The 57,671-nt window shown below is 59.9% G+C and carries 46 protein-coding genes and 1 tRNA gene (2 of these 47 cut by a window edge); 24 read left to right on the top strand and 23 right to left on the bottom strand.

Features of this window, described 5'->3' with window-relative positions:
• The 5 genes in view from ACLI1O_RS04985 to narI are tightly spaced (at most 19 nt apart) and all read left to right on the top strand, a layout consistent with a single transcriptional unit that may run on beyond the window.
• Positions 1-37: the 3' end of a nitrate/nitrite transporter gene (locus tag ACLI1O_RS04985; RefSeq protein ID WP_239267773.1), read on the top strand. Its footprint begins 1,289 nt before the window's first position; 37 of the gene's 1,326 nt are visible here — the last part of the coding sequence; its start codon lies beyond the left edge, outside the window; the stop codon is at positions 35-37.
• A gap of 19 nt (positions 38-56) precedes the next feature.
• The gene (locus ACLI1O_RS04980) at positions 57-3,794 is read left to right on the top strand and encodes a nitrate reductase subunit alpha (RefSeq protein ID WP_239267774.1); all 3,738 of its coding nucleotides are present in this window, start codon (positions 57-59) and stop codon (positions 3,792-3,794) included.
• Complete coding sequence (narH, locus tag ACLI1O_RS04975; protein ID WP_126318814.1) at positions 3,794-5,386, top strand: nitrate reductase subunit beta; 1,593 nt, start codon at positions 3,794-3,796, stop codon at positions 5,384-5,386. The genes ACLI1O_RS04980 and narH overlap by 1 nt, the downstream gene beginning before the upstream one ends.
• Before the next feature lie 7 nt (positions 5,387-5,393).
• Complete coding sequence (gene narJ, locus ACLI1O_RS04970) at positions 5,394-6,221, top strand: nitrate reductase molybdenum cofactor assembly chaperone (RefSeq protein WP_005280179.1); 828 nt, start codon at positions 5,394-5,396, stop codon at positions 6,219-6,221.
• 10 nt (positions 6,222-6,231) lie between these two features.
• The gene (gene narI, locus ACLI1O_RS04965; protein ID WP_411706997.1) at positions 6,232-7,011 is read left to right on the top strand and encodes a respiratory nitrate reductase subunit gamma; all 780 of its coding nucleotides are present in this window, start codon (positions 6,232-6,234) and stop codon (positions 7,009-7,011) included.
• A gap of 403 nt (positions 7,012-7,414) precedes the next feature.
• Here narI and ACLI1O_RS04960 read toward each other — a convergent pair whose 3' ends face one another.
• From ACLI1O_RS04960 to ACLI1O_RS04950, 3 genes are read right to left on the bottom strand one after another with little or no spacing between them, the layout of a single operon-like run.
• Positions 7,415-8,797: a multicopper oxidase domain-containing protein gene (locus tag ACLI1O_RS04960; protein ID WP_411706996.1), complete on the bottom strand. Its 1,383-nt coding sequence runs from the start codon at positions 8,795-8,797 to the stop codon at positions 7,415-7,417.
• Positions 8,798-9,997 (bottom strand): beta-carotene 15,15'-monooxygenase, encoded by a 1,200-nt coding sequence (locus ACLI1O_RS04955; protein WP_411706995.1) that lies wholly within the window; start codon positions 9,995-9,997, stop codon positions 8,798-8,800.
• On the bottom strand, positions 9,987-11,063 hold the full coding sequence (locus ACLI1O_RS04950) for a hypothetical protein (protein WP_349838845.1): 1,077 nt from the start codon (positions 11,061-11,063) through the stop codon (positions 9,987-9,989). The genes ACLI1O_RS04955 and ACLI1O_RS04950 overlap by 11 nt, the downstream gene beginning before the upstream one ends.
• Positions 11,064-11,133: 70 nt before the next feature.
• On the opposite strand from ACLI1O_RS04950, the gene ACLI1O_RS04945 reads away from it, so the two are divergent.
• The 4 genes from ACLI1O_RS04945 to ACLI1O_RS04930 all read left to right on the top strand — a co-directional run bounded on the left by ACLI1O_RS04945 (position 11,134) and on the right by ACLI1O_RS04930 (position 14,764).
• Complete coding sequence (locus ACLI1O_RS04945) at positions 11,134-11,394, top strand: DUF2249 domain-containing protein (RefSeq protein WP_239267782.1); 261 nt, start codon at positions 11,134-11,136, stop codon at positions 11,392-11,394.
• Between the two features lie 84 nt (positions 11,395-11,478).
• The gene (modA, locus tag ACLI1O_RS04940) at positions 11,479-12,240 is read left to right on the top strand and encodes a molybdate ABC transporter substrate-binding protein (RefSeq protein WP_239267784.1); all 762 of its coding nucleotides are present in this window, start codon (positions 11,479-11,481) and stop codon (positions 12,238-12,240) included.
• A 3-nt stretch (positions 12,241-12,243) separates the two neighbouring features.
• Complete coding sequence (locus tag ACLI1O_RS04935) at positions 12,244-14,100, top strand: ATP-binding cassette domain-containing protein (protein WP_239267786.1); 1,857 nt, start codon at positions 12,244-12,246, stop codon at positions 14,098-14,100.
• A 4-nt stretch (positions 14,101-14,104) separates the two neighbouring features.
• Positions 14,105-14,764 carry a helix-turn-helix transcriptional regulator gene (locus tag ACLI1O_RS04930; RefSeq protein WP_239267788.1) on the top strand — a complete coding sequence of 220 codons (660 nt, stop codon included), beginning with the start codon at positions 14,105-14,107 and terminating at the stop codon, positions 14,762-14,764.
• Here ACLI1O_RS04930 and thrB read toward each other — a convergent pair.
• The 4 genes from thrB to argS all read right to left on the bottom strand — a co-directional run bounded on the left by thrB (position 14,751) and on the right by argS (position 20,216).
• On the bottom strand, positions 14,751-15,680 hold the full coding sequence (gene thrB, locus ACLI1O_RS04925) for a homoserine kinase (protein ID WP_005280170.1): 930 nt from the start codon (positions 15,678-15,680) through the stop codon (positions 14,751-14,753). The genes ACLI1O_RS04930 and thrB overlap by 14 nt on opposite strands.
• Positions 15,681-15,703: 23 nt before the next feature.
• Positions 15,704-17,047, bottom strand: coding sequence for a homoserine dehydrogenase (locus ACLI1O_RS04920; protein ID WP_411706994.1), 1,344 nt, complete (start codon positions 17,045-17,047; stop codon positions 15,704-15,706).
• A 178-nt stretch (positions 17,048-17,225) separates the two neighbouring features.
• Positions 17,226-18,563: a diaminopimelate decarboxylase gene (lysA, locus tag ACLI1O_RS04915; protein ID WP_239267794.1), complete on the bottom strand. Its 1,338-nt coding sequence runs from the start codon at positions 18,561-18,563 to the stop codon at positions 17,226-17,228.
• Positions 18,564-20,216: an arginine--tRNA ligase gene (gene argS / locus ACLI1O_RS04910; protein WP_239267796.1), complete on the bottom strand. Its 1,653-nt coding sequence runs from the start codon at positions 20,214-20,216 to the stop codon at positions 18,564-18,566.
• A 224-nt stretch (positions 20,217-20,440) separates the two neighbouring features.
• On the opposite strand from argS, the gene ACLI1O_RS04905 reads away from it, so the two are divergent.
• From ACLI1O_RS04905 to ACLI1O_RS04885, 5 genes are all read left to right on the top strand, one after another.
• Positions 20,441-21,226 carry a (Fe-S)-binding protein gene (locus ACLI1O_RS04905; RefSeq protein ID WP_239267798.1) on the top strand — a complete coding sequence of 262 codons (786 nt, stop codon included), beginning with the start codon at positions 20,441-20,443 and terminating at the stop codon, positions 21,224-21,226.
• Positions 21,226-22,731, top strand: a complete 1,506-nt coding sequence (locus ACLI1O_RS04900; RefSeq protein WP_284771526.1) for a lactate utilization protein B — start codon at positions 21,226-21,228, stop codon at positions 22,729-22,731. Before ACLI1O_RS04905 ends, ACLI1O_RS04900 begins: the two co-directional genes overlap by 1 nt.
• Positions 22,728-23,348: a lactate utilization protein C gene (locus tag ACLI1O_RS04895; protein ID WP_239267802.1), complete on the top strand. Its 621-nt coding sequence runs from the start codon at positions 22,728-22,730 to the stop codon at positions 23,346-23,348. Before ACLI1O_RS04900 ends, ACLI1O_RS04895 begins: the two co-directional genes overlap by 4 nt.
• Positions 23,349-23,459: 111 nt before the next feature.
• On the top strand, positions 23,460-25,016 hold the full coding sequence (locus ACLI1O_RS04890; RefSeq protein ID WP_239267804.1) for an alpha/beta fold hydrolase: 1,557 nt from the start codon (positions 23,460-23,462) through the stop codon (positions 25,014-25,016).
• Positions 25,017-25,069: 53 nt separating this feature from the next.
• A tRNA-Arg gene (locus ACLI1O_RS04885) sits at positions 25,070-25,143 on the top strand.
• A gap of 595 nt (positions 25,144-25,738) precedes the next feature.
• On the opposite strand, the gene ACLI1O_RS04880 is transcribed toward ACLI1O_RS04885, so the two are convergent.
• Positions 25,739-26,188 (bottom strand): Panacea domain-containing protein, encoded by a 450-nt coding sequence (locus ACLI1O_RS04880; RefSeq protein ID WP_239267806.1) that lies wholly within the window; start codon positions 26,186-26,188, stop codon positions 25,739-25,741.
• 197 nt (positions 26,189-26,385) lie between these two features.
• On the opposite strand from ACLI1O_RS04880, the gene ACLI1O_RS04875 reads away from it, so the two are divergent.
• Both ACLI1O_RS04875 and ACLI1O_RS04870 read left to right on the top strand, forming a co-directional pair.
• On the top strand, positions 26,386-27,285 hold the full coding sequence (locus ACLI1O_RS04875; protein ID WP_239267808.1) for an ABC transporter ATP-binding protein: 900 nt from the start codon (positions 26,386-26,388) through the stop codon (positions 27,283-27,285).
• Between the two features lie 3 nt (positions 27,286-27,288).
• The gene (locus ACLI1O_RS04870; RefSeq protein ID WP_239267810.1) at positions 27,289-28,458 is read left to right on the top strand and encodes an ABC transporter permease; all 1,170 of its coding nucleotides are present in this window, start codon (positions 27,289-27,291) and stop codon (positions 28,456-28,458) included.
• Positions 28,459-28,514: 56 nt separating this feature from the next.
• On the opposite strand, the gene ACLI1O_RS04865 is transcribed toward ACLI1O_RS04870, so the two are convergent.
• The 7 genes from ACLI1O_RS04865 to ACLI1O_RS04835 all read right to left on the bottom strand — a co-directional run bounded on the left by ACLI1O_RS04865 (position 28,515) and on the right by ACLI1O_RS04835 (position 37,174).
• Positions 28,515-28,718, bottom strand: coding sequence for a hypothetical protein (locus ACLI1O_RS04865; RefSeq protein ID WP_023017763.1), 204 nt, complete (start codon positions 28,716-28,718; stop codon positions 28,515-28,517).
• A 72-nt stretch (positions 28,719-28,790) separates the two neighbouring features.
• Positions 28,791-29,111, bottom strand: a complete 321-nt coding sequence (locus ACLI1O_RS04860; protein ID WP_239267812.1) for a molecular chaperone GrpE — start codon at positions 29,109-29,111, stop codon at positions 28,791-28,793.
• A complete protein-coding gene (locus ACLI1O_RS04855) occupies positions 29,098-29,604 on the bottom strand; it encodes a MarR family winged helix-turn-helix transcriptional regulator (protein WP_239267814.1) in 507 nt (168 codons plus the stop codon). The genes ACLI1O_RS04860 and ACLI1O_RS04855 overlap by 14 nt, the downstream gene beginning before the upstream one ends.
• Positions 29,605-29,609: 5 nt before the next feature.
• The gene (locus ACLI1O_RS04850) at positions 29,610-32,195 is read right to left on the bottom strand and encodes an AAA family ATPase (protein WP_239267816.1); all 2,586 of its coding nucleotides are present in this window, start codon (positions 32,193-32,195) and stop codon (positions 29,610-29,612) included.
• 5 nt (positions 32,196-32,200) lie between these two features.
• The gene (locus tag ACLI1O_RS04845; protein WP_239267818.1) at positions 32,201-33,316 is read right to left on the bottom strand and encodes an exonuclease SbcCD subunit D; all 1,116 of its coding nucleotides are present in this window, start codon (positions 33,314-33,316) and stop codon (positions 32,201-32,203) included.
• 2 nt (positions 33,317-33,318) lie between these two features.
• Entirely contained in the window at positions 33,319-34,140 is an 822-nt protein-coding gene (locus ACLI1O_RS04840; protein WP_239275312.1) for an SWIM zinc finger family protein, read from the bottom strand.
• Positions 34,141-34,144: 4 nt separating this feature from the next.
• Entirely contained in the window at positions 34,145-37,174 is a 3,030-nt protein-coding gene (locus ACLI1O_RS04835) for a DEAD/DEAH box helicase (RefSeq protein ID WP_411706993.1), read from the bottom strand.
• Between the two features lie 168 nt (positions 37,175-37,342).
• On the opposite strand from ACLI1O_RS04835, the gene putP reads away from it, so the two are divergent.
• From putP to ACLI1O_RS04820, 3 genes are read left to right on the top strand one after another with little or no spacing between them, the layout of a single operon-like run.
• Entirely contained in the window at positions 37,343-38,914 is a 1,572-nt protein-coding gene (gene putP / locus ACLI1O_RS04830; RefSeq protein WP_411706992.1) for a sodium/proline symporter PutP, read from the top strand.
• Between the two features lie 34 nt (positions 38,915-38,948).
• A complete protein-coding gene (locus ACLI1O_RS04825; RefSeq protein WP_411706991.1) occupies positions 38,949-39,515 on the top strand; it encodes an HNH endonuclease family protein in 567 nt (188 codons plus the stop codon).
• A gap of 56 nt (positions 39,516-39,571) precedes the next feature.
• Positions 39,572-40,015: a DUF2269 domain-containing protein gene (locus ACLI1O_RS04820; protein ID WP_284851556.1), complete on the top strand. Its 444-nt coding sequence runs from the start codon at positions 39,572-39,574 to the stop codon at positions 40,013-40,015.
• A gap of 8 nt (positions 40,016-40,023) precedes the next feature.
• Here the strand turns inward: ACLI1O_RS04820 and ACLI1O_RS04815 are convergent, their stop codons facing one another.
• The 4 genes from ACLI1O_RS04815 to hutU form a co-directional block, all read right to left on the bottom strand.
• The gene (locus ACLI1O_RS04815) at positions 40,024-40,938 is read right to left on the bottom strand and encodes an HNH endonuclease signature motif containing protein (RefSeq protein ID WP_284853502.1); all 915 of its coding nucleotides are present in this window, start codon (positions 40,936-40,938) and stop codon (positions 40,024-40,026) included.
• A gap of 471 nt (positions 40,939-41,409) precedes the next feature.
• Positions 41,410-43,281 carry a DEAD/DEAH box helicase gene (locus ACLI1O_RS04810; RefSeq protein ID WP_023017755.1) on the bottom strand — a complete coding sequence of 624 codons (1,872 nt, stop codon included), beginning with the start codon at positions 43,279-43,281 and terminating at the stop codon, positions 41,410-41,412.
• Positions 43,282-43,327: 46 nt separating this feature from the next.
• Positions 43,328-44,497, bottom strand: coding sequence for an imidazolonepropionase (gene hutI / locus ACLI1O_RS04805; protein WP_284782532.1), 1,170 nt, complete (start codon positions 44,495-44,497; stop codon positions 43,328-43,330).
• Positions 44,498-46,174, bottom strand: coding sequence for a urocanate hydratase (gene hutU, locus ACLI1O_RS04800; protein WP_284769878.1), 1,677 nt, complete (start codon positions 46,172-46,174; stop codon positions 44,498-44,500).
• A gap of 181 nt (positions 46,175-46,355) precedes the next feature.
• Here hutU and ACLI1O_RS04795 point away from each other — a divergent pair, with 181 nt between their 5' ends.
• Entirely contained in the window at positions 46,356-47,165 is an 810-nt protein-coding gene (locus ACLI1O_RS04795) for an SGNH/GDSL hydrolase family protein (RefSeq protein ID WP_411706990.1), read from the top strand.
• On the opposite strand, the gene hutH is transcribed toward ACLI1O_RS04795, so the two are convergent.
• Entirely contained in the window at positions 47,146-48,696 is a 1,551-nt protein-coding gene (gene hutH / locus ACLI1O_RS04790; protein ID WP_411706989.1) for a histidine ammonia-lyase, read from the bottom strand. The genes ACLI1O_RS04795 and hutH overlap by 20 nt on opposite strands.
• Positions 48,697-48,770: 74 nt before the next feature.
• A complete protein-coding gene (locus tag ACLI1O_RS04785) occupies positions 48,771-49,514 on the bottom strand; it encodes an IclR family transcriptional regulator (RefSeq protein ID WP_349865040.1) in 744 nt (247 codons plus the stop codon).
• Positions 49,515-49,576: 62 nt separating this feature from the next.
• Between ACLI1O_RS04785 and hutG the strand changes: the two genes are divergently transcribed.
• Entirely contained in the window at positions 49,577-50,515 is a 939-nt protein-coding gene (hutG, locus tag ACLI1O_RS04780; protein WP_349838834.1) for a formimidoylglutamase, read from the top strand.
• Between the two features lie 3 nt (positions 50,516-50,518).
• On the opposite strand, the gene ACLI1O_RS04775 is transcribed toward hutG, so the two are convergent.
• Positions 50,519-51,865, bottom strand: coding sequence for a YjiH family protein (locus ACLI1O_RS04775; protein ID WP_411706988.1), 1,347 nt, complete (start codon positions 51,863-51,865; stop codon positions 50,519-50,521).
• Positions 51,866-51,992: 127 nt separating this feature from the next.
• Here ACLI1O_RS04775 and ACLI1O_RS04770 point away from each other — a divergent pair, with 127 nt between their 5' ends.
• The 3 genes from ACLI1O_RS04770 (at position 51,993) to ACLI1O_RS04760 (ending at position 56,900) form a co-directional block, all read left to right on the top strand.
• On the top strand, positions 51,993-52,379 hold the full coding sequence (locus ACLI1O_RS04770; protein ID WP_349857073.1) for a (deoxy)nucleoside triphosphate pyrophosphohydrolase: 387 nt from the start codon (positions 51,993-51,995) through the stop codon (positions 52,377-52,379).
• Between the two features lie 12 nt (positions 52,380-52,391).
• Positions 52,392-55,514: a DUF3427 domain-containing protein gene (locus ACLI1O_RS04765; RefSeq protein ID WP_411706987.1), complete on the top strand. Its 3,123-nt coding sequence runs from the start codon at positions 52,392-52,394 to the stop codon at positions 55,512-55,514.
• Between the two features lie 93 nt (positions 55,515-55,607).
• Complete coding sequence (locus ACLI1O_RS04760) at positions 55,608-56,900, top strand: Nramp family divalent metal transporter (protein WP_411706986.1); 1,293 nt, start codon at positions 55,608-55,610, stop codon at positions 56,898-56,900.
• A gap of 91 nt (positions 56,901-56,991) precedes the next feature.
• On the opposite strand, the gene ACLI1O_RS04755 is transcribed toward ACLI1O_RS04760, so the two are convergent.
• Positions 56,992-57,671, bottom strand: partial view of an MFS transporter gene (locus ACLI1O_RS04755; protein WP_284850464.1) — the 3' portion only. 559 nt of this gene lie beyond the right edge of the window; only the last 680 of its 1,239 coding nucleotides appear in the window; its start codon lies beyond the right edge, outside the window; the stop codon is at positions 56,992-56,994.

Here is a 57,671-nt window from a genome sequence, read left to right as displayed (position 1 = left end):
CTACTACGCCCGCCCCAACGCCCCTTTCCCCGGATAATTAGGAGCTTTCATTCCCCATGACTGCATACTTCGCGCCCGAAAAAGGCAACTCAAATCCACTCTTTAAGCTCGGTGCCTACCTGCGCAAAGGCGAAGCTACCGATTCTGGTCAGCAGCTTTTCTTAAAGGGCGGCCGCCAGGCAGACGTCTTCTACCGCAACCGCTGGGCCTTCGACAAGATGGTGCGCTCCACCCACGGCGTGAACTGCACCGGTTCATGCTCGTGGAAGGTTTACGTCAAAGACGGCGTCATCACCTGGGAGTCCCAGGCGGTGGATTACCCCACCACCGGCAATGACATGCCGGAATACGAGCCCCGCGGCTGCCCGCGCGGCGCCTCCTTTTCCTGGTACACCTACTCTCCTACCCGCGTGCGCTACCCGTATGCCCGCGGCGTGCTGGTGGATATGTTCCGCGAGGAAAAGGCAAAGCACGGCGATTCCGTCCTGGCATGGCGCGCCATCCAGGAGGACCCAGAAAAGCGCAAGGCGTATATCTCCCAGCGCGGCAAGGGCGGGCTTATCCGCATCTCTTATGAAGAGGCCATCGATATCGCCTCGGCCGCGCACGTCTACACCATCCGCAAGTACGGGCCGGACCGCATCAACGGCTTTACCGTGATCCCGGCCATGTCCCAGATCTCCTATGGCGCGGGCATGCGCTTCCTGCAGACCATCGGCGGCGTCGCGCTCTCCTTCTACGACTGGTACGCCGACCTGCCCCCGGCATCGCCGCAGACCTTCGGCGACCAGACCGACGTCCCCGAATCCGGCGACTGGTACAACTCTTCCTACCTCATGATGTGGGGCTCGAATATCCCGGTCACCCGTACCCCGGACGCCCACTTCATGGTGGAATCGCGCTACAAGGGCACCAAGGTCGTCGTGGTCTCGCCCGACTTTGCCGATAACACCAAGTTCGCCGATGAGTGGGCTCGCATCGAGCCGGGCACGGATGCCGCCCTCGCCTTTGCCATGGGCCACGTGATCTTGAAGACCTTCCACGTAGACCGCCAGGAACCGTACTTCCTGAACTACATGCGCAAATACACCGACTCACCCTTCCTGGTATCCCTGGAAGACCGCGGCGACGGCACCTACACCCCGGGCAAGTTCCTCACCGCCTCGCAGCTTGCCGATGCCACCTTGAATTCCTCCCCCAACGCCACCCACCGTGGCCTGGTGATGGAGGAAGACGGGTGCATCGTTGACCCAGGCGGCACCGTGGCAGACCGCTGGGATAACGAAAGCGCCAAGTGGAACCTGGCGCTAGATAACGCCGATCCGGTCATGTCCATCGCAGAAACCGATAGCTTTGATACCGCCGAGGTGCTCTTCCCGCGCTTCGACCTGGATACCAACCCAGAGGACGTGGGAACCGATAAGCCCATTGGCGCGGGCATCGTCCACCGCGGCGTGCCAGTCCGCGAGGTCGACGGCAAGCTGGTTACCACCGTCTTCGACATCATGCTCGCCCACTACGGCGTCAACCGCGAGGATCTCCACCTGCCGGGTAGCTGGCCGAAGGACTTCCACGATTCCAGCGAAGTCGGCACCCCCGCCTGGCAGGAAGAGCTCACAGGCGTGGCCGCCGATACCGCTATCCGCATCGGCCGCGAATTCGCGCAAAACGCCGCGGATTCTAAGGGCCGTTCGCAGATCATCATGGGCGCTGGCGTCAACCACTACTTCCACGCCGATAATATCTACCGCACCTTCTTGGCACTGACCTCCATGTGCGGTACCCAGGGCGTCAATGGCGGCGGTTGGGCGCACTACGTGGGCCAGGAAAAACTTCGCCCGATCAACGGCTGGACCCAGTGGGCCATGGCCGCCGACTGGCAGCGCCCGCCGCGCCACATGATTTCCACCGGCTTCTACTACTTCGCCACCGAGCAGTATCGCTACGATAATTCGCGCGCCTCCCACTTGGGATCGCCGCTTGCTAGCCACGGTTCCATTGGGGACAAGATGGTCTCCGATACCATGGCAGAATCCATGCGCCGTGGCTGGATGCCGGCCTACCCGCAGTTCAACCGCAACTCCCTCTTCCTTGCCGATGAAGCCGATGAGGCCGGCATGGACATCAACGACTACGTGGTCCAAGAGCTAGAAAACGGCCGCCTGGAATTCTCCTATGACAACCCGTCTGCCGAGGAGAACTGGCCGCGCATCCTGCTCAACTGGCGCACCAACCTGCTCGGCTCGTCCGCCAAGGGCACCGAGTTCTTCCTGCGCCACCTGCTGGGCATCGACTCGGACGCCACCGCGGAAGAACTAGCCCCCGAAGACCGCCCACGCAGCATTAAGTGGGTGGATGAGGCACCGGAGGGCAAGTTGGATCTGATGATGACCACGGACTTCCGCAATACCTCCACCACGCTGGTCTCGGATCTCATCTTCCCGGCCGCTACCTGGTACGAAAAGCACGATATGTCCTCTACCGACATGCACCCGTACCTGCACTCGTTTAACGCGGCGATTAACCCGCCGTGGGAGGCACGCTCGGACTATGAGGTCTTCCGGGACCTGGCCGCGGCACTCTCTGATAAAGCCACCAAGTGGCTTGGCGTGCAACGCGATGTCATTACCCAGCCGAGCCACCACGACAGCCCAGACGAGCTCGGCATGCCCAATGGCATCGTCCCCGACCCCGAAGAACAGGGCCTTATCCCTGGGGTCACGATGCCGAAGCTGCATGTGGTCGAGCGCGATTACACCAAGGTCTACGAAAAGTGGGCCCACCTGGGCCCGCTTCCCGCCAAGGCCGGCACCGGCGTGCACGGCACCAAGTTCAACGTGGAAAAGCAGGTCAAAGAGCTCGAGCTTATCTGTGGCACCACGGAGACCTCGATGGGCGAGCTGGTGGACCTATCCAAGGACACCAAGGTCATCGACGCCATCCTGCACCTTTCCGGTGTCTCCAACGGCGAGCTAGCCAAGCAAGGCTTTGAGTTCCTATCCTCGCGCACCGGCAAGGATCTCACCCCGCTGGGCGCTCCCGATGAAGACGTACGCATCACGTGGGACGACATCAAGGAACGCCCGAAGGAGGTCATCACCTCCCCGGAGTGGACCGCCGATAAGCGCAATAAGCGCCGCTACACCGCCTTTTCCATCAACGTCGAGTTCGACAAGCCCTGGCACACGCTGACCGGCCGTATGCAGTACTACATCGACCACGACTGGTTCATGGACTACGGCGAAGCGCTGCCGATCTTCCGCCCACCGCTCGACCACGTCCACATGCACGGCGAATTCGCGCCGGGCACGGAATTGACCAATGACCGGGGCGAGGCCGAGGTCACCCTGCGTTACTTGACCACGCACAATAAGTGGTCCATCCATTCGCAGTACTTTGACAACCTGCACGTGCTCTCCATCTCGCGCGGTGGCCAGGTGGTCTGGATGTCCAATAAGGACGCCGAGAAAATCGGCGTGACGGACAATGACTGGGTCGAGGTATATAACCGCAACGGCGTCGTCTCCGCCCGCGCCATTGTTTCCCACCGCATTCCGGAGGGAACCATGCTGTGCAACCACGCACAGGAGCGCACCGTGGGCACACCTATCAACGAGCACACCGGCCGCCGCGGCGGCACGCACAACTCGCTGACCCGCATTTCCATCAAACCGGTGCACATCGCTGGCGGCTATGGCCAGCTGACCTACCACTTCAACTACATCGGCCCTACCGGTAATAACCGCGATGAAGTCACCCGCGTTCGCCGCCGTTCCCAGGAGGTATCCTACTAATGAAAGTCATGGCCCAAATCTCCATGATCATGAACTTGGACAAGTGCATTGGCTGCCACACCTGTTCAGTTACCTGTAAACAGGCATGGACCAACCGCGAAGGCACCGAGTACATCTGGTTCAATAACGTCGAAACCCGCCCCGGCCTCGGCTACCCGCGCACCTGGGAAGACCAGGAAAAGTGGAAGGGCGGCTGGGAGCGCACGGCGTCCGGCAAGATCAAGCCCAAGGCCGGCGGGCGCCTCAAGAAACTGGCTACCCTCTTCCACAACCCCAACCTGCCCACCATCCAGGATTACTACGAGCCCTGGACCTACCAGTACGAGGACCTGATGGGCGCCGAGGCGGGCCAGAAGACCCAGCCGACCGCCAAGCCGGTCTCCCAGATCGACGGACGGGACATCGGCAAGATTGAATGGTCCTCCAACTGGGACGATAACCTGGGTGGCTCTACTGCCACGCTTGACGATGACCCCGTTCTCCACAACATGAACCTCGAGGTCAAGAAGGAAATCGAGGACTCGTTCATGTTCTACCTGCCGCGCATTTGCGAGCACTGCATGAACCCGACCTGCGTATCCTCCTGCCCCTCCGGTGCGATGTACAAGCGCACCGAAGACGGCATCGTCTTGGTGGACCAGGACCGCTGCCGCGGCTGGCGCATGTGCGTATCCGGTTGCCCGTATAAGAAGGTCTACTTCAACCACAAGACCGGTAAGGCCGAAAAGTGCACGCTGTGCTACCCGCGCCTCGAGGTGGGCCAGCCCACGGTGTGCTCCGAGACCTGCGTGGGCCGCCTACGCTACTTGGGCGTTATCCTCTACGATGCCGACCGCGTCGCCGAGGCCGCCTCCACCGAGAATGAGCAGGACCTTTTCGAGGCACAAAAGTCGATCATGCTCGACCCCCACGACCCAGAGGTAGTCCGCGCGGCCCAGGCGGAGGGCATCCCGCACTCCTGGATCGATGCCGCGCAGCAGTCGCCGATCTACGACCTCATCTTCAAGTACGGCGTCGCTCTGCCGCTCCACCCGGAGTACCGCACGCTGCCGATGGTCTGGTACATCCCGCCGCTGTCGCCCATCGTTGACAAGGTGACCGCAACCGGCAACGACGGTGAGGACCACAAGATCCTTTTCTCGGCGCTATCGAATATGCGCATTCCGCTGGAATACTTGGCGGGCCTATTTACCGCCGGCGATACCGTCCCGGTGGAAAAGTCGCTGCGCCGGCTCGTCGCCATGCGTTCGTATATGCGCGATATCAACCTGGGCAACGAGCCGCAGGAGGAAATCGCCCAGGCAGTCGGCATGACGGGCAGGGATATGGAAGGCATGTACCGCCTGTTGTCCATCGCTAAATACGATGACCGCTACGTTATCCCCACCGCCTCGCCGGAATCCCCGCGCGGCATTACCGATTTGGATCCGTTCGGCGATGTGGACCCGGCCAAGGCCTCCGAGGACGTCTTCCACGACCTTGGCATGGGCGCGCCCGAAGCTTGCACCCACGGCGCCGAACCGCAAGGTAAGGTCTCGCTGCTCTCCTGGAGCGGCGACCGCCCCGATGCCATGTTCCCGCCGCGGAAGTAGGTTAGCCGTGAATATCTTCGATAAACTCCGCAAGCGCCAGGAATCCCTGCAGCGGCAATCTGCCCCGCAGGGTGCCGATGCCCCCGTGGCCGGGTTCGGAACTCCCGCCGGCATCGGTTCCATGGGCGGTGCCAAGGACGTCGAAAAGACGCTGCGCACCCACACCGGTCAAGTCCCGCGCGAATTCGTCACGCCTGTCGAGGTCACCGAAGACCAGCGGCGGATAGTCGCCATGGCCGTGTCCGTGCTGCTTAATTACCCAGGCGAAGACATCTTTGACCGCCTCTCCGTGGTCGAAGACCAGGTAGATGACCTGCCGCTGGCCATTGCCACCGACTTCATCAACTTCGCCGAATGGGCCCGCAGTATCGGCCCGCGCGGCTTGGAAGAGCACTACGTCGAGACCTTTGATCAACGCCGCCGCTGCGCGCTGTACCTGTCCTACTTCGCCGTCGGCGATACCCGCCAGCGCGGAATGGCCATCTTGTCCTTCCGCCAGCAATTGGAATCGCTCGGCTTCGAAATTTCGGATGAAGAACTACCCGATCACCTCTGCGTCGTCCTCGAAGCCCTCGCCATGAGCGAGGGGGACACGCACGAGCGCGCCGTCGAATTGGTAGCCAGCTACCGCGAGGGAATCGAGGTGCTGCGCGCGGCCCTCGCCCACGAGCGCTCGCCGTACGTCAGCTTGATCGTGGCGCTGTGCAAGGCCCTTCCAGAAGTCGATTCTGATACCGCGCAAAAGTACGTCGATCTCATCCGCACCGGCCCACCCGCCGAGATGGTCGGCATTGCAGACCTTCCCTTCCCCACTACCCAACCAGACCTCGTCTAGGAGCCACATCATGTTTGATAACTTCCTCTGGGGTGCCTTCCCGTGGTTAGCCATCGCGGCATTCTTCGTGGGCATCTTCTGGCGGTGGCGATCCGACCAATTCGGCTGGACCACCCACTCCTCCCAAATCTATGAATCCAAGCTGCTGCGTTTATCCTCGCCGCTCTTCCACTGGGGCATGGTTTTCGTGGTCATCGGCCACCTGATGGGCTTGGCATTCCCCAAGTCCTGGACCCAGGCCGTTGGCATCAGCGACCACGCCTACCACCTCCTGGCCACCATCCCCGGCTCCATCGCCGCACTGGCGGCCCTGCTGGGCTTTGCCGGATTGCTGTACCGCAGGCTAAAGAACCGCTCCGTATTCTTGTCCACCTCCACCTCGGACAAGGTCATGTACGCGCTGCTCGGCCTCGCGCTGGTATCGGGCTCGTTTGCCACCTTTACCCTGCAGCTTTTTGACCTCGCTGGCACCGGCGGATACGACTACCGCGAGACCATTTCCCCATGGCTGCGCCAGCTGTTGATTTTCAACATTCAGCCCGACCTCATGGCCAGCGCCCCGTGGCAATTTAAGGTCCACGTCCTCTGCGGTTTCACCATCATCGCAGTATGGCCCTTTACCCGCCTCGTCCACGCATTCTCGGCACCGGTTGGCTACGTCACCCGCCCCTACGTGGTGTACCGCTCCCGCGATGAACGCACCACCCCGATGCGCTCCAATACCGCGTGGGAGCCTATCCGCTCCAACCGGAAGCAATTGGAGGGAGAAACCCCTGGCCACGGTGCCTAGGTAGTTCCTCGGTCCTTTTCACCACCGCGCGTCGTCCAGTATTTGGATGGCCCGCGGCGGTTTCCTTATGTCTGAATCTACTCCGACGCTACCCACGCGCCCACCCCGCGCCCCCACTCGCCCTTCGCGCTCACCGGCAAAGCGGCGCGGCCGTGAAATCACCACCCGGTGAGCGCCAAGGGAAGGTGCCGATCAACCCCCGCACCCTTCGCGCTCACGAGGAAAGCGGCGCGGCCGTAGATACTTCCGCCCTGTGAGCGCCAAGGGGGAGGCTGCGATCAAAGGACCCCCGCCCTTTGCGCTCACGAGGAGAGGTGGATCTATCTCTCTACAGTGCCCTGGTGAGCGCCAAGGGCGGGGGAACGAAGTGCGCGGGAACGAAGGGCGGGGAACTAAGGCCGCTTTATTCGGTGACGACGAACTTGCCGTGCTGTCCCTTTTCCGCGTTAGTCATGATGTGGTTGACAAAGGAATACGTTCCAGGCTCGTTGAAGGTCATCTCCACGAACCCGCCTTGTGCGGCGAGCAGGTCGAGGGCTTGCGAACCGGTCTTATCCTCGTCCTTGATGAGGTAAGCACCTTCCTTATAGGCAGTATCGAATTGCTCGCCCACCACGTGGAAGCTAAGCGGCTGATCGGGGCCCACGTTCAGGATCCACAACCGGACGGTATCGCCCACCTTGGCCTTGATGGGGTCGACGTCGTACTGGCTGGGGTAGTAATTAAAGGCCATGAGGTCGAAGTCGCCATCGGCCACGCGCTGGGCGTCGGCGCCGGTCTTTTCCTCACCGAGGAATACATCGTTGGCGATGAAGTTGTACTCGGCATCTACGTCCTTGAGATCTGGTGGATCGATGATGACGTTACCGGCCATGCCGTTGGCGATGTGCAGGGACATCGGGGCGGTTGAGCAGTGATACATCCAAATGCCGGAGCGATTCGCGGTGAATTCGTAGGTTAGTTCTTCCCCGGGCTGGATGGACTTCATGTTTTCATCCGGGTTGACCTCACCGGCGTGGAAGTCGATGGAATGGGCCATGCTGCCCTCGTTCTTGATGGTGATCTTGAACTTATCGCCCACCTTGCCGCGCAGCGTCGGCCCTGGCGCCTGGCCATTAAAAAGCCATTGCATCTGCTTAACTCCTGGGGCTACCTCAACGATTTCCTCGGTCATCGACCAGGTTTCTTCGTGCGTGGTGGTATTAGCCGCCGGCGCCAGGGAGGCGTCATAGGCGCTAAAACCTTCGCGGGAGGCACCGAGTTCGGCGGCGCTCGGAACATCAACGTGCGGGTTGGATGCCCCTGCCACGGCGTGGTGGTGATCGTGCCCGCCGGTGCTTGGCGCGGAATCGTCCACGTTGACGTCAAAGGTCATACCTTGCAGGCGGTGACCGGCAATGGTGCAGTAGCCTTCGATGCTGGATTCGATGACACCGGCATCGAGCTGCACGGTATCGCCGGGATCGACGCGGCCGGTTTCGGCATCACCAATCTTTAGATCGTGGACTTGGTCCCCGGTATTGGTGAAGTTAACCACCAAGTGGGTGCCGGGATCGATATCAACGTGGTTGGGGACGAAGGCCATACCATCGACTTCTACGTCAATGGTGTGGGTTTCACCTTCGGCAACAGAGCCCGCCGGTTGAGAGTCCTTAGAGATGGTATTGACTAGGGCGAGCGCGATCACCGCGGCCAGCGCGATACCGATAAGTAACCACGAGGCCCATTGGGAGTTACCGGACTCCGGCGGCTTATCCTGTGGCTGTGGGGAAGAAACACTAAGCATTTAATTCTCCAGATTCTGTTGTTGGTAGACGGCGCGTCCCACGGCAAGCACGTTTAATGCTAAGCCTATCCCCATGAGGATAAGCCCAGCAGAAAGGGCGTTGACAAGGCTCAGCAGGGCGCCGAGGTTGATGAGGACGAGTCGGGCAAAACCGGCGCGGTCCGCGGTATCCCGGCCGTGGTGCACCTTGGCAGGACCGCCTCCCACCAGCGTGGGCAAGAGATGGTGCAAGACGCCGGTGACCAGCTGCAAAATGCCGCCGCCGATGAAGGCCGGAACCACAAACAGCGTGATGACGCGCGGGTAAGCGCCGAGCGCTGCGGCGACGGCATCGCCGGCGCACAGGGCCACCATCCACAGCAGTCCTGCGATAACGGATACCGATGCTGTGGTGAGCCGGGGGTTGCACCCCAGCACAGTGGCCAGTACCGGTTGGATGATCATAATTGCAGCTAGCACGACAAGCAGCTGGGCGATGCCCGCCGCGCGCGTCCACCCCACCGCGCCACAGACCATGGTCAGTATTAGCCCGGTGCAGTGGACGATGAGCCCGCGCGTACACCTGGTGCGCGCGGTGGGCGAAATCGCGGTGCTGGACAAGGTGGGAAGGAGCGTCACGATGGTGCCCACGATGGTCAGCCACGCAAACCCCCACACCATGCCGCGCGAGTGGGCGGCCACCAGGAAGGAATAGTTGCCTACGCCATTGCCGCTTAAGATCACCAGCACCACGGAGGCAATCATGAAGATGGATGCGGCCGCATAAAACGGCACCGTCACCGCAAACGAACCAGAAAGCGATCCGCGCAAGCGCGTGTAAGTAAAGGCGAGCTGCCAGGCAAGGGCGGCGATGATGAGGAGGGAGGCGGCATCGGCAAGCAGGCCCCAGTCATATCCGGCGCGATCGATAATGAGCAGGACAAGGCCCACCTGGATGAGTACCACGCGTGCGCCCACGCCCCGGTATCCGTTATTGGCGGTGCGTGTAAGCGCCTCGGTGAAGTGGGTGGAAAATACAACGATGGCCGTGGTCAGCGCGCCGATGGTCAGCGGGTGGATGAGATCCCACCACACCACGGGCGCGCCCAGGTGACCCGCCACATTGATGCCGATGCCGATGAATACCCACGCGCCGATAAGCGCGGCGGTAAGGATGTGCCAGCGGCTGCGGGCGGCCAGGGAGATGTCATTAATGTGCACGGCGGGCCTCCTTCACCGTCAAAGTAATGCCGCAGGCGAGGAAAACCAAGACGGCGGCGAGGGTCGTCAGCCCACCTACCTGGTAGGCGACGGTGTGGCGGGCGACATCGGCAAGAATGCGCAACGCCAGCCCGCCGTGCAGGACCGCCACGGGAAGGAAAAGCACCGGGTGGTAAGGCAAGCGGCGGCGGATGACGGAGGTAATGATGATGGGGGCATGGGCAAAAATCATGGACATGACAAAGCCCAAAAAGATGGCGTGCACCGAGGCATCGTAGGCAAAGCCCGAGCTTTCGCCATAGAGCAGCCAGAAATAGCCGCCGAGGGCCAACCAAAAATACCCGGCGAGCATGCACGCGGCGGAATAGCGCGGCAGCCCGCGCGAGCGCACTAGGTTCTTCGCCACGTCCACGCGCACGGTAGAAACCGCAACGCCGATAAGCCCCGCGCCCATCGCGCGATAGCCCACTGCCGGGGAGAGGATATAGACCACGCTGAGCGCCGCCAACCCCAAAACCCACAGCGTAATCCGCTTTTCCGCCTGCGTGCCGGCCATGGTGATGCGGGCAAGCTCCATGCGCTCGCCGATGATCGTCGCCACCACGTAGAGCACGCACAGCGGCATCGCAGTAGAAAAGGCCGGCTCCATGGCCCACAGCAGCGCCGCCGCTACCCCGCCGATGACGCCGGTGGCCTGCACGATGATGGCCAGGGCGGGCTGGCGCCGGTGGATGGTGGCATAGATAAACCCCAGCACGATGAAGCCGGCGGCAAAACACAACGCCGGAACCTGCCGCGGCAGGCCGGCCACGATGCCCACAAAACCGGCGACGTGGAAGATGGGTCCTGTCCAGGCCCACCGCGTGCTCACGGCGACGGCGCGCTCCAGCCCGATAGCGCCGCCGACAAAGCCAAAGACCATCAAGGGGCCATGATCGGCGGCGACGGAGGCAGCCGGCGAGAAACCCACGCCGAGCAGGGATGCCCCGGCGGCGAGCCCAACCAGCAAGGACAGCCCCGCGCAGGCAAGGAAGAAGAAGCGGTGCGCGAGCCTATTATTTATCACGGCTTTAATCGTACTAATATTGGTGGCAAGGTAAAACCCTCGCCCCACCTCCGAAAGGATGATCCTCGCCATGGAACTTCCCATCACCGATTCCTCCCAGCAGAACTCCATCCCCACGCTCAACGCCACCGAAATCCCCCACGCCGTGCGCCACGGCGCCATCCACGGCGCTTTGGGTACGCTGAACGTGGGCCAAGCCATGGTCCTCATCGCCCCGCACAACCCGCTGCCGCTGCTCAAGGAAGTAGAAGAGCGCGCGGAGAAATTTGAGCTGTCGTACCTCAAGGAAGAAGAAAACGACTATCACATCAAGTTCACGCGAATTTCGTAACGTATTTCCTTGCAAGTCGATACGCTATGTGCTGATAACTCCATCTCTTATACCCTGTTGCCTACATAACACGGAGCATTCACTATGAATAAGAAATTTGCCGCAGCCGCCGTTGCTGCGACCGGCTTGGCGCTCTCCGCCTGCTCTCCCGATACCTCCACCACCTCCGATGCAGAGCAGACCAGCTTGAACCTCTTGGCTGCATCATCCACCCGCGTCATCAACGACGAACTAGAAAAGCGCGCTTCCGAGCTCGACACCCCGGTTGACCTCGAGTTCCAAAATGGCGGCTCTTCTGACTTGGTCAATAAGCTGAGCGAGGGCGCTCCTGCGGACCTGCTGCTTACCGCGTCCAAAAAGACCATGGACAAGGCAATCAATGACGGAACTGTGAAGGACCCGAAGGTGCTTGCCACCAACGTCATGGTGATGGTCGTACCGAAGGGCAACCCGGGCAATATCCACTCCATCGAGGATCTGCAGAACGAAGACCGCTTCGTCATCTGTGACCCGCAGGTTCCCTGCGGCGATATCTCTTCCCAGATCATCGAAGAAAACGACCTGGACGTAAAGCCCGCCTCCCAGGAGCAGCAGGTCGCTGACGTTTTGGGCAAAGTCGTCTCCGGTGAGGCCAATGCCGGCTGGGTCTACTCCACCGACGCCGCGGCCGCTGGCGATGATGTAGAGGTCATCGAGATCCCGGATGCTGATAAGTTTGCCAACCAGATCCTGGGCGCAGTCTCCGCCGAGGCTGAGCACCCAGAAGAGGCACAAAAGGTCCTCGACCTGTTGGCCGATGACTTTGATAAGACCTGGGAAGAGTACGGCTTTAACCCAGCAGATTAATCAATGACCCCTCCCCAGCCCATTCGCCTTCAGTCTCCCCTCGTTATCGGCCTTATCGGCCTCATCGCGGTCGTTGTTATCCTCGTTCCCGTAGCCTCGCTGGGTCTGCGCGTACCGTGGGACCGCATCGGCGAATACCTCGCCAAACCGGAAATTTGGGACATGCTCAAGCTGTCCTTCACCGCGGCATTCCAATCAATGCTGCTGGCGATGGTACTGGGGACCGGTCTTGCCTTATGGGTCCAACAGCTTGGCCGGGGCAGCGGCGTTATCCGCCTATTCATCTATTTGCCCCTGGCCATGCCACCCGTCGTGGGCGGTTTGGCGCTGACCGCCGCCATTGGCCGCCGGGGCTATTTGTCCCCGCTTCTTGACGCCATCGACTTCCATTTTGCTTTTGCTTTCCCGGGCGTCATCGCCGCGCAGTGCTTCGTCGCCTTGCCCTTCGTCGTGGTGGCGGTCGATTCCGCCCTGCGCCAATTGGATCAGGAGATTTTGGCCTCTGCCGCCAGCATAGGCCTTTCCCGCTGGGAGGTACTGCGCAAAATCACCATCCCCTCCATCGCCCCTGCCTTGGCCACCGGCGCCGGCCTTGCCTTTGCCCGGTCCCTCGGCGAGTTCGGCACCACGCTGACCTTCGCGGGCTCCCAGCCGGGCGTGACCCGCACGATGCCGCTCGGCATTTACTTGGAGCGCGAGGTCGATACCGATGGCGCCTACGTGCTCTCCGCCATCCTCATCGCGATGGCGATTGTCTGCCTCGCCCTCGCCGGGCTGCCCTCGCTCCTCCAGCATTCCTATCAGGCGCAGGCCCGCGAGCTGCACAGCATGGACTACGAGAAACTCCGCGCCCTGACCGCCCCGGATAATGCCCCTGCCCTATCCGTCACGGCGGATGGGGAGACGACTGAATTTACTCCGCGCGCGATCACCACCATCGTCGGTTCCAATGGATCGGGCAAAACCACGCTGATGAGCCGCATCGCCGGGCGTCTGACCGGCGCGGAGATTAGCGCCAACCAGGATGACATCGTCCTGCTGACCCAGCGCCCCGGCCTGCCGCCGCAGGCTACCGCCAACCAAGCCATCGCGATGGTCACCCGCGATAAGCAGCGCGCCACGCAGTTGCTGGAGGCTGCGGGCTTGCGTGAGCTTAACGATGTCCCCGTGCCAGCCCTTTCCGGCGGCCAAGCCGCCCAAGTCGCCTTCGTCCGCGCGCTCGCCGCGCGGCCCGCCATCCTGATTCTAGATGAGCCCTTGGCGGCCATCGACGTGGAATCCGCCAGCAAGTGGCGCCGCTTCCTGCGCGCCACCCGCCGCGACCGGACCACGCTGCTGGTGACCCATAATGCGCTGGATATTGCTGGGCTTGCCGATGACATGGTGGTCATGAATTCCGGCAACGTCATCGCCCACGGCTCGGCTGCGGATTTACTCGATGTCCCGCCCACCGGCTTCGTGGCTTCCATCGCCGGGCTCAACCGCGTAGAAGGTACCGTCAAAGCCGCCACCGCTACCGAGACCATCGTCTCTTGCGGGAGCACAACCATCACCGGTGACGCGAGCGATCTCCGCGCCGGCGATAAGGTAGTGGTCACGTTTAAGCCAAGCGACATGCACCTTACCTCTGAAGCCTCTACCGGGGTCAATCACTGGTCTACCAAGGTCATCGCGGTGGAAGCGGCCAGCATGGCGGGTGCCCGGCTGAGCCTGGATATGGGCGGACACACCATTACCGTGCCGGTCAGTAGGCAGACGGCTTTAGGCATTGATACAGGAAATACCGTATCCTATAGCGTGGCTAAAGATAAGATTTCTGTTAATCAAGCCCCTCATCAGCACCCAGAGATACGAAGTTAATCGCATGCCCAATTCGCTCCCACGCCCCAGCTCCGACCTTTTCCCAGAAGCGCTCAAGCTATCTCCTAAGCAGCGCGAGGTGCTCACGCAGCTGCAGCATTATTCGCGAGGAGCCCGTGCAGCGGAGGTAGCAAAAGATTTAGGCATGCACGTCAATACCGCGCGCGGGCACATCGATGAGCTCATTCAGGTTGGCGCCATCACCGCCGTTCCAGAACGCAGCTCTGGGCGCGGGCGCCCTTCCCTGGTGTACCAGGCCCGCGTGCCGGATAACCGTGCCATCGCAGAGGAATACGTCAGCCTCATTAGCGTGCTGACCTCCATGCTCGCGGGCAAGGAAGAGCTCGATGATTTCTCTTCCCCACAGGCCCGGGAATTGGGGCGGCAATGGGCGCGCGCTACGGGCGCGGATATCCAGAGCGGCGCGCTCGATACCCTCTTTGCCACCCTGCGCGATATGGGGTTTGATCCTTCGCAGGGCGCGGATCCTTCCGAAATCGAGCTGAATGCCTGCCCGTTCGTCTCCTCCGGGACCACGCCGAGCCCCTTTGTCTGCGCCATACACGCTGGCTTTTTGCAAGAAGCCAGCGGCACGGACACGGACATTGCCTTAACCCCGATGCAGCGCCCCGAGGTCTGCCAGATCGAGATTAAGCCTGTGTAACTTCCACGCGGACTGGGCCCGCGACCTTGAGATCGAAGACGCGCAGGCCCTGCTCGCGGGCATCATCAAGAATGCTCTCGTCGATGTCCTCCGTGTGCAGCACCATCACCGTCGGCCCCGCCCCAGAAAGATAGGCGGCGTACCCGCGGTTGCGCAGGCGGTTCACCCACTCTGCGGTCACGGGAAGCACGTCGGCGCGATACGGCTGGTGTAAGCGGTCGCGGGTGCCTTCCCACAGTAACTCCGGGTAGTTCTGCAATGCGGCTACCTGGACGGCGGTGCGGGAGACGTTAAAGGCGGCATCGGAATGCGTCACGTGCGAAGGCAGAACGCGACGCACCGCCTGGGTGGAGGCGTGGGAATCCGGCACCAGCGCGGTCGCCCGAATATCGGGATGCACGTTGATGGTAGCGGCCTTGTATTCCGGTAAGGATCGGCCATCGACAGGAACCGTCGTCCACGAGACCACGGCACTGCCCAGTACCGAGGCCGCGGCATTATCCGGGTGGCCCTCAAACGCCGAAGACAATTGCACGAGCTGATCTTGGGTCAGCGGGCTGCCGGCCAAGGCATTGCCCGCGGCCACGCCGGCGACCGCTGTAGACGCCGAAGAACCCAAGCCGCGCGATTGGGGGATCGTATTATGCGAGACCACGCGCAGCCCTGGCACCGTAGCTTCGGCGGCAGATAGCGCGGAGCGGATGGCCTTGACCATCAGGTGCGAGCCATCGCGCGGGAGGTCGTCTGCCCCCTCGCCAAAAATCTCCACCTCAAGGCCAGAGGGAATAACCTCCACCTCGGCGGTGTCGTACATGCTCAATGACATGCCTAAGGTGTCATAGCCCGGCCCCAGGTTCGCCGTAGAGGCGGGGACGGTGACTATCGCTTTGGTGCCGACTTCAACTTCGATGCTCATGGTGTCTAATATATCGAACCGGTTTAGCTGCCCAGGCGGATGACCGAGTGAACGGCCTTGACCTCATCGAGCTCGCCCAAGGCGGAGACGATGTTTTCCAGGGTCGCTTCCTTGGCAGCGTGGGTGACCACAATAAGGCGCGCGGTATCCTCGCCGTCTTCTTGGCGCACGGTGCGCAGGGATACCCCATGCTGTGCGAAAAGCGCGGAAATAGCCTCCAAGACGCCGGCGCGATCCTGGACTTCCATATCGATGTGGAAGCGGGTATCGACCTCGCCGAAGTCCGCAATCGGCAAGTTAGCGTAGGTATTCTCGCCAGGCGCGCGGCCGCCGTGGACGATATTGCGGGCGGCACCGACGACATCGCCAAGCACGGCCGAAGCGGTGGGGTTGCCGCCAGCACCATTGCCGTAGAACATAAGCGAGCCGGCGGCCTCAGCCTCGACGAAGATGGCGTTATAGGACTCGCTGACGGTAGCCAGCGGGTGCTCCTTGGCCACCAGGGTCGGGTGCACGCGCGCGTTGACCACTTCGGATCCATCCTCGCGGCGCAGGCGCTCACAAATGGCCAGCAGCTTGATGGAATAGCCGGCATCGTTTGCCGCGGCAATATCGTCTGCCGTGATATCGGTAATTCCCTCGCAGTGCACGTCCTCGAACTTCACGCGGGTGTGGAAACCGATGGAGGCCATGATGGCGGCCTTGGACGCCGCGTCATGCCCCTCCACGTCCGCGGTGGGATCCGCCTCGGCATAGCCCAAGCGGGTGGCTTCTGCCAGGGCCTCGTCATAAGTGGCGCCGGTGGATTCCATGGCATCCAGGATGTAGTTGGTCGTGCCGTTGACGATGCCGGAAATGCGCTCGATTTGGTCGCCCGCCAGGGAGCGGCGCAGCATACCCACAACCGGAATGGCGGCGGCCACGGCGGCCTCAAAGTAGAGGTCAACCCCGGAGCGTTCCGCAGCCTCGGCCAATTCATCAGCATGCGCGGCAACGAGCGCCTTATTAGCCGTCACCACAGACTTGCCGGAATTAAGCGCGGTCAAAACCAGCTCGCGCGGGAAATCGATACCGCCGATAACCTCCACCACCATGTCGATATCATCGCGGGAGATCAGGGCCTTGGCATCATCAGTCAGCAGCTCATTAGGCACGCCCGGGCGCAGCTTGTTCTTGTTCTGGATTGCGATGCCGCGGATCTCTGCCGGCCCGCCGATGCGGTGAGCAAAGGCATCCGCATTTTCATCTAAGAGGCGGAAGACTTCCGCGCCCACGGTGCCGAATCCAAGCAGTGCAATGCCAACGGTTTCGCCTTCGCCCTTGCCGGTACGCGAATGTAGCTGTAGCTCACTGTTTGAAGCATCCATAGTCCGTCTCCATGTTGGTTTAGTGGTGGAAAATGTCCCCCGCTTTACGCGGCTACAGGACACTATACAGAACGAGCTGTCTATATTGCGACATGCGGGGGATAATATTCGTTCAGCTACAGAAAACCCCCGCCGCACGGGCCGAATGCGGCACCTGCTTAACGGGGGTAGTACTGACTTAATCCACTTCCAAGGACAAGAGGTCCTCGATGGTTTCGCGCCGCAGCATGGGTTTGGTATTTCCCACGCGCGTTGCCACCACAGCCGGGCGCACCGCGCCGTTATACCGAGACGACATCATGTACTGATACCCACCGGTGGCCGCGAAGGCGAGCAAGTCCCCCGACTGGATATCATTGGGCAATTCGCCTTCTTCTAGCAAGATATCGCCGGATTCGCAGTGGAAGCCCACGATGCGCGAGGGCACCATCTCACCATCGCTAAAGCGGTTCACCAGGCGCACATCGTATTCGGAACCATAGAGCGCGGGGCGGATATTATCGGACATTCCCCCGTCGATGGAAATATAACGGCGCACCGGCAAATCGGCCTTGCCGGTTTCCACGTCCTTGACCGTGCCCACGCGGTAGACGGTCACGGCAGAACCCGCCACCAAGGAGCGACCCGGCTCCACGAGGAGGAACGGCGCCTTAATGTCGAGTTCTTCCGCGGTTTGGTCCACAGCTCGCAGCATGTCCTTTGCCACGCGGTCAATATCCAGCGCTTCCTCATAGGGCATATATGGAATACCAAAGCCGCCGCCCAAATCCAGCTCGGCAAGGTCAACGCCCAGCTCGGTGTGGATTTGGCGGTAGAGCTCCAGCACGCGCTCGGCGGCGAGCTTAAAGCCCTCAGCATTAAAGACCTGGGAGCCCACGTGGCAGTGCAGTCCGCTCAAGTGGAGGTTATCCACCTCGAGGCAGCGCTTCGCGGCAGCAAAAGCCGCACCCGTGGCCAGGGAAATACCGAATTTCTGGTCCTCGTGCGAGGTGGCCACGAACTCGTGGGTATGCGCGTCCACGCCCGGCTTGACGCGAATCATCACCGGCTGCACCACGCCCGCCTCACCGGCGATACGGTTGAGCTCTTCGAGCTCCTGCTCATTATCGATGACCACGTGGCCCACGCCCGCATCCACGCACAGGCGCAGGTATTCCTCGTCCTTATTATTGCCGTGCGCGGTAATGCGCGCGGCTGGGAACTCTGCGGCGAGCGCAATCTTTAATTCATTGAGCGCGGCAGCATCGAGGCACAGGCCCTCTTCATTGACCCACTGCACTACCTTTTTGGAAATGAACGCCTTGGAAGCATAGTGCACGTGATCCGGCCCGCCGAAGGCACGCGCCATATCTTGGCACCGCGAGCGGAAGTCGTCCTCATCGAAGACGTAGAGCGGAGTCTGGAATTCCTCTGCCAAATCCGGCAAGGGCACTTCCGCCACGGTAACGACGCCGTCCTCTTGGCGGCTCACGTTCCGCGGCCACACGTGCGCGGGTAGCTCGTTGAAATCAGCCATTTACATCTTCTCCGGTGCGCTCACGCCCACCATGGTCAAGGCATTGGACAGGACGACGCGGGATGCTTCCGCCAATGCGAGGCGTGCGCTGTGAATGGGCTGCTCTTCCTCCCCCGCCTTGGGCAGGACCTGGCAGGTGTCGTAAAAACGGTGGAACACGCCCGCCAGCTCTTCGGCATAGCGCGCCACTCGGTGCGGCTCGCGCAGTTCCGCGGCATCTGCCACCACGGCGGGAAACTCGCCGAGGGTGCGGATAAGGTCGCCTTCGCGCTCATGCTCCAGCAGCGACAGGTCCGCACCTTCGGAACTAACTCCCAGCTCCGCTGCCTTGCGCCCGATCGAGCACAACCGCGCGTGTCCGTATTGCACGTAGTAGACCGGATTATCCGAGGACTGCGACTCCCACAGGCCCAGATCGATATCGATCGACTGATCCACAGAAGATCGCACCAGCGAATACCGCGATGCATCGACGCCGATGGCGGCGACCAGATCCTCAATGGTGATCACAGTGCCCGCGCGCTTGGACATGCGCACCGGCTTGCCATCGCGCAACAGGTTGACCATCTGACCAATGAGCACCTCCACGCCATCGGCGTCATAGCCCAAGGCAGCTGCCGCCGCCTTCAAGCGCGGGACATAACCGTGGTGGTCAGCGCCCAGCATATAGATATTGAGGTCATGGCCACGGTCGAATTTATCGGCCACATAGGCGATATCGCCGGCGATGTACGCGGCATTGCCGTCCGATTTCACCACGACGCGATCCTTAGAATCGCCATAGTCGGTCGATTTCAGCCACCACGCGTTGTCCGCCTCATAAAGGTGACCTTCAGACTTCAGGGTCTCAAGCGCCTTGTCCACCGCCCCAGATTCGAACAGTGAATTTTCGTGGAAGTAGACATCAAAGTCCACGCCAAATTCATGCAGGGACTGCTTAATCTGGGCAAACATCATCTCTACGCCATCGGCGCGGAAGGCCTCCTGCACCTGCGCAGCATCGCCCTCGAGCGCGTTGGGGTTCTTTTCCACAACCGCGTTTGCGATGTCGCGAATATAATCTCCGCCGTAGCCGTCCTCCGGCGTGGGCTCGCCTTTAGCTGCGGCAACAAGGGAGCGCGAGAAGCGATCGATCTGGCCGCCGTGATCATTGAAGTAGTACTCGCGGGTGACTTCTGCACCGGAAGCCGTGAGTACCCTGCCTAGCGAATCGCCGACGGCGGCCCACCGCGTCCCGCCCAGGTGAATCGGGCCCGTGGGGTTGGCAGACACAAATTCCAGGTTAATCTTCTTGCCTGCAAAGGAGTCATTCGAACCGTAGTCCGCGCCTGCCTGCAGAATCTGGGCGACAATCTCACCCTGGGCAGCGGCGGCTAAGCGGATATTAATAAATCCAGGCCCGGCAATATCGGCTTCCGCAATGGCATCGTGCTGGGCTAATTTTTGCGCTAACCAGCCACCAAATTCGCGCGGATTCGCGCCGGCTTTCTTGGCCACCTGCAGTGCAAGGTTGGTGGCGTAGTCACCGTGTTCTGGGTTGCGGGGGCGCTCTACCGTGACAGATTCCGGCAATACGGACGCGTCTAGGTCATGTTCTGCCATGACCTCGGTGGCGGATTCTTTAACTAAGGTGGCCAAATCAGCTGGAGTCATGTGGCAAGAGTCTAGTTCACTGCCCCGACACGTGCGAAAAGAAGCACTGGCTAACATTTCCGCGGGCGGAGATCACTCATTTAATAGACCTCTTAGGCAAACCTATATTGCGATATATATTACAAAATATATGCTGGTAGAACGTGATTCACACTACATTCCACGCAGTGAATGTGTAGTGTTAATGACACCTCCATGACTTAAAAACTAATAAGGAGCACCGTATGCGCATTGCGCTTTTTTCTACTTGCATTGGTGACACCCTTTTCCCGGACGTCCAAAAGGCGACGGCATTGGTTCTCTCCCGGTTAGGTCACGAAGTTGTCCTTCCGGAGGAGCAAACCTGCTGCGGCCAGATGCACATCAACACCGGCTACCAAAAGGAAACTCTGGGGATGATCCGCTCTTATGCGGATGCCTTCGCAGATCCTTCCATTGACTACGTCGTGGCCGCCTCCGGTTCCTGCGTTGCAGCAGTTCGCGACCGCCACGAAAGCATTGCCGACCGCTTCGGCACTTCCGCCGATGTCGATGGCGCGCAGAAGACCGCGGGAAAGACCTACGATCTCACGGAATTTTTGGTCGATATTGAAGGCGTGACCAACGTCGGCGCTTTCTTCCCACACCGAGTGACCTACCACTCAGCCTGCCACGGCCTGCGCTTCCTTAAGCTGGAAGACCGCCCCTACAAGCTTTTGCAAGAAGTCGAGGGCATCGACTTGGCACCACTAGCCAATAGCGAAGAGTGCTGCGGCTTCGGCGGCACGTTTGCCCTGAAGAATGCAGAGGTGTCCCAGGCAATGGTCTCCGATAAAACCCGCCACATTAAAGACACCCAAGCCGAGTACGTTACCGCTGGTGACTCGTCCTGCCTGATGAATATCGGCGGCGCGCTCCACCGCCAGCGCTCCGGCATTCGCGCCCTACACATGGCAGAGATTTTGGCCTCCACGAAGGAACACCCGTGGCAGCCAAACTCCGCCGCTTACTCCAAGGAGACGATGCTCTAATGACCTCTTTCCTCGACACCACCCCACCACGCGCCCCTGAAGGCTACGGCAACCTGCGCGGCAGCAAGGCCTTCGTCCCGCTCGCGCACGTCGGGCTGAATAACGCTACCCAGCGTCATAACCTGCAGCACGCGACCACCACCATCCGCCAAAAGCGCGCTAACACCGTGCAGGAAGTGGATGACTGGGAGCTGCTCCGCAACGCCGGCTCTGCCCTCAAAGAGGACGTCGCAGCCCGCATGCCGGAATTGCTCGAGCAATTTGAGAAGGCCGTGTCTGACCGCGGCGGCATCGTCCACTGGGCACGCGATGCCAAGGAAGCCAACGAGATCATTGAAGGTCTCATCCGCGAAACGGGCGAAACCGACGTAGTCAAGGTTAAGTCCATGGCTACCCAGGAAATCGGCTTGAACGAGCACCTCGAAGACGCCGGAATCCACGCCCAGGAAACCGACTTGGCAGAGCTCATCGTCCAGCTTGGTGACGATATGCCATCGCACATTCTGGTGCCCGCAATTCACCGAAACCGCGCGGAAATTCGCGATATCTTCGTCGATAAAATGCCCAATACGGACGACTCGCTGAAGGCCGAGCCCGCCGAGTTGGCCGAGGCATCCCGCCAGTTCCTGCGCCAGCAATTCATGAAGGCCAAGGTCGCCATCTCCGGCGCCAACTTTGGTGTGGCAGAAACCGGCACCGTCAACGTTGTCGAATCTGAGGGCAATGGCCGCATGTGCGTGACGTTGCCGGAAACGCTGATTACCGTCATGGGCATCGAAAAGCTCGTGCCTACCTTCCAGGACCTGGAAGTCTTCCTGCAGCTGCTGCCTCGTTCCTCCACCGCGGAGCGCATGAACCCCTATACCTCCATGTGGTCCGGTGTGACGGAGGGCGATGGCCCGCAGAACTTCCACATCGTCTTGCTGGATAATGGGCGCACCGCAGCACTGTCTTCGCCCGTTGGTCACCAGGCGCTAAAGTGCATCCGTTGCTCGGCCTGCCTCAATGTCTGCCCAGTCTACGAGCGCGCCGGCGGACACGCCTATGGCTCCGTGTACCCGGGCCCCATCGGTATCTCGCTGACTCCGCAGCTTACCGGCATGAAGGACCACAACGATCCATCAGCAAGCCTGCCGTATGCTTGCTCGCTGTGCGGGCGCTGCGATGACGTGTGCCCGGTGAAGATTCCGCTTTCTGATGTCATCGTGGAAAACCGCCATCAGAAGGTCACCCACGCTGCCTCGCCGATCGAGCCGAAGCTGTTCAAGACGGTGCAGCTGCTCTGGGACAACCCGAAGATGTGGGATAAGGTCACCCACCTCGTGGCACTTGGCCGCGTGATGGGCGGATTCAACGGCACCATCGAGTCGCTGCCGCTATTTATGTCCGGTTGGTCCGATGGCCGCGATACCGCGATTCCGCCGAAGAAATCCTTCCGCCAATGGTTCGACTCCGATGAAGGCAAAGAGCTGCTGGCTAATGCCCGTAAGGAGGCCACCAAGTGAGCGCAAAGCAAGACATCCTAAACCGCATTCGTTCGGCGCAGAAACAGGCTGGGCTCCCAGATCACGTCGATGTGCCGCGCGAATACCAGCGCGAAGGCACGCTGAATGATGATGAACTGCGCGAAATTCTGGTCGATCGCCTCGAGGATTACAAGGCAGAAGTCCACGTCACGGAGGAACGCGATCTGAAAAAGACGCTGGATACCATCGTCCACGACCGCAACTGCACCGACATCCGCTACGCCCCAGGCATGAATGCCGATTTTTTTGATGGCCTTCCTGCCCGCCCGGACGACGAAGACGCGGATCCGCGCGAGCTTGACGATGCCGATGCCGTCGTCACCGAGTCCCTCGTGTCCTCCGCACAGACCGGCACCATTGTGTTGCAGTCCGATTCCCGCTGCGGCCGCCGCGCCCTGACGCTGGTACCGGACCGTCACATCTGTATCGTCCGCCGCGACGAGATTGTCTACGGTATCCCCGAGGTCATTTCCCGGATGAACCCTGACAAGCCCGCAACGTGGATTTCTGGCCCTTCCGCGACCTCCGATATCGAGCTCTCGCGCGTCGAAGGCGTGCACGGCCCGCGCGATCTGATCGTGATTATTGTGAAGTAGCGTGGCTAGGGTGCCGAGTTAGGGCACCCGTCACGTGGAAATTCCTGCCACGAACCTGAAAGAAGCATAAGCTAACTCTGACAAACGTTATAGGAGTCGGAGCTTTAGCTTATGCTTTCTTTTTCTCGAAAAATCTCTACCGTAGTGTGCGCTAGCGCCCTCGCGCTGGGCGTGGCAGCCCCCACCGCCGCGGCGACGGAGCCGGACATCACCTGGGAGGATTGCCCCGAACAGGTCAACCTCAATGGCGCCGAGTGCGGCCGGGTAGAGGTGCCTACCTACTACGATAACCCCGCGGCCGGCACCATTAGCGTCGGGTTCGTTCGCGTGCCCGCGGCACAACCAGATGCGCGCCGCGGCGCGCTCTTTACCAACCCAGGTGGCCCAGGCGGCGACGCTTATTCTTGGGCTGGAAACGATGCCGTCGAATGGCCCGAGGAAATTCGCAACGAGTGGGATCTGATCGGCGTCCAGCCGCGCGGCCTGCCCGGTTCCACCCCGGTGGACTGCGCTACCACCCCGAACTTCAATCCCATCGAGGCCACCACCCAGATTGGCAAGGCTACTCGTGACGCCTGCGAGCAGAATACCCCTGGCTATACCAACTCTTTAACCACCGCCAATACCGCCCAAGACTGGGAGATGGTGCGCCAAGCGCTGGGCGAGGACGTCATTGACATCGCCGGTGTTTCCTACGGCACCTACCTTGGTTCCGCCTACGCCACCAAGTATCCGCAGCACACCGGCAAGGTGCTGCTCGATTCCGGCATGAGCCCCCAGTTGGCGTGGAACGGCATCTTCGCCTCGCAGCAGCAGGGTTATGAGAATGCGCTGCACGATCTGTTCCAGTTCATTGCGGATAATGACGCCACCTATCACTTAGGCACTACCCCACTTCAGGTCTATGAAAAGTGGTCGCAGAAAGTCGCCATGGAAGCCGGTGCCCGTCCCACCGTATTGCCACCGGATGCGAAAATCGGCGACCTTCCCCCAGGGCTCGAGTTCGCCGGCCAGCCGGGCGCGGACATCATGACCGCCACGGGTGAGCTGCGCGTACAGGCGGAATTCCTCGCCAACAAGGCGCTTAACCCACAAGCGGACCAGCGCGCCTCAATCACCTTGGGTAAGACCCGCGAGGTCGTTCCTATGCCCGCGCACTGGGATGAGTTTGCCAAGTACTTAAACGGCAGCACGCCCCTCGAGGTCGTCGATGACCCGGAGCTTGCCCGCGCGGTGCAACAGCAAACTATCCAGATGATGAATATGCAAAACCTCATCGTCTGCAACGAGAACACCGTCGCCGGCAACCCGTGGCTCTTCCCCACTTATCTATGGTCCAACTTTGTCACCGGCGATATTTTCTCCCTGGTTAATTCCATGTATGGATCTGGCGCCGGGTGCGGCGGCCGCGGACCCGTTACAGGCGGGGCTCCACTCGATGGCTCGCACCTTGCCACCAAACCGCTGCAAATCCAAGGTACGGGCGATCCGCAGACCCCGTACCAGTATCACGAGGCACTCTCCCAGCCCATGCAATCGCGCGTCGTCACCGTCCACGGCCCCGGCCACGGGCACTTTGCGCTGGGTAATAAGGCCGTCGATGAGATTGGCGTGCACTATCTGCGCACCGGTGAGGTAACCACCGCAGACGCACCGGGCCTGATTTAGTTCCGCGGCTGCCGATGCGCTAGAATCACATCGTTGGGAATTTTCCCAGCGATGTCTCCGTAGCTCAGCGGATTAGAGCATCGGTTTCCGGTACCGAAGGTCGCAGGTTCGATCCCTGTCGGGGACACAAAATTTTTAGCCCCTCGCTTTTGCCAGCGAGGGGTTTCACTATGCGCCCCGTTTTCGGATTATGTAGCCACCGAGGGTTCAGGAAGGACCAATCATCCCGAACGCCGAACGAAAATTGTGAGACGGGCTGGGTCTAGCAAGGTCAAAGTCGCGGGCTCCGCTTTAATGTGAGTAAAGATCCCCATATTTAGTCTCTATCCATAGAACATAGAAAATTCCACCGTCTTTCCAGCCAACGAATGGAAGGTTTTCTTGGTGTCGGAACACGCGGAATTTGGTTAGCTCTTGGAACTGCCTAGGGATTTGAGCTTTGATTTCCTTTTTCGGGATAAATTCTGAGCCGAGGCCGTGCCTGTGGTGATTAACAAACTCTGTCCAAGAAATTAGTGACCGTTTGTGCCATTTGTCGAGGAATTCTCTGCGCATTCTATCGGTCATTTGCCCGAACCCCCATCCGCTCTGCAAAAACCTAGTGGACAGGAGTGGGTATTCGTTTGATGCTGCTCTTATGGCACTCAAGACGCTTGTATCGGCACCACTTTGGCTCTTTGAGGCAGGCCGAGTGCTACGTCTCTTACTTTTCTTTCCCATATCTAGTCGAAGTACTCTTTGAGGTCTGCATCAGAAACCTCGAGCCCCCGTTCTTCTTCAACGAAGTTTTTCTTCCAAGGCGACTCCGTGTGGGTTTTATTACGTAAAGCCCATGCGGAATAGGGCCCGTACTTATTCCATACTTCAATCAAGGTATCTTCCACAGGCCGGTAATCGTCCCAGTTGAAGTCATCAGAAATAAACGTATCGGGGTCGATGGGGCTCTTACCGTACTTTTTAAGCTCGTGGTAGATGTCTACAACGACAGGTCCGTGGGCCCATGCTTCCATCCGTTCATTGAAGAGAGGAACCCCTCCGGAGGCTGGCATGTAAAACCCCTTTGCATAGTAGAGGAGCTTTTGAAGTTTCAGTGGTGTCAGCTCGGCTTCTTCGGTTTCTTCAGCCCAAGCTACGAGCCATTCTGCGATTTGGCGGGCAGTGAATTGCTTCATTGTGCACCCCCTTCCTGCATGTTCTTAACGTTACAGCACCTAGATAGCACTTTCTATTCCTACCTACTCAGCAGGGGCTTGACCCATGCAACCTGGCTTTCGATGGATTCCATTGTCAAACTATTAGGCTTATGAAATACTAAGGTACTTAGAACCACGACAGTTATGCAGTATAGGCGCGACATGGAGGAGACCCCTTGCCCACCTTAGAAATCGACCATCTCAATAAATCTTTTGGCAGTGTTCGCGCGCTGCAGGATATGACCTTTAACGTGCAGGAGGGCGAGATCTTCGGTTTCGTCGGTTCCAATGGCGCGGGCAAGTCCACCACCATGCGCATCGCGCTGGGCGTGCTCGCGAAAGACTCCGGCGAGGTTTATTTCGATGGCTCCCCCATTAATGACGATAATCGCCGCCGCATTGGCTATATGCCCGAAGAGCGTGGACTCTACGGCAAGGAACCGCTGCTTAGCCAGCTGACGTTTCTGGGCACCCTGCATGGCATGAGCAAGCAGGCCGCCCAGAAATCCGGCACGGAGCTACTGGAACAGTTGGGGCTGGGTGAGCGCCAGGACGACAAGCTGGATGATTTATCCTTGGGCAACCAGCAGCGCGTGCAGCTGGCCGCGTCCCTCATTCACGATCCGGATATGTTGATTCTGGATGAGCCCTTTTCCGGCTTGGACCCCGTCGCCGTCAATGTCATGTCTGACATGCTGCGCGAGCGCGCCGCCCGCGGGGTGCCGGTCATCTTTTCCTCCCACCAACTGGACTTGGTGCAGCGCCTGTGCGACCACGTGGGCATCGTCACGCAAGGCCGCATGGTGGCAGAGGGCACGGTAGATGAGCTGCGCACCCAAGGGGCCTCGCGCTATGCGGTGGAAACCCCTGCCCGCGGTTGGTATCCGGAGGGCACCCACCTAGTAGAGGAAACGGACCAGGGCGTAGTGCTCGAAGCCGATGACGGCACCGATGACCAAGCCATCTTGCGCGCTGCCATGGCCGCTGGCCCCGTCCACTCCTTCGGCCTCAAGGTCCCAGACCTTACCGAGCTATTCCAAGACGTCGTCACCAGCACCACCACCGAGGAGGCCTAGCCCATGCAGTATTCGGCAATGAAGACCATAGGGACCGTCGCCAAGCGCGAGATGGCGGTTGCCCTTAAGACCAAATCCGTTGTCATCATGATGCTGCTGCTTATCATTGGTGCCATCGCCACCCCTATCATCATTGACTTGCTGTCCGGTGGTGACGATGAACCAGATTCCGTCGCCGTGGTGGGCCTGGAGGCAGACGCATTCGCTGATTCCGGACTGGAGACGCAGGCCGCAGATGACCGGGATAGCGCGGTGCAGCTTATCGATGACGGCGACGTCGACGCCGCCCTCGTGCCCGCCGACGACGAGGGGTGGGAGCTTTTGGCCAACGGCACCGTCTCCACCACGATCTCCACCACGGTCAATCAAGTGGTCGCGGCGCAGGCGCAGGCAGAGGCACTAGATACGCTGAATATTGATGCCCAAGACCTTGCCGACGCCACCCCATCGACCAAGGTGACCGCGGTAGATCTGGAAACAGATGAGGCCTCCGAAGAACAGATGGGCAATGTTGCCATCGTCCTTATCGCCGCCATCGTGGTGGTCTTTTCCATCATGACCTTCGCAGGGCTCATCGGCGGCCGCGTTACCGAAGAGAAGTCTTCGCGCGTGGTCGAAATAATCCTTTCCACGGTGCGCCCGGTGGATTTCTTGGCAGGCAAGGTCATTGGCAATACCATCATCGGGCTGCTCGGCACCTTCCTCATCTTGGCCGGCGGCGTGGCTTCCCTGGCATTTACTGGCGCAGCAAGCGAAATCCAGCTCGACTATGGTCTAATCGCTGCCCTGCTCGTCGGGGAAATCCTCGGTCTCTTATTCTTCGGCAGCCTCTATGCCGCAGCCGGCTCCATGGTGCAGCGCACCGAGGATCTGCAATCGACGCAGATGCCCATCCTGCTCATCGTCTTTGCCACCATGTATGTCCCCATGTTTGGCTGGACCAACTTGGATGCCACCTGGATGCAGGTCATGGGCTGGGTGCCGCCGGTCTCCATGTTGGTCGCTCCCCTCCAAGTTGCTGGCGGCAATATGAGCTGGCTAGGCTTGGCGGGAAGCTATGCGGTCCTCGCTGTAGTTACCGCGCTGATCCTCATCGTTGTCGCGCGCATCTACCGCCGTGCCATCTTGAATAACGGCAAGAAGATGACCTGGCGCCAGGTGCTCAAGAAATAAAAATAAATCCGGCCTCCCACTTTCCAAGGGAGGCCGGATTTTTCTATTGCGCCGAATTACTCAACGATGAATTCGTTGGTGATCGGCTGGGTGATATCCAGGGTGCCGTGCTCGATGTAGTACATGCCAAAGAACATGGCGCCGAGCAGCACTACGGACAGCAGCATGCAGGGAATCCACTGGACAAAAACGGAAACCCAGCCCTCGGATTGCTGGCGGGCCGCTGCCTCGCGTTGTTCTTGAGCCTCGCGCTCGTTCATAATGATAAAACCTCTCACTTCACCGAAGATTAACTAAAAGTATCTTAACAGTTTATGGTCTCCGCGGTGGCATTAGATCCCCGGATCTTCATCATTTAATAAAGCCTCGAGGAATGCCTCGCGGTCCGCGAACATTTTCTCGATATCCTCTTCCGCGCCCACGATCCAGGCATTGGCATCCTCATCAAAGGTCACCGCGGAATCGGGATAGGTTTCCAGGGCTTCCTCCATCGCAGCAAGCTGATCGGCATCGGCACGGTCCTCAGCAAAAGCCTCTGGATCGCCAATACGCTGGCCCAGCTCACCCAAGGCCGTCAAGCCATACGTTTTATGCTGCTTTTTCGGGTACTCGAAAAGTTCTTGGCCCATCATGGCGGTATTATTTTCCTCCATTCAATAAAGAATCCGGGACGAATCCCGAATAGCCGGGGATATTATTGACCTGCAATACCCCATGGAAAAAGCGCTTGAGCGCGGGAACGTCATCCTCGTGGAGGTGGTCGAAGACCAACCGCCGGACGGATTCCACGTGCTCGGGGGCCGCGCGCTCGAGGTGGTGGAGCCCAGCCTCCGTGATGTGCACGTTGACCCCGCGGCCATCATCGGTGGTCTTTTCCTTGACCAAGAGCCCGCGCTTTTCCATGCGCGTGACCTGGTGGGAGGCGCGCGAGCGATCCCAGGCCAGTTCCGTGCACAGGTCGCGCAGGCGCAGGTGCTGATCTGGGGCTTCCGAAAGGGATGCCAAGACCGCGAATTCCGAGACGGAAATCTCCCCGCCCGCCTTAAGGGTCTCGTCCATGCCCCTATCTATCTTGCGGGTCGCAGCCAATAATAGGCGCCATAGCTCCTGTTCATCATCGTTTAACCAGCGGGTTTGTTCAGACATAAGGACTAGATTACCCCCTTCAGCATGGCGATGTCGCGCTCGCTGCGCCCGAGCACCCGCGAATAGCGCTGCGGCATGCAGGTAAAGACCAAAACCTGGTTCTCGCGGCCCACCTGTGAGAACAAGGTGGACATGAGTTGCAGGCGGTGGGCGTCGGTGGAGCCTAGCGCATCATCGACGATGACCGGCACGGTTTCCTCCCCCGCCACCAAGCGCGCGATGGCAAAGCGGGTAAGGATGGCCAGCTGCTCGCGCGCGCCGCCAGACAGGCTGGTCATGGCCACCGTTTCATTATCGCGGGTGCGCGCGGTAACAGAGAGATCGTCCGCCAATTCAAAGCTGATATCCCCGCCGTAAATAGTGCGGGCCAGCTGGGCGAGCGCCGCCACGAAGGGCTCGGCATAGCGCTGGCGCGCGGCATCGCGGTGCTTGAGCAGCAACTCGCGCAGGTAGCGTGCCGCCAGCGCGCGCTTTTCCACGCTTTCTAGCACCGCCTGCGCCATTTCTGCTTCCGCTTGCGCCTGCTGCTCGCGCTCTGCCGCGCCGGAGTGATAATTAATTTCACTCGACAGCTTGCCCAGCTCCACCTTGGTATCTTGCACCTGGTTCTGCAGGTACTCTAGGTGCGATTGCGCACCCTCCACCAAGCTCTGAGCGGTGGCCAGGTCCACGGCCTCCATCTCAGATAGCTGTTCCTGCAGCCGGGTCACCAGCGCACCCAACCGCTCCGCTTCTTCTGCCAAGCCGGCATCGGAAGTTTTCTCCCGCGCTTCGGCCAGCTCGCGCTCGGCGCGCTCGGCCTTCTCGTTGGCGGCCTCAAGCTCGGCTTCTAAGCGCACCACGTCGTGGGCGATGCGGCTATCGCGGAAGGGAATAAGCTCGCGGTCGAGGGCATCGACAAGCTCGCGCGCCTCTTCCTCCGCCTCCTCCGCAGCGGATAAATCCTTGGCAGGGGCATCATCGAGGCCGGCGACCTTCTCCTTGAGCGCCGCGTGTTGGGCGCGCAGTTCACCTAAATCATCCGGCCCCAACTCGCTTTCGAGCTTGCGCGTTGCCACATCCAAGGCGGCATTCTGCTCGCTGTGCGCCTCGTGCAGGTTCTCTGCGGCGGCGATGGATTCCACGCCGGTGGCATCGAAAAGCTCCTGCAAACGCGCCTCGGCCTGATCCACCTCGCGCTGGGTCTTATCGGAAGAGTACGCGCCAGCCACGAAGCGGGCGGTGATATCGCCGATGGTGATCTCGCGGCCATCGACAAGCTCAATTGCGGGCTGCTTGCCGATGTCCACCTGCGTCCCATCCACCCCAATCTCCGCGCCCTCAGGCCCGGAAAATTCCACCTTAGCGGCGGTGGCATCGTGCAGGCGCTTGGCCAGCGACAGATCGGCATCCGCCTTGCGGAGTTCCTCGACATCCGCGGCGGTCATCTCGCGCCCGCGCTGGGCTATCTCCGTTTGGGCCTTCTCCACGCCACGTACCAATTCTTCTACCTTGAGCAGGCGTTTATCCAGGCGCTTAAAGGTCTCCTTGTCCTGATACGCCCGCGCCTGTTTGAGCGTTGCGCGCGCGGTGGCGTAGTCCTCCTTCGCGGTGGACAGTTTCTTTTCCACCGCTTCTTTCTTCTCGTTTTCCTCTGCGGCCTTCTCGCGGGCGGCCGCGAGCTTATCCGAGGCGCTCGCCTGCGCCGTGCCAGCGGCCTCGAGCGCCTCTGCCATCTCCCGGCGCTGGGTTTGCGCATCCTTCGCGCGTTGGAAATCCTCCTTGGCGCGGGTGAGCTCGGCCTTGTGTGCATCCACCTGGTGCTGGGCCTTCACGGCCTCGTCCGCGGCGGACTGTTTCTCTGCGAGATCCTTGCGGGCAGCGGGAAGCTGCGCTTCCGCCTCTTCTTGCTGGTGTTCCAGGTGCTCGTAGCGCTCCACCACGGAATCGAGCCCGCGCACCGCAGCGGTTGCTTCCTCCAGCTCTTGCTCGGCACGCTCCAAGGTCTCCTGGGCCTTCTTGTATTCGCCAGCCGGTTTGCCCCACCTTGCTCCGTAGTAGCGCTTATATTCCCTATCTACCTTGCCCAAAAGTTGGGAGTCGTCGCCGGATACCTCGTCTTCAGCCAAGCCGGACTCCTGCTCGAGGGCCTGCGTCAACGTGGGAATGCCCGCTGCGGAGATGGCGTCATTGGAGTCATCCTGGCGCATAAAGAGGACATCGAGAAGCTGGCGGTCCAGGTTCTCGCTTAAGATCTGATCCAGCTCATCATCGGCCTGGCGGCCGGTATACTGCGCGTGGCGCGGGGACGAGATGGCCAATTCACTGTACTTCTTCTTCAGCCAGCGCTTGGCAATGCGAAAGCGGTACTCCCCCACTGATATATCCGCGATGACCTCCGGTGAAACGTCCTTGCCTACCGGCTGCAAGTCCTTTGTAGCTTTCGTCCATGTGTGTTTTTCCGTCAGCACCACATCGAGGGCCTCCACGATGGTGGACTTACCGGCCTCGTTCTCGCCGTGGATGACCACCACCCCGGTTTCTGGAAGGTCATCTAAAACCAGGTGCTCGATGCCGCGAACATTTTTAATCTCTAAGCTGTGGATGCGCATGTGGTTTATCCTTCCAGGCGAAATAGCAGGTTGGCGGCGTCGCGGGCCACCGGATCCTCGCGGTTATCCAGCAGCTCCTGCAGGGCGTCGGCGGCATAGCCGGAAATATCCAGGTTGGCTAGTTCGTCTTCGCTCGGTTCCAAGAACAGGTACATGGTCCGCTCGCGCGGGCGCAGCGAGGCGAAGACCGCCTCCAACTCATCCAGCCCGCGCTGCAGCCGGGCGTGCGCCGCAATACCGAGGGTCCCCTGCAGGCTGTATTTAATCGCCGTGCGCACCTTATCCGGGTACTCCTCCAGGCTGCGCAGGAAGCGCTCGACGTCCTCGGTGGAATTGACGGAGGCATCGAGGGCTTCAAAAGTCCAGCGCCCGATGCTGCGCTTATCGATGTCTATGTCCTCCCCCTCAATCCTTACCACCAGCGCATTCCCGGAATCGGCCTCGCCGCCACCGGTGGAACATTCCTTAAAGTCCGTAGTCTCCGGGCTGCCAGAGAACCAGACGCGGCCGGTCTTTCCCAGGCTGGCCGTCGAGTGGGTATCGCCCAGCGCCAAGTAATCGATCACCCCGCGCTCCAAGCACTGCTCTACGAATTCCAGGTCGATGGTATCGGCATCTCCCCCGCTAGAGCGCGAATCCACCTGGCCATGGCCCACGGCAATTCGGATTCCTTCCGTGGGTTCAAGCGGCTCCAACGCCTGGCGCACCAAATCGTGGTTGGCGCGCTTAGACAGGTACGGCGCGCCCACCAATTCCACGCCCTTGCCCACCTCGATGGGCTCTGAATCCGCGATGACGTGCACATTATCTGCGCTGGTACGATAAAATACCGAGTCCGCGACCAGCGGATCGTGGTTTCCCGGCAGCACATATACAGGCACGGGCAAGCGCTTAAACATCTCGGTGGCACGCGCCAAGATTTCCCGGGAGAGCGCATTGTGTTCAAATACATCGCCCGCAACGACGATGAACTGCGCGCCAACCTCCTCCGCGAGCTGGCCTAGGTGCATGATGGCGGACTCGCGGTCATCGTTGAAACGACCTTGCGCCTCCCCCTTTAAGAACCAGCGGGTCATTCCCAGCTGGAAGTCGGACGTGTGGATAAAGGTCGTTGCAGTCATAATCAGTGCGTTAAGTGGTAGTAGAGGTCTTCAATATCGGACACGGCGCGCAAGAGATCAATATTGGTATGCGATACGGCTCGAAGGGCCTTGCGCAAGAGGTCAGGATCGGAATCTTCCAATGCTGGGGCCACCTTGGGGTGCGGCAGCTTAGGCATCTCGCGGCCATTCCAGAACACGTCGTTCTTTTCTTCCGCGGATAAATCGCTGGCGCCAAAGCTTTCACGGGAGATCTGCTGCGATTGCTCCATGACGGCCTTTTCCAAACGCGCAAAATCCAGCCCGCGCATATTGAAAATCACGGCTGGATCCGCATCCGCGCGGGTGGCGAGCCTATCTCCCACCGCCACAATGTGCTTGCAGGTATAGGCGGAATCCGGGCACGTGCAGGATAGACGCAGTTCTTCGGCCTCGCTGGCAAAAAGCGTATCCAGCGCTTCCTCAGATAACAGGCCCTTGCGCGCATTCGCTACGGAATTAGGGGTGCGCGCGAATTGGCCGGCGAGTGCCGCAATATCGTCATTATCGCGGTACGGCAGCTGAATGAGTATGGAAAAAGGCTCGTTTTGGGAACCAGCCACGCGCCCATGGATGGCACCATTGCGGATCTCCAAACCAACGACGTGACCGCCTTCGGCGTACTGGCGCCCGCGGCTAATCCGCCCCCGGTCCGCATCATAGCTGGTAAAGGACGAAATCCGGGCGGCGGTCTTGGACAGCAGCCGCCCGCTGCGGTCGACATGGTTGACCTCGTCCGGGGTACTCACGCGCTTGCGGGTACCAAAGTTCGCGTAGATGACATTGTCATCGCCCTTAACGGCCATCCGCTTACTCCTTTCCCCGGTAACTCATGAGCTCTGCCAGCTGGTCCGGCTCCAGTTCCGTGAGCCAGCCCTCGCCTTCGCCGACGACGGCGCCAGCCAGCTGCGTCTTGCCATCCAAGATGTCTTGGATGGATTCTTCCAACGTGCCAGCCGTAATCATCTTATACACCTGCACGTTGCGGCGCTGACCAATGCGAAAGGCGCGGTCCGTGGCCTGGTTTTCCACCGCGGGGTTCCACCAGCGGTCCATGTGCACCACGATGGACGCCGCGGTTAGGTTCAGGCCCGTGCCGCCTGCCTTGAGCGAAAGGATCATCGCCTGTGGGCCATCATCGGCCTGGAAGTCCTCCACCATCTGGTCGCGCTTATTCTTGGTCACCCCGCCGTGCAGGAAGGGAATCTCGTGGCCCAGTTGCCCGCTCAGGTAGGGCTGCAAGATATCACCGAAGGCCTTGTACTGGGTAAAGATCAGCAGGCGCTCGCCGGATTCGGTGGCGGCATCGACAATCCGCATCAGCTCCTTCACCTTGCCCGAGCGGTGCTTGCCCTTGATAACCACCGGCGAATCGTCTCCCAAATAATGCGCCGGGTGATTGCAGATCTGCTTAATGCGCGTCAGGGAGGCCAAGACGATCCCGCGCTTGCTGATGCCCGTAGCATCCTCCAAGCTCTTCTTCACCTCATTGACCAGCGCCTTATACAAAGCCGCCTGCTCTGTAGTCATGGATACCGTAAGAATCTGCTCGGACTTTTCCGGCAGGTCATCGATGATATTGGGATCGGTCTTGACGCGGCGCAGGATAAGAGGTGCGGTCAGCGCGCGCAGGCGCTCGGACATCTCCTCATCATTATTGCGCTCGATGGCCTTGGCAAAATGATTGCGGAAAAAGGACGCCGTGCCCAAAATGCCTGGGTTGCAAAAGTCCAAGATGGACCGCATCTCGGACAGGCGGTTTTCTACCGGCGTACCGGTCAGCGCCACGCGGTGTTCAGACGGCAGCGATCGCACCGCCTTGGAGGAACGCGTGGCCGAGTTCTTAATGGCCTGCGCTTCATCAAGGACCACCCGCTGCCAGGACACCTCACCCAAGAGGTTGAAATCCCGGCTCACGGTGCCATAGGTAGTAATGACGAGATCTGCTTTTCCTGCGGCCTCGAGGAACTTCTCCCCGCTCGGCCGTCCCGCGCCGTGTTGCACCATGACCTCGAAATCCGGCACGAAGCGACGGGCCTCGCGAGCCCAGTTGCCCACCACGGAGGTGGGTGCGACGACCAAGGTAGGCCCGGTCTGTTCACCGCGTTCCTTCTCCACCGCCAAAAGGGACAGTAGTTGGAGTGTTTTGCCGAGCCCCATGTCATCGGCAAGCACGGCACCAATATTATTGCGCGACATCCAATACAGCCAGTCCACGCCAGTGCGCTGATACTCGCGCAGCTCCGCGTGGACGGCCTCCGGAATGTCCACGCGCTTCGGCGCAACCGTATCCATGCCGCCGAGCAACGCGGTATGCCACGTGCTGCCGGTAAATTCGATCGGCTCTTGGGCCATAGACTCAAGCGCCAGCTCCCGCAGCTCCGCCACCGTGACTTGGTGCTCACTCTTCTCGTTGAACTCCGCGCGGCGATGCTCGACCTCCGCCATGAGCTGCTGCCAGCCCGGCTCACCTAGTTTCTTGGCCATCTCCGCCGAGGCCGCCAGCTGCTCGAGCTCTTTCTTGGCGCGCTCGCGGGACTTATCCGCCAGCTCCTCCATATAGGACGAGACCTTGGATACGACCTGGGTATCGGCCATGACCCACTTGCCGCGCAGCTGAATGAGCCCGGACTTGGAATTGACCAGCTCGTCCATCTCGGACTCGGTAAGCTCCACATCGCCCACGGACATGCGCCAGTTATAGTCCACGAGCTGATTCATGCCGATGTGCTTCTTCGTGGCGGCCTCGGCCGGGTCCCTGGCCTCACGGGTTTCCAGCTTGGCCTTGGTATCCATCTGCGCCCACGATTTGGGCAGCATGACGGTAATGCCCCGCTTTTTCAGCTCGGGCACCTCGTGCGCAATAAACTGCGTGAGCTGTTCCGTGTCCAGGTAGACATCCCAATCGCCGTCGCCGGGCTGGGGCAATTGCGTACTCTGGCCCAGGCTCGGTGCCGCATGCACGGCCTTGCGGTGGTTTTCGCGCAGCTTCTCGATGCTCGCCCTATCCAGCTCCTCCGCCGATACCGGCCGCGGCGAATCCGTTCCAGAGCGCACCCGCACACGAATCGGCCACGCTGCGTCTTCTGGATCCTGTTCTTCCGGTTCCTCCACGATGTAGACGAGTTGGAGTTCCACCTGGTAAATGGAATTTTTCCATTCATTGAGCCCACGCAGCAGTTGCGCGCGGCCGCGGCGGATAGGGGCCGTCGTCAGCAATGCGCGGGCGAAGTCGTGCCAAGGCATGGGCCGGGGCTCATTAAGCAGCGGCTGCAATTCCCGGTTGGCAATCCAATGCGTCAGTTCATCCGCTAGGTCATCTGAAAGGGCTCTATTATTTATATGGAGAATCCCGGGGGCCGCGGCCATCATTTCTGCTAGCCAACCGCGCTCACCCAAACCCGAGGCCAGCTGCCACATGGGAAACCACTCGTTGGCCTGGTACGCCAACCGGAACGTCACCCTGCCCGCGCGGACAAACTTGCTCAGGCCACTATATGCGTGAATGAGCCAGTGCAGATCCGGGGCAATCGATGCCGGTGGATGATGATCCAGGTATTCCAGCTGGGCTAGGGCTTCTACTGCTTCTTCTGGGGCAAACATGGCCATGGGCACCATGAGCGAGACGTCTTTGCCCTTTGGAGTCCGTAGTGATACGCGCGCCCGGTTCCGGAAGGATTTCTTAGCCAGGATGGCATCAATTGCCTGCGGAAACGTCCCTTCCGGCACGGCCGAAGGCATAACAATCTTGTGCCCTTCTACCTGCTCAATCCATAGACCAAGCCCCGAAACCGGCAGCCAGAGGCCATGCACAAGGTAAGAAGCCATAACCGCCAGCATAGCAGCCCCGTATAGTTTTGTTACAAGCTCGTTATATTCACGTCTTTACGCAGTTAAACGGTGAAAAACATCACCAGAGATCTATGCCACAACTGAATTTTAGCTTGGGTGAACCTGAAGTCACCGTTAACGTAAGAATGTCCGACAAATCACTACAAGGAGTGAAACGTGCAAGAATCAACTTGGTACGTCATTGCGATGATTGTGTACTTCCTCGTAATGGCAGCCATTGGCTACTGGAGCTACAAACAAACCGACGAATATGACGATTATGTTTTGGGCGGCCGTGGCCTGCACCCATTCGTAGCTGCTCTCTCCGCCGGCGCATCTGATATGTCCGGCTGGCTGCTTATGGGTCTGCCTGGCGCGCTCTTCCTTTCCGGTTTTTCCGAGCTGTGGATGCCTATCGGCCTCCTTATCGGTGCATGGGCTAACTGGAAGTGGATTGCGCCACGTCTGCGCGCTTACTCGGAGGTTGCGGGCGATTCCATTACGGTCCCCTCCTTCTTCGAGAACCGTCTGCGCGATAAGTCGCGCTTGCTGCGTGTTATCTCCGCAGTTATCATTATCTTCTTCTTTACCTTCTACGTCTCTTCCGGCATGGTCTCCGGTGGTCGTTACTTCGAGTCCACCTTCGGTGGCGACTACATCACCGGTATGTTGGTCATCGCCGCAGTGACCATTTTCTACACCTTCATTGGTGGCTTCTTGGCTGTGTCCTACACCGATGCTATGCAGGGCATGCTGATGTTCGTCGCCCTGCTGATCGTGCCAATCATGGCGCTTTTCGCTCTTGACGATGCCGGCGCGATCTTCTCCTTCGCTACCGAAAACAGCTACGCCACCGATGGCGCACTCGAGCCAAACGATAACTACTTCTCTCTCTTCGCCGGTGTTTCCGCTGGTGTTATCGTTGGTAACGCCGCTTGGGGCCTTGGCTACTTTGGTCAGCCGCACATCATCGTGCGATTCATGGCGCTGCGTAAGCCTTCTGACGCCAAGCAGGGCCGTTTCTACGGCATCACTTGGATGGGTCTTTCCGTCATCGACGCTATCTTCGTTGCGCTTACCGGTACTGTGTACTTCACCCAGTTCGGTGAGACCATCACTGACCAAGAGAACTTCGAGACCATCTTCTTGGATATGGCTCAGGCCATGATGCACCCATTGCCTGCTGGTTTCATCTTGACCGCAGTCTTGGCAGCGATCATGTCCACCATGTCCTCCCAGATGCTCGTGGTTTCCTCTTCCCTGATTGAGGACCTCTACCTCATCATCGCAAAGCGCAAGCCTGACGAGCGCATCCTGATTAACCTGTCCCGTACCGCCGTTGTGGCCATCGCGGTTATCGCCGCACTCCTGGCTATCAACCCGTCCGACTCCATTCTTGGCTTGGTCGGCTTCGCATGGGCTGGTTTCGGTTCCGCATTCGGTCCGCTCGTTATCCTGGCTCTGTACTGGAAGCGCCTCAACGCAACCGGTGCAATCGCCGGTATGGTCACCGGTACAGTCGTCGCCATCGGTTGGGGCATGTCCCCGCTCGGCGATTCCCTCTACGAGATGGTCCCAGGCTTCTTCTCCGCACTCATCGTCACCGTTCTGGTCACCTTGGCTACCAAGCAGCCAGACCAGGAGGTCCTGGACGAGTTCGAGGAAGCCGAGAAACTTGCCAAGCTCGTTGAAAAGGACGACTCCCTGGACTTCGAGGAAGCAGCAGAAAAGGTTTCCGATAACAAGTAGGAACCTTCCCGCACCTCGCGGAGTCCAATAGGACATGAAGTCCTATTACCTGGCCGCGCTATCATGCATAACCGCTCTCGTTATCGCATGGTATGCGTGGCCTTTTCCGCGTTTTGATGTCTCCACCGTGCCGGCTCGCGCGGAATTGCCGGGCTACGACCGCGACGAGTTTGGCGGCTGGCAGCCCAACGGCGCATGCACCACGCGCGAAGCCATCATGGAGAACCAAGCCAGCGAGGACTTCGCTGACTGCCGGCCACAATCCGGCACGATCTATGACCCCTACGCGGGCGAGACGATTTCAGCCACCTCCCCCATTGAGGTCGACCACATCTTCCCTCTTTCTGCTGCCTTTGACATGGGGGCTGCAGAATGGGACCAAGACACCAAGAGGCGTTTTGCCAACGATCCCCTCAACTTGGTGGCGACCAGCCGGGAGCTCAATCAGGAAAAGTCCGATTCCCTTCCCTCTGAGTGGCTCCCGGCCGCCAACCGCTGCGATTACTCGCGGCGCCTCGCAGAAATCGCCCGGAAGTACGAGTTACCGTTGCCCCGCGCGGACGTGCGTGCAATGAGAAGGCAATGTCGGTTCGATTTCTAGCAGGGAAATTGATTAGGGTGAACAAGGCAACTTTTCTTAACTGAAGGGCATCCTCCATGACTACTTTGTTCATCTTCCTGCACGTGGCAGCGGCCATTGTTCTGCTTGGCCCCGTGTGCATTTCCACGTCCATCTACCAGACCCAGCTGCAGCGCGCAGCGCAGGGCGATAAGACGGCCCTCGGTGCCGCCCGCAACCTGCACAACATCACCAACACTTACGGCTACATTTCCGCGCTCGTGCCGGTCCTTGGCCTTGCTGTGTTCCTGTCTGATATCGAAACCTTCAAGAGCCAGGTCAACTTCCACATCGCCATCCTCGTGGCCATCATCGCGTGGTGCCTGCTCTTCTTCCTTATCCTTCCTAAGCAGCGCACGGCGCAGGCAGCCCTAGAGTCCGGCGATACCGCCAACCTGGGCTCCATTAAGAAGTCCTTGTCCGCTTTCGGCGGCGTCTTCAACCTCCTGTGGATCATCTGCCTTATCTTGATGTACATCTAGGAAGCCATTTACTCTTCGGGGACAGTGTCATCACTGTCCCCTTTTTCATGACTGGACTCCTCCCGAAGTTCTTCTTTTAGTTGCTGCGCATCTGCATGCGCATTCTCCCGCCGCTTCTGCGTCGCTTGCGCCACCGTCTGCGCCCACCTGCGGTTCTTCGGTGCTAGCGGTCCCCTCGCGGAGTCGTAGACCCACGTAGAGTCATCGAAAAGCCAGACGATGTCCCCGCTTATCGGGTCCTTGATATAAAACGCCCTCCCATCGGTCTTAATGTTGTGATGGTGCTGGCACAGGCAAGTGAGGTTTGCCGCCGAAGTCGGCCCGCCGTCTGCAAAGTCGTGCCGATGGTCCATCTGGGAAGTTACCGCCGGCCGCGTGCAGCCTGGCCACCGGCACGTGCCATCCAAGCCCTCTACAAACGCCCGGATATCCGGCGGCGTCACATAGTTGGGGCTCTCCGCCTGACCGGCCTTCTCCATATGCCTGGTCGTAGTCGCCCGAGCCTGTAGGTCATCCGCAGTCTCCGGAGATACCCAGCCCAAGTTCTGTACAAAGGCGGGTGCATCCGGCAGGTCGCAGCGATACACATTCAACACGACCTTGGCCTTTGCCTGCGCCTTTCCAGTCAGCAGCTCCACTGCGGCCTCAGCCATCGTGAGATCCTTTTCCGTAGCGATATCCCGAATATTGCGGTCAATTATCTCCGCGGTTTCTAACCCGACGTCCAGACAAACCGCAGCCCACTCCCCACCTGTAGGTTCAACGCTATAGGCTTGCTTGCGGCGCGGATCCCGCGCGGCAATAGAGGGATCGAGGCGCACAATAAGCTCGCGTAACTTGCGGCGGAGATTGCGGTGCGAGGGCAGCTTCTGATTGGGACGGGTTGGGGTTAAGTAGTTGGTCAGGACGTCATCGATGGTCAACTTCTTCTCCGCATCAATGGCGCCGAGTTTGGCTAGGGTTTGGTCAATCGTAATGAGTCGGTCTAAATCTAAATGGAAATGCTGTTCTTGCCGAGCGCGCAGCCGCGGCAGCTCTTTTAATCGCTCGAAGGCGAAAATAATATTCCTAATTCGGGACTGACGCGCCCCAGTTAAGTTAGACAGGGCTTGGCTAATAATTTCGATATCATCATCTGGGTCAGGATGAAGCTTCTCCTAGAACTGGTATTCCACCTTCCTAATCTCCGTAGCTGCACGGGAGGTAGAATTTTCTGGATTGGTATTGGCATAATATGGCGCATTCATGGACTTTCTTTCGAGAGATTTACTAGAACATGATTTCGCCATACACCATACAAGACCACCCTGACACACTACCCCCGTTTATAGTAAAAGCGCAGGTCACAGGGCATGAAAAAAGGGCCTCTAAAAAGAGGCCCTTTGGAGGTTTAATTAGTCGCGGAAGCGACCACCGTGCTTGCGGCCACCGCCGCCGCCATCACGGCGAGGCGGGCGACCGGTATCCTTCTGAATCTTGATGAGCTGCCCAGAAATCCGGGTATCCTTCAGGCGGTCAAGCACAGCCGGGTCCATGTTCTTCGGCAGATCCACGAGCGTGTGCCCCACCGCAATGGTGATGCGCCCGAAGTCCTTGGCAGACAGGCCACCTTCGTTGGCGATAGCACCGACGATGGCACCAGGGCGGACATTCTGGCGCTTGCCGACGTCCAACCGGTACGTCTCAAAGTCACCATCCGGCCGCTTGGAACCGCCGCGATTCTTGCCGCCACCCTTGAAGTCACGGTCGCGCTTGCGGTCATCGCGATCGCGGCGGTCTTTCTTTGGCTTGGGCAAAGGCTTGTCTTCCAATAGGAAGTTCTTGCCACCCTGATGCATGACGGCCAACGCAGCCGCGATGTCGTCCATGGCAACGTCGTTGTCTTCCGAGTACTTGCGTACCAAGTTGCGGAAGAAATCGGCCTGCTTGTTGTCCATGGACTGGGTAATGGCCTGCGCAAACTTTTCCTTACGCTTCTCATTGACCTCATCGACGGACGGCAGGTCCATCTCTTCGAGGCGAGCATTGGTCACGCGTTCGATGGAGCGCAGCATGCGGCGCTCGCGCGGGGTGACGAACAAGATTGCCTCGCCGGAGCGGCCGGCACGGCCAGTACGGCCGATGCGGTGCACGTAGGACTCGGTATCGTTCGGGATATCGAAGTTCACCACGTGGGTGATGCGCTCGACGTCAAGGCCACGCGCGGCGACGTCGGTAGCGACGAGGATGTCCAGGCGGCCATCCTTGAGCTGGTCGACGGTGCGCTCGCGCTGCGCCTGGGCGATGTCGCCGTTAATGGCAGCGGCGCTGTAGCCGCGATCGCGCAGGGCCTCGGCCACCTCTTCGGTCTCGTGCTTGGTACGGCAGAAGACGATGATGGCGTCATAGGTAATGACTTCGAGGATGCGGGTGAAGGCATCCATCTTTGCGCGGTGCGGAATCAGCAGGAAACGCTGCTTAATGTTGTCGTTGGTGCGGCGCTCCGACTTAACGGTTACTTCCGCCGGGTTGTGCAGGTACTGCTTGGACAGGCGGCGGATGGCATTAGGCATGGTGGCGGAGAAAAGCGCCACCTGCTTGCGGTCCGGGGTACTTTCCAGGATGCGCTCGACGTCTTCCTGGAAGCCCATGTTCAGCATTTCATCGGCCTCATCGAGGACGAGGAACTGCAGCTGGGACAGGTCAAGCGAACCCTTTTCCAGGTGGTCGATGACGCGACCCGGGGTACCCACGATGACCTGGGCGCCGCGACGCAGGCCAGACAGCTGGATGCCGTAGGCCTGACCACCGTAGATGGGAAGAACCTCGATTCCCTTCAGGGTTTCCGCGAAGGATTGGAAGGCGTCTGCAACCTGCAGGGCCAGCTCGCGGGTAGGCGCAAGGACGAGCGCCTGCGGGTGGCGCGCCTGCGGGTCAAGCTGGGACAAGACCGGCAGCGCGAAGGCTGCGGTTTTGCCGGTACCGGTCTGTGCAAGGCCCACGACGTCGCGGCCTTCCATCAGGATCGGGATGGTTTCTGCTTGGATGGGGGACGGCGTGGTGAAGCCTACTTTCGCAACGGCTTGCAGAATTTTATCTGGCAAGCCGAGGTGCTCGAACCCCTGGGAGTTGTCGTTGGCCGAATCTTTGGACTCAGCGCCGGTGCCCTCAGAAGTATTCGCAGCCCTGGTGTCCTGGTTGACACCTTGCGAGTTGTCCTGAGATTCCGACTTATTAAAATCTTCCGGCTCGTTTACGCCGCCGGTGGCGTTATCGGTAATGCTCATTGCTCGTCCAACCCTACGCGATACCGGCGGCAAACTCCATTCTTCGCTATACCCCCGCCACGAACGTGCGATAGCTCAGCGGCATACCCGGCCGGTAGGCCAAGTGCACCGCGCTAGGAGCATCGAGCACGTGCAGGTCAGCGGCAGCGCCCTCCACCAGGGTTCCCTTCGCGGGGCGGCCCTTCGGATCAAGGCCGTTGCCCACATTATGGCGGCGCAGCGCCGTGGCACCGCCGGTAGTGGCGGCATGGATGGCCTCGTCGACGGATAGGTGCTGCTGCAGGACGGCCGTGGTCACGCAGTAGTTCATCGACGAAGTATAGGAGGTACCTGGGTTGAGGTTGGAGGCGATGGCGAGGGTGGCGCCGGCATCGAGAAGCGCACGGCCAGGCGCCAGGGGCTCGCGCGTGGAAAGATCGCAGGCTGGGAGCATGGTGGCCACGGTCTCAGATGCTGCGAGCTTTTCGATGTCACTATCGCTCAGGTAGTTCACGTGATCAACCGAGGCGGCGCCGAGATCGACCGCGAGGCTGACACCCGGGCCCTCGCCAAGCTGGTTGCCGTGCACGCGCAGGCCAAGGCCCAACTTTTTACCGGCTTCTAAAACCCGGCGCGACTGCTCTTCATTGAACGCGCCGCGCTCGCAGAAGACGTCGATCCACTGGACGTATTCGGCAACGCCGTCCAGCATCGGGCCGACGACCTCATCGAGGTAGTCTTCCGCATCCGCTCCCGGTGGAACGAGGTGGGCGCCCAGGAAAGTCACGTCATCGACGTGCTGGGATGCTATGCGGGCGGCTTCCACTTCAGATTCCGTGTTGAGGCCATAGCCAGTCTTGGTCTCGAAGGTGGTGGTGCCACCGCGGCGGCCGGCGGCCACGCGCTCGGCGACGAGCTTATCCAAGCGGTCCGCCCCCGCCTCCCTGGTGGCGTCCATGGTCACCGCGATGCCACCTGCCTCGTAGGAACCGCCGGACATGCGGGCCTCGAACTCGGCGGAGCGGTCACCGTCGAAGACCATGTGGGTGTGCGAATCCACCCAACCAGGAAGGACGGCGCGCCCGCCCAAGTCCACCTGGTCATCGGCGGCAGGTGCCTGAGAGGCGGGGCCAATCCAGGCGATGGTGCCGTGGTCGGCGATAAGGGCGGCATCGTTAAGCGTGCCGTGCTCGCTGACCGTGCGGAGCTCTGAAATTCCGGTAAAAAGTGTGCTCATTTAATCCCTTGCCTTAAATTCCATGGGTACGCGAACGCCGCGTTCTTTGGCTACTTCCTCTGCACGAGAGTACCCGGCATCGACGTGGCGGATAACGCCCATGCCTGGGTCATTGGTCAGCACGGCGCGCAGTTTGGCGGCGGCGAGATCGGTGCCATCGGCAACCGTGACCTGACCTGCGTGGATGGAGCGGCCCATGCCCACTCCGCCGCCGTGGTGGAGGGAGACCCAGGTAGCGCCGGAAGATACGGCGGTCATGGCGTTGAGCAGCGGCCAGTCAGCGACGGCGTCGGTGCCGTCGAGCATGGCTTCGGTCTCGCGGTACGGGGAGGCAACCGAGCCGGAATCGAGGTGGTCGCGGCCGATGACGATGGGGGCCTTAATCTTGCCTTCGCGCACGAGGTCATTGAAAAGCAGGCCGGCCTTGTGGCGCTCGTTGTAGCCGAGCCAGCAAATGCGGGCGGGCAGGCCCTCGAACTCGACGTACTCCTCGGCGGCGTCCAGCCAGTTGTGCAGGTGCTCGTTTTCAGGGAAGAGCTCCTTTAGGGCTTGGTCGGTGACCTTGATGTCTTCTGGGTCGCCAGACAGCGCTGCCCAGCGGAATGGGCCCATTCCCTCGCAGAAGAGCGGGCGGATATAGGCGGGAACAAAACCTGGGAACTCGAATGCGCGCTGGTAGCCGGCGTGGCGGGCCTCATCGCGGATGGAGTTGCCGTAGTCAAAGACCTCGGCACCCTCGTCCTGGAATTCCACCATCGCCTGGACCTGTGCGGCCATGGATTCGCGAGCCTTTTTGGTAAAGGTCGTGGGATCGGCCTTGGCCTCAGACTGCCAGTCATCCACGGTGATTTCGGTGGGCAGGTAGGACAGTGGGTCGTGCGCGGAGGTCTGGTCGGTGACGATGTCTACCTTGAACTCCCCGGCGCGCTGGCGGCGCAGCACCTCTGGGAAGACCTCGGCGGCGTTGCCCACGAGGCCGACGGAGAGGGCCTTCTTGTTTTCCTTGGCATCGAGGACCAAGCGCAAGGCCTCGTCCAAATCGGTGACCACTTCATCGAGGTAACGCTTGTGCTGGCGGCGCCGCAGGCGGTGCTCATCCACGTCCACGATGAGTACTGCTCCCCCGTTGAGCGTCACGGCGAGCGGTTGGGCACCGCCCATGCCGCCACATCCACCGGTCAGGGTCAGGGTGCCGGCCAGGCTGTCCTCGAAGCGCTTCTTGGCCACGGCCGCGAAGGTCTCGTAGGTGCCCTGCAGGATGCCCTGGGTGGCGATGTAGATCCAGGAACCGGCCGTCATCTGGCCGTACATCATCAGGCCCTCGTCCTCGAGCTTGCGGAAGTGCTCCCAGTTAGCCCAGTCGCCCACGAGGTTGGAGTTGGCGATGAGCACGCGCGGTGCCCATTCATTGGTCTTCCAGATGCCCACCGGCTTGCCGGATTGGACGAGGAGGGTTTCATCGCTTTCCAGGTCCTTCAGCGATTCCACAATGGCATCGAATGCCTCCCAGCTGCGGGCTGCGCGGCCGGTGCCGCCGTAGACCACGAGGTCCTCGGGGCGCTCTGCCACCTCTGGGTCGAGGTTATTCATCAGCATGCGCAGTGGCGCTTCGGTTTGCCAGGATTTTGCGTTGAGTTCGGTGCCGCGGGGTGCGCGGACTTCGCGTGGTTCAGACATGGCTTCCTTTCGCTCGTGCTTATCGACGCCGTGCCCTACCCCCAGGCCGGTTTCCCGGGGCTGTCTCCCGGGGGCTTGGCGAGCGTCACAGATATCAATTTAGTGTGATGCACAACGTATTTAGAGCTTGCACAGTCACCAACTGTCTGGCATTTCAGACTCTGCGGCTACGATGGCAGTCATGCGCCACGTATTGCCCGCCCTTGCCGCCGCCTGCCTGCTGGCAGGATGCTCCTCGCAGCCACAAGAAGTCCAAGAAGCCACAGAAGACCCAGAAAACTATGTGGCCCTCGGGGATTCCTACGCGGCGATGGGCTCGACGACGCTCCCGCTCGATCCGCCCGATTCCTGCGCACGCGCACAAGATTCCTATCCAGAACTCGCCGCTCAGGAGATCACCACGAGCTCTTTCCGCAACATCGCCTGCCAGGGCGCGAGCACGCTGGATGTTTTATCCTCCGCGGGCGAGCACCCCGCCCAGGTGGACGCGCTTGCCCCGGATACGTCCCTTGTCTCCTTGAGCATCGGCGGCAACGATGCCAGCTTTGTGCGCCTGACCCAATGCGCAACGGACGATATATGCCAAGACGAATCGGGGGCGCAGATAGAACTGGAGCTACACGATCTGCCCCAACGCCTGGACAAGGTCTACGGGGAAATCGCCCACCGCTCGCCTGATGCGAAGGTCATTGCCACCGGCTATATCCCCCTCATCAATCCCGGCGAGACTTGCCCCTTCATAGAAAAAATCCCGGCCACAGACCGGGAGTGGTTGGCAGATACCATCCAGCGCATCAACAAAGCGGTACGCGAGGCCGCCGAACGCAACGGCGGCACCTACGTGCTGCCTGACGATGCCCCGCAACACTCCGCCTGCTCGGATGAGCCGTGGGTGGACTTTACGGGGCAGGATACCGATTCCTTCCCCATGCACCCCACCCACGCGGGCCAGGTGGCGATGGCCGAGGCAGTTAGCGCAGCTCGCTCGTAGCGGCCTCGACGGCATCGATCAGCGCGCCAGACTTCACCAGGCGTACGGTCTCCTCGATTTCCGGCGAGAGGTAGCGGTCGGTGCCGGGGCCTGGAACGGTCTCGCGCAGGGCGGCGATGACCGCGCCGGTGCCGCCAGCGGGCGTGCCCTCGCGCATGTCAATGGCGCGCGCCGCGGTGAGGATCTCCACTGCCAGCACGCGCTGGAGGCCATCGACTGCCTTGCGCAGCTTGCGGGCGGCGGACCAGCCCATGGACACGTGGTCTTCCTGCATGGCAGAGGAAGGAATGGAATCGGCCGAGGCCGGGGTGGCCAGGCGCTTTAATTCGCTGACGATGCCAGCCTGGGCGTATTGGGCGATCATGTGGCCGGAGTCGACACCGGGGTCATCGGCAAGAAAGGCGTTCAAGCCGCGGTTGCGGGCCGGATCCAGGAAGCGGTCGGTGCGGCGCTCAGAAATGGACGCCAGGTCCGCGGTGACGATGGAGAGGAAATCAAGCGCATAGGCCACCGGCGCGCCGTGGAAGTTGCCGTTAGAGACCACGCGGCCGTCCTTGGCCACCACTGGGTTATCCACGGCGGCGGCGAGCTCGCGCTCAGCTACCTGCGCGGTATGCGCCAAGGTATCGCGGAAACCGCCGGCTACCTGCGGCGCGCAACGCACGGAGTAAGCGTCCTGGACCTGGTTCTTCTTGAACTCCTCCAGCGCTGCCGCGAGGATCTCGGAGCCGTCCGCCACCTGGCGGATATTGGCGGCAGAATCGGCCTGGCCTGGGTGCGGGCGCAGCTGCTGCAGGTCATCGGCAAAGACCACGAGGGGGCCAAGCAGGCCTTCTACCGTCATCGCGGTGGCGATATCAGCGGTCTTGGCGGCCGCGCGCAGGTCAGTGATGGCCAGGCAGAGCTGGCCCAGCATGCCATCGGTGCCGTTGATAAGGGCGAGACCTTCCTTCTCGCGCAACTCCAGCGGCTCGATGCCGGCGGCAGCAAGGGCCTCGCCGGCGTCCTTGAGCTCGCCTGCCACGCGGACCTCGCCCGCGCCCAAGAGCGCTAGGGCGCAGTGGGCCAGCGGGGCCAGGTCGCCGGAGCAGCCAAGCGAACCATATTCGCGCACCACAGGCACGATGCCAGCGTTAAGAGCCTTCGCGTAGGTTTCTACCACCACGGGGCGCACGCCGGTACGGCCGGTGCACAGGGTGGATAGGCGCAGCAGCATGAGCGCGCGGATGACTTCTTCTTCCACCTCAGGGCCGGTGCCGGCCGCGTGGGAGCGCACCAGGGATAGCTGCAGCTGCGCGCGCATCTCTTCTGGAATGTGGCGGCGAGCAAGCGCGCCGAAACCGGTGGAAATGCCGTAGACCGGCGTGGGATCCTGGGCCAGTTCTTCGACCCGGTCGCGCGTGGAGGCGACCTCTTGCAAAGCCTCCGTGGAGATTTCTACCGTGGCGCCGTAACGGGCAACGGCCACGACTTCCTCAATGGTCAGCGCTCCGACGCCGACGGTAACGGTGGATGGGTATGCATTAGGCATGATGACTCCTAGTGTCTTTAGGGCAGCAAAATATAGCTCACGTCACAGCCTAACGCGCTAGCCCGCATGGTACCTCACTTTTCGCGCTGGCGATACATTTTCCCCGCAACTTTCTCCGCGGCCTGGCCCAGCGCCGCGATGAGTGCCTCCACCCTATCGCCCGGCGTGGACACGGGATAGGTCACCGCAATGGCCGCCGCGGGCCGCTCCAGGTGGTCCAGGATGGGCACCGCCACCGAGGCCTGTCCCCGCGAGATTTCTTCTATCTCTTGGTCCCATCCGCGCGCACGGGCCCGGTCCAGCTGCTTTTTAAGGAGACCAAAATTTTCCCCGCCCGCGGTATCAAATGCGGCCTTGACCTCCCATTCCGGCAGGTGTGCCAGCATCACCCTGCCCGATGCCGTCTTATGCGCCTGCAGGCGCACTCCCACCTCCGTAACCAACGAGGTAGCGCCCGGCGCGCGGACTTCCTGCAGGTATAAAATCTCCGAGCCCGCCATGCGCGAAAGGTGGCCGGATCCGCCAACGAGCCGTGCGCATTCCTCCAGATCGCGCGTAGCCATGCGCACCAGCGGCTGCTGGGTTACATACGCAGAGGCCATCGAGTACGCGGCCAGCCCCAGGCCGTAGGTCTTGTGCTCCGGCAGGTGGGCAACGAACCCGGCATCGACCATTTCCGCGAGCAGGTGGTACGTGGTCGAGCGCGGCAGGCCGAGCTCGCCTTGGATGCGGGCGGCGGAAATCGGGACATCGATAGTCGATAGCAGCTTGAGGATGTCCAGGGCATGGCGCGCGGCGGGGACTCGGTTAGCACTCACAGCGCCCAATTATATTCCGCTACTGCCAGACAAATTCACCGCACGCTTCTAGTATCGGCACTATGAATACCGAATCAGCCCCACTTTTTACTCCCGCCCCCGAGTGGTCCGGCCGCTCCGATGGCCCCGGCCCCGAGCACGCGCGCTGGCATAGCGTTATCAACCAGGCCGAATCCGCGCCCGTGACCCTGCTGGGCTTTGCCTCTGATGAGGGCGTGCTGCGCAACGGCGGCCGCCAAGGTGCCGCCGCCGGCCCCGCCGCCCTGCGCACAGCCCTTGGCTCCCTGGCGGTCCACCACGGCCATGCGCTTGCCGATGCCGGAACCATCACCACCCAAGCCGACGATCTCGACGGCGCCCATGAGGCGCTATCTGACAAGGTCGAAGAACTCGTCCGCAGCACTACCCTGCCCATCATCTTGGGCGGCGGGCACGAAACCGCCTTCGGCTCCCACCGCGGCCTGTTCCGCGCGCGCGGTGCGACCCCCATCATCAACTTGGACGCCCACTTCGATCTTCGCCACGCAGACCACGCCACCTCGGGCACGCCCTTTACCCAGATTTCCCAGCTCACCGATGACTTTGACTACACCGTCTTCGGCATCTCCCGCCCCAATAACACCGCGGTGCTCTTCAACGATGCCGAAAAGCTCGGCGTCAACTACACCCTGGATGAGGAGCTGCTAAACCTCACCCCGGCCGAATGCGGCGCGCTCGCCACCCAGGCCACCACCGCCGCGGACAAGGTCCACCTCTCCATCGACCTGGATGTCCTTCCCGCCTCCACCGCACCGGGCGTATCCGCCCCGGCCAGCCTCGGCGTTGCCTACGAGCGCATCCGCGCCCTGGCGGTCGCCATCGCCGCGACGGGCAAGCTCGCGCTTGTCGATGTCGTCGAGCTCAACCCCACCTTCGACATAGACAACCGCACCGCCAAGGCGGCGGCGCGGCTTATCGATGACATCGTTAATGCTCACCTCACTGCGGTAAGCGGGCAATAAAACTCAAAACAGCAGGTGCGCAATCGGGGTCGCAATCACGATGGTGAGCGCGACGCGCTCAAACCAGATGATGACCAGGTGGGATAGCTTCACCGGAATCTTGGTGGCCAGAATGCACGGCACCAAGGCGGAGAAGAAGATGATGGCAGAGACCGCCACGACCCCGATGACGAATTTCAGCACCATGGAGTCACTGCCTGCCACCGCTGTGGCGGGTAGAAACATCTCCGCAATGCCCATCGCCGCGGCTTTGCCGCCAAGCGCCGACTCCGGCAGCTGCACTATCCAGGCAAAGGGATAAAACAGGTACCCAATCCATTCAAAAATCGGGGTAAACCGCGCAAGCAGCAAGCCAATAAGGCCAACCGACATAATGGACGGAACGATCGCCGCGGCCATACGCACGCCATCGCGCAGATTATCCCAAATGGCCTGCGGCAGCGACGGCGCACGCTGCAGAGCCAGCATCGCCTCGCGCCACGCATTCTTAAAGCGCGATCCTTCCACCGGCTTTTCCGGGTCTGGCTCTGCATCCTCGCAGTATTCATCCGGAATCGTCCGCAGCGGCGGGATGCGCACGGTAATGGCCGTAACCAGGAACGTCACCACGAGCGTGACGGCGAAGTACGTGCCCCAGATATTCATCAAATCCAGTTGCTTGGCCACGATGACCATAAACGCCGCCGATACCGTGGAGAACCCCGTGGCAATAACGGCAGCCTCCCTGCCGGTGTACCCGCCCTTTTGATAGACGCGGTCCGTCACCAAAATGCCCAGCGAATACGAACCGACGAAGGATGCCACCGCATCGATGGCGGAGCGCCCCGGCGTCTTCCACAGCGGGCGCATGATGGGCTGCATCAGCACCCCAACAAATTCCAAAAGCCCAAAGCCGATAAGAAATGCCAGGAAGGTACCGCCGATGGGCACGATAAGCCCCACCGGCGTGGCAATAGAGTTCCACAAGAAGGGAACCAAATCCTCATCACCTAAAACCCACGGCAGCGCGTCAATAACCATGAGGAAGGAAATGATGGCACCGGCGATATTGAGGACCGCAAAGACCGCCTGCAGCGCGCTTTCCTTAAACGCCCCCGTACTAAAGCTACGCACCGTTCCATACACGGCGAGCGCAAAAATAAGCCACGGCACCACCGCCGGAATGCTATCGCGCACGATGGTGACCATGTGGTCCAAAGGAATGGAGTTCTTCTCCTTATACGTCACAGGAAAGAAGAACACGAACGCGCCAATGGCGCTATAAACAAAGAGTTTCCACCGTCCCTCAGGCCGCGGGACTTCCCCGTCATGGCTCTGGATGGAGGAATTAACTGAATCAGTAGAAGTCACGATAGACCGCCCCTCAAGCTTGCATGATGTTCAAGCCCGCGCGACAGCCTGACGCGAACATTGCGATTATGTTATCTAAATAACACGTTATTGTCTAGCGTTTCCTAGCTCAAGGCACAATGGAACTATGTCTAACCCCATCCGCGTCGTCGGTGCCGTCTTTCACGATGGCAACCGATTCCTCGCCTGCCGCAAGAAGCCCGGAAAACCCCTAGAAGGACATTGGGAATTTCCAGGCGGAAAAATCGAACCGGGCGAGACACCCGAACAGGCTTTAGCTCGCGAAATTCGCGAGGAACTCAACCTCATCGCGCACGTAGGCACCAAGCTCACGACAACCACCTACGAGTACGACTTTGCCACCATCGAACTAACCACCTTTTATTGCACGCTCATCAGCGGCGAGCTTCGCCTGAGCGATCACGACGCAACCAAATGGGTTACCCCCGCAGGAGCAATGGAGCTGACCTGGGCGCCAGCGGATATTCCAGCCGTGGAAAAGCTTTGCCCTTAGAATCTTGTAGCTATGAGTCATTCCTTGGATTCCTCGCTCCCCTTCGGCGTTTATGAAACCCCGGTGACCTCGCGCATTCGTGAGCGAATGGAGGAAACGCAAAGTCGACACCCATCGGCGGGATTCGGGGTAGGAAACGGCACAGCTGATAGCGCTCGCGGGCGCTATACCTCGGCCATGTCTCAACACATCGGCGATTTACTAGAGCAACGCCTCATGGGGCTTAAATCCTCAGCAGACCGAGTAGCCCTTATCAATACAATCGCTGGGTTACTTGGCGAGGACGAAGATATTGATACCGAGCAACTCCTCTACGCCGTCTACAACACTTCTTTAGCCGAACCTCCGCTGCTTCCGGATGTATCGCTGACTAAGAGCGCGCTTTTTACTAATGCCCAGGGCGACGCCAGCCTAACCAGCGAGGTTGAGCGGGAGATAAAGACAGCCGATTCCGTCGACTTGCTGTGTGCCTTCATCAAAAGCTCCGGAATCAGTGTCCTTGACCAGCAGTTGCAGTTCCTGCGCGACAACCAGATTCCATTCCGCCTATTGACCTCTACTTACTGTGGGGCTTCCGATGCGGCGGCCCTTAAACGCCTGGTAGAAAAATATCGCGCCGATGTGAAGATTTGTTATGAGCATAAATCCACACGCCTGCATGCCAAAGCATGGCTCTTCCGACGAAATTCTGGTTTCGACACTGCCTTTATTGGAAGCTCGAATCTTTCGCGGTCTGCTCTTATCGATGGCTGGGAGTGGAATGTGCGCGGCTCTGCTACGGCGACGCCTGAGGTCATTGAAAAGTTTATAAAAACCTTTGACAGCTACTGGCACGATAGCCACTTCAAAACTTTTGATCCGGCGCGGGACATGGATCGCCTGCAGGAATCCCTGCGCATCGCCAAAGGCGCGGAGTCCCCACAAGCGTTGCGCCAATTAGAGCTTTCTGGCCTGGAAGTTACTCCCTACCCTTATCAAGAAGAAATGCTCGAGGCACTGCGGTCCGAACGTGAGGTAAAGGATCGCCACAAAAATCTACTCGTTGCAGCCACAGGCACTGGCAAGACCGTCGTCGCCGCCCTGGATTACCTTAATCTTTGCCGGCAGTGGAAGCGTCGTCCTCGCTTACTCTTCGTCGCACACCGCAAGGAAATTCTTCACCAGGCGCGCCGTACGTACCGCGAGGTACTTAAGGATGCCAACTTTGGCGAGTTGCTTGTCGATGGCACCGAGCCACGGCGCTGGGACTTCGTCTTTGCGAGCGTTCAGTCGCTTAATTCCACCCGATTGGAAAAGCTCGCGCCCGATCAATTCGATGTTGTGGTCATCGATGAATTTCACCATGCCGAAGCACCAACCTATAACGCACTTCTAAGTCATTTTGAACCAGACGAATTACTTGGACTGACCGCAACACCAGAGCGCGGTGATGGCAAAAATGTCCAACAATATTTCGACTACCGCATTGCCCATGAACTACGCCTCTGGGATGCCTTGCGCCTCCAGCTGTTGGTTCCAATGCACTATTACGGAATCGCAGACGGCACGGATCTTTCCTCACTCACGTGGAACAGAGGAAAGAAAGATTACAACACCACCGAGCTATCAGAGTTCTATATCAAGTCTGGTGAAAAGCGGACGCGATTCATTCTGAATGAACTGGATAAACGGATTTTCGATCTTTCTGAGATGAAGGCGATCGGCTTTTGTGTTTCCATCGCCCACGCAGAGCACATGGCGCAGCAATTTCAGCAATTTGGCATTCCGGCTCAAGCGGTGACGAGTAAACTGACTTCCTCTGAACGCGCGGAAGCCATTAAACAGCTAGAAACCGGCGCCATCAAGGCTCTCTTCTCCGTTGATATTTTCAATGAGGGCGTCGACATCCCTGCGGTTAATACGCTGCTCCTACTCCGGCCGACCCAAAGCCCGGTTATCTTCCTACAACAACTCGGCCGCGGTCTTCGCCTTGCTCCCGGCAAAGATTCTTGTACCGTATTCGATTTCATTGGCCAACAACATGTTGAATACGATTTTGAGCGTAAATTCAACGCGCTAACGAGAAAACGTGGCAAACGATTACTCACCGAAATAGAGCAGGGCTTTCCCACCACGCCACCAGGAACGCATATCCAATTCGATGAGTCGACGACGGAACAGGTCCTCAACAACGTCAAGAAGACGGCACGCAGCAATTTGCGGAAAGTGCGTGCGCTGGTAGCGGAAATACGAACTACCGATCTCAAAAAGTTCCTTGACGAGGCAAACCTCGAATTGGAGGATATTTACCGGCCGAATAAGTACTCGTGGACCCGTCTTCTGCGGGAGGAAAACCTCCTCGAGCCATGTGACGATGAGATGGAAAACTTCTTGCTCAACCGGATTAAAGTTTTCCTTCATGTCAATGATACGACGCGCATTGAAGCCTATCTTCGAATCCTAAAATCCGCTACCTCGCAATTCGGCGATATGACGCCCACTGATCAAGCCTTTGCACGGATGCTGGTCTTGGGGTCTTGGGCTAATTCCAATGCACCCAGCCCGTCATCTTTTGACGAGGCGCTGGGAATATTGCGGGAGCACCCACGAGTTATTTGGGAACTCGAGCAGGTCATGCTGCTACAAAATGATGCTTCGCGTATTATCCCACAGCCGAGCGACGACACCGTTTTGGAAACCCACGCCGATTACTCCTTGGCAGAATTAGTGGGTGCCCTGCAAGCAGGAGAATTAGAAAAACTAATCAGCCTTCCGCGCGAGGGAGTGAAATACTTCCCTGATATGAACATGGACTTGTTCTTGGTGACCTTCCAAAAAGACGATCAGGTGAGCGCTACCACGAATTACCGTGATTACCCGATTTCACCGGATCTTCTCCACTGGGAGTCGCAATCTACTACAACTTTAAAATCGAAGGCCGCACGCCGTTATATTCAGCACGAGGAGCTCGGCGGGAGGATTTTTATCGCATCTCGCTTCACTAAGAAGAACTCAGTGGGCACCGCGAGCGCCTATACATTTTTAGGCGCTGTGGATTATGTTTCCCACCACGGAGAAAAGCCCATTCAGTTTCAATGGAAGCTCCAAAGAACCATGCCAAAGGCGCTGTACGCTGCTGGTCGGACCGTCGCTTAGCACGCATGGTTGAATAATTAGGCTGCACTTTACCCACCAAGAGTGATACATTTCCCTTAAGTGATTCACACCACAGCCACTTAAGGAAGTGTCATGAGGCAATCAGATAACCACACCGGCGCACCTTCCGCCGCAGGCCAACAGACACACGACTCTGAGCCACAAGCAAAGGTGAAATGGACTCTTGTTGGTCCGGGTTTGGTCGCCGCAGCCACTGGCGTCGGTGCCGCTGACCTGGTGGCAACCATGATTGCTGGCCAGCGCTACGGTTACGCACTGTTATGGGCCGTCATCGTCGGTACGATTATGAAAATCGTGCTGGTGGAAGGCGTCGGCCGCTACAGCTTGGCCACCGGAAACACCATGTTCCACGGCTGGCGGGAGCTAGGACGCTGGACCTCGTGGTACTTCGCGCCCTACATTGTCATCTGGGGCTTGGTCTATGGCGCCGCCGCCATGTCCGGTACCGGCTTGGCATTAAGCGCACTCTTTCCCGGCACGAACTTGACCATGTGGGCCATCCTGACCGGCGTGTTGTGTTTTATCCTTACGTGGCTGGGGCAATACCAACTCTTTGAAAAACTGGCCGCCGTCTTGGTTGGCATCATGTTTGTCACTGTGGTGGGCATCGCCGCAATTACCGCGCCTAATTTTCCAGAGATTCTGCGCGGCCTTGTCCCCACCATCCCGGATGGTTCTTTCGTCTACGTGCTCTCCATCGCCGGTGGTGTCGGCGGCACGATTACCCTTGCTGCCTATGGCTACTGGCTGCGAGAAAAGAAATGGTTCACGCCCAAGTGGATGAAGGTCATGCGCATGGATAACTCGGTGGCCTATGCCGTCACCGGTATCTTCGTCCTGGCTACGCTTGTCCTTGGCGCCGAGCTTTTGTACAGCGCCAATGTCGCTGTCTCCGATAATGACCAGGGCTTGGTGGACATGGCGGACGTGCTGGAGGCCCGCTACGGAACCTTTATTTCTAAGTGGTTCATCGTCGGATTCTTCTCTGCCGCATTCTCTTCCTGCTTAGGCGTGTGGAACGGTGTGTCTCTCATGTTTGCGGACTACGTGGGCCACCTGAAGAACCTTCCACAGGGCCACCCCAGCACCAGCACGGGCGGTAAGTACTACCGCGCTTACCTCATCTGGTTGACCTTCCCACCGATGCTTCTCCTACTGCTGGGCAAGCCCACTGGATTAATCATTGGCTACGGCGTCTTGGGCGCATTCTTCATGCCGTTCCTGGGCCTTACGCTCTTGGTACTGCTTAATACCAAGCACACCCCGAAAGAATGGCGCAATGGTTGGTTCATCAACACCTTGATGGGTATCATTTCCGCGGCCTTTGTTTACCTGTGCGTGTCCCAGGTTGCCGGGCTCTTCTAGCCTTGTTGCCCGTAATCTTCGAGGTACGCGCCAATTTTCCGTAAACTCTCCACCTCCCAGAGCAGGATGCCTCGACATTGAACGGTTGCCGTCAACTACTTTTCGGCATGCGCTCTACTTCCACCGTGGACTCCTGGCGGGGCTCGCGGCCGAAGAGCCAGGCGATGATGCCGAAGATGGCAATGGCACCGCAGACCGTGAAGGCTGTGGGGAAGCCATAAACATCGGCAAGCAGCCCGATGAGCATGGGGCCCACGATCTGGCCGAAGTCTCCTGACATCTGGAAGGCGGACAATACCTTGCCGCCGGAGCGCTCGTTGCCCACGATGTCTGCCACCGCGGCGGTCTGGGAAGGATTGATAAGGCCCGATGCTGCACCCGCAAGCGCGGATACGAGCAAGAGGAACCACACGCTGGTGGCCAGCCCCATGAGCACCATGAAGATGGCGGAGCCCACCAAGCCAATAAGGATCAGCGGTTTGCGGCCGTGGAGATCAGACCACCGGCCGGAGAACTGGAGAATAATCGCATTGCCTGCGGCGAAGGCCGCGAGAGCTAGGCCCGAGGCTGCGGCGCCATTATGGAAAATGGCAGCGGCGAAAAGCGGCAGGACGGACACCCGCACGCCCATATTGATCCAACCGTGGGCAAAGTTGGAGGTCAGCACAGCACGGAATGCGGTATCACCCCAGGCCTCCTGCAGGCGCATGGGAGGCAGGTCCGAGGTGGTGGTTTGGGAGTGGTTGACCCGCGGCATCTGCCACCAGACAA

This window comes from Corynebacterium sp. LaCa78, from assembly GCF_046717505.1.
Lineage (GTDB): Bacteria > Actinomycetota > Actinomycetes > Mycobacteriales > Mycobacteriaceae > Corynebacterium.
The sequence above is the reverse complement of the archived record's forward strand: the minus strand, read 5'-3'. Positions and strand labels throughout refer to the sequence as shown.

Excerpts from the sequence above, each read along its gene's own strand:
- hutH (WP_411706989.1), bottom strand. The coding sequence starts at position 48,696 with ATGCCTAATGCATACCCATCCACCGTTACCGTCGGCGTCGGAGCGCTG.
- ACLI1O_RS04890 (WP_239267804.1), top strand. The coding sequence starts at position 23,460 with ATGCTTTCTTTTTCTCGAAAAATCTCTACCGTAGTGTGCGCTAGCGCC.
- thrB (WP_005280170.1), bottom strand. The coding sequence starts at position 15,680 with ATGAGCATCGAAGTTGAAGTCGGCACCAAAGCGATAGTCACCGTCCCC.
- ACLI1O_RS04835 (WP_411706993.1), bottom strand. The coding sequence starts at position 37,174 with ATGCTGGCGGTTATGGCTTCTTACCTTGTGCATGGCCTCTGGCTGCCG.
- ACLI1O_RS04770 (WP_349857073.1), top strand. The coding sequence starts at position 51,993 with ATGTCTAACCCCATCCGCGTCGTCGGTGCCGTCTTTCACGATGGCAAC.
- ACLI1O_RS04905 (WP_239267798.1), top strand. The coding sequence starts at position 20,441 with ATGCGCATTGCGCTTTTTTCTACTTGCATTGGTGACACCCTTTTCCCG.
- narI (WP_411706997.1), top strand. The coding sequence starts at position 6,232 with ATGTTTGATAACTTCCTCTGGGGTGCCTTCCCGTGGTTAGCCATCGCG.
- ACLI1O_RS04855 (WP_239267814.1), bottom strand. The coding sequence starts at position 29,604 with ATGTCTGAACAAACCCGCTGGTTAAACGATGATGAACAGGAGCTATGG.
- narH (WP_126318814.1), top strand. The coding sequence starts at position 3,794 with ATGAAAGTCATGGCCCAAATCTCCATGATCATGAACTTGGACAAGTGC.
- ACLI1O_RS04945 (WP_239267782.1), top strand. The coding sequence starts at position 11,134 with ATGGAACTTCCCATCACCGATTCCTCCCAGCAGAACTCCATCCCCACG.
- hutU (WP_284769878.1), bottom strand. The coding sequence starts at position 46,174 with ATGTCTGAACCACGCGAAGTCCGCGCACCCCGCGGCACCGAACTCAAC.
- ACLI1O_RS04865 (WP_023017763.1), bottom strand. The coding sequence starts at position 28,718 with ATGAACGAGCGCGAGGCTCAAGAACAACGCGAGGCAGCGGCCCGCCAG.
- ACLI1O_RS04820 (WP_284851556.1), top strand. The coding sequence starts at position 39,572 with ATGACTACTTTGTTCATCTTCCTGCACGTGGCAGCGGCCATTGTTCTG.
- ACLI1O_RS04920 (WP_411706994.1), bottom strand. The coding sequence starts at position 17,047 with ATGGATGCTTCAAACAGTGAGCTACAGCTACATTCGCGTACCGGCAAG.
- ACLI1O_RS04760 (WP_411706986.1), top strand. The coding sequence starts at position 55,608 with ATGAGGCAATCAGATAACCACACCGGCGCACCTTCCGCCGCAGGCCAA.
- ACLI1O_RS04870 (WP_239267810.1), top strand. The coding sequence starts at position 27,289 with ATGCAGTATTCGGCAATGAAGACCATAGGGACCGTCGCCAAGCGCGAG.
- modA (WP_239267784.1), top strand. The coding sequence starts at position 11,479 with ATGAATAAGAAATTTGCCGCAGCCGCCGTTGCTGCGACCGGCTTGGCG.
- ACLI1O_RS04850 (WP_239267816.1), bottom strand. The coding sequence starts at position 32,195 with ATGCGCATCCACAGCTTAGAGATTAAAAATGTTCGCGGCATCGAGCAC.
- ACLI1O_RS04765 (WP_411706987.1), top strand. The coding sequence starts at position 52,392 with ATGAGTCATTCCTTGGATTCCTCGCTCCCCTTCGGCGTTTATGAAACC.
- ACLI1O_RS04845 (WP_239267818.1), bottom strand. The coding sequence starts at position 33,316 with ATGACTGCAACGACCTTTATCCACACGTCCGACTTCCAGCTGGGAATG.
- hutG (WP_349838834.1), top strand. The coding sequence starts at position 49,577 with ATGAATACCGAATCAGCCCCACTTTTTACTCCCGCCCCCGAGTGGTCC.
- ACLI1O_RS04840 (WP_239275312.1), bottom strand. The coding sequence starts at position 34,140 with ATGGCCGTTAAGGGCGATGACAATGTCATCTACGCGAACTTTGGTACC.
- ACLI1O_RS04825 (WP_411706991.1), top strand. The coding sequence starts at position 38,949 with ATGAAGTCCTATTACCTGGCCGCGCTATCATGCATAACCGCTCTCGTT.
- ACLI1O_RS04930 (WP_239267788.1), top strand. The coding sequence starts at position 14,105 with ATGCCCAATTCGCTCCCACGCCCCAGCTCCGACCTTTTCCCAGAAGCG.
- ACLI1O_RS04795 (WP_411706990.1), top strand. The coding sequence starts at position 46,356 with ATGCGCCACGTATTGCCCGCCCTTGCCGCCGCCTGCCTGCTGGCAGGA.
- ACLI1O_RS04900 (WP_284771526.1), top strand. The coding sequence starts at position 21,226 with ATGACCTCTTTCCTCGACACCACCCCACCACGCGCCCCTGAAGGCTAC.
- ACLI1O_RS04960 (WP_411706996.1), bottom strand. The coding sequence starts at position 8,797 with ATGCTTAGTGTTTCTTCCCCACAGCCACAGGATAAGCCGCCGGAGTCC.
- hutI (WP_284782532.1), bottom strand. The coding sequence starts at position 44,497 with ATGAGCACACTTTTTACCGGAATTTCAGAGCTCCGCACGGTCAGCGAG.
- ACLI1O_RS04880 (WP_239267806.1), bottom strand. The coding sequence starts at position 26,188 with ATGAAGCAATTCACTGCCCGCCAAATCGCAGAATGGCTCGTAGCTTGG.
- ACLI1O_RS04810 (WP_023017755.1), bottom strand. The coding sequence starts at position 43,281 with ATGAGCATTACCGATAACGCCACCGGCGGCGTAAACGAGCCGGAAGAT.
- argS (WP_239267796.1), bottom strand. The coding sequence starts at position 20,216 with ATGACTCCAGCTGATTTGGCCACCTTAGTTAAAGAATCCGCCACCGAG.
- ACLI1O_RS04980 (WP_239267774.1), top strand. The coding sequence starts at position 57 with ATGACTGCATACTTCGCGCCCGAAAAAGGCAACTCAAATCCACTCTTT.
- ACLI1O_RS04935 (WP_239267786.1), top strand. The coding sequence starts at position 12,244 with ATGACCCCTCCCCAGCCCATTCGCCTTCAGTCTCCCCTCGTTATCGGC.
- ACLI1O_RS04860 (WP_239267812.1), bottom strand. The coding sequence starts at position 29,111 with ATGGAGGAAAATAATACCGCCATGATGGGCCAAGAACTTTTCGAGTAC.
- lysA (WP_239267794.1), bottom strand. The coding sequence starts at position 18,563 with ATGGCTGATTTCAACGAGCTACCCGCGCACGTGTGGCCGCGGAACGTG.